This is a genomic window from Sporomusa sp., assembly GCF_035561155.1.
In the GTDB taxonomy this organism is placed as follows: Bacteria; Bacillota; Negativicutes; order Sporomusales; family Sporomusaceae; genus Sporomusa.
In genome coordinates this window covers 1-57,671 of record NZ_DATMYD010000021.1, presented here as the reverse complement: position 1 = coordinate 57,671, position 57,671 = coordinate 1, and the positions used below count along the sequence as shown (strand labels likewise).

Annotated in this window: 57 protein-coding genes and 1 riboswitch (1 of these 58 running past the window's edge); of the genes, 7 read left to right on the top strand and 50 right to left on the bottom strand. The window is 45.1% G+C overall.

What is annotated here, in order from left to right:
* The 4 genes in view from VN447_RS03645 to VN447_RS03630 are tightly spaced (at most 6 nt apart) and all read right to left on the bottom strand, a layout consistent with a single transcriptional unit that may run on beyond the window.
* A protein-coding gene (locus VN447_RS03645; RefSeq protein WP_325522916.1) for an ABC transporter permease crosses the window boundary here: on the bottom strand, positions 1-109 show its 5' portion. Its footprint begins 638 nt before the window's first position; only the first 109 of its 747 coding nucleotides appear in the window; it begins with the start codon at positions 107-109; its stop codon lies beyond the left edge, outside the window.
* Positions 106-858 carry an ABC transporter ATP-binding protein gene (locus VN447_RS03640; protein WP_325522914.1) on the bottom strand — a complete coding sequence of 251 codons (753 nt, stop codon included), beginning with the start codon at positions 856-858 and terminating at the stop codon, positions 106-108. Before VN447_RS03640 ends, VN447_RS03645 begins: the two co-directional genes overlap by 4 nt.
* Positions 859-864: 6 nt before the next feature.
* The gene (locus tag VN447_RS03635) at positions 865-1,818 is read right to left on the bottom strand and encodes an ABC transporter substrate-binding protein (RefSeq protein WP_325522912.1); all 954 of its coding nucleotides are present in this window, start codon (positions 1,816-1,818) and stop codon (positions 865-867) included.
* A 1-nt stretch (position 1,819) separates the two neighbouring features.
* A complete protein-coding gene (locus tag VN447_RS03630) occupies positions 1,820-3,052 on the bottom strand; it encodes an MFS transporter (RefSeq protein WP_325522910.1) in 1,233 nt (410 codons plus the stop codon).
* 318 nt (positions 3,053-3,370) lie between these two features.
* Here VN447_RS03630 and VN447_RS03625 point away from each other — a divergent pair, with 318 nt between their 5' ends.
* The gene (locus VN447_RS03625; RefSeq protein ID WP_325522978.1) at positions 3,371-4,237 is read left to right on the top strand and encodes an EFR1 family ferrodoxin; all 867 of its coding nucleotides are present in this window, start codon (positions 3,371-3,373) and stop codon (positions 4,235-4,237) included.
* Here the strand turns inward: VN447_RS03625 and VN447_RS03620 are convergent.
* Positions 4,228-5,148 carry a LysR family transcriptional regulator gene (locus VN447_RS03620; RefSeq protein WP_325522908.1) on the bottom strand — a complete coding sequence of 307 codons (921 nt, stop codon included), beginning with the start codon at positions 5,146-5,148 and terminating at the stop codon, positions 4,228-4,230. The two genes, VN447_RS03625 and VN447_RS03620, sit on opposite strands and share 10 nt — an antisense overlap.
* A gap of 141 nt (positions 5,149-5,289) precedes the next feature.
* Between VN447_RS03620 and VN447_RS03615 the strand changes: the two genes are divergently transcribed.
* Positions 5,290-5,913, top strand: a complete 624-nt coding sequence (locus VN447_RS03615; protein ID WP_325522906.1) for a lactate utilization protein — start codon at positions 5,290-5,292, stop codon at positions 5,911-5,913.
* A 20-nt stretch (positions 5,914-5,933) separates the two neighbouring features.
* Here the strand turns inward: VN447_RS03615 and VN447_RS03610 are convergent, their stop codons facing one another.
* The 27 genes from VN447_RS03610 to VN447_RS03480 form a co-directional block, all read right to left on the bottom strand.
* A complete protein-coding gene (locus VN447_RS03610) occupies positions 5,934-6,629 on the bottom strand; it encodes an HAD family hydrolase (protein ID WP_325522904.1) in 696 nt (231 codons plus the stop codon).
* Positions 6,630-7,146: 517 nt separating this feature from the next.
* Positions 7,147-9,516, bottom strand: coding sequence for an EAL domain-containing protein (locus tag VN447_RS03605; RefSeq protein ID WP_325522902.1), 2,370 nt, complete (start codon positions 9,514-9,516; stop codon positions 7,147-7,149).
* Positions 9,517-9,702: 186 nt separating this feature from the next.
* Entirely contained in the window at positions 9,703-10,887 is a 1,185-nt protein-coding gene (locus tag VN447_RS03600; protein ID WP_325522900.1) for a CoA transferase, read from the bottom strand.
* Between the two features lie 110 nt (positions 10,888-10,997).
* Positions 10,998-11,450 (bottom strand): HutP family protein, encoded by a 453-nt coding sequence (locus VN447_RS03595; RefSeq protein WP_325522898.1) that lies wholly within the window; start codon positions 11,448-11,450, stop codon positions 10,998-11,000.
* 269 nt (positions 11,451-11,719) lie between these two features.
* Entirely contained in the window at positions 11,720-12,772 is a 1,053-nt protein-coding gene (locus VN447_RS03590) for a PocR ligand-binding domain-containing protein (RefSeq protein WP_325522896.1), read from the bottom strand.
* A gap of 194 nt (positions 12,773-12,966) precedes the next feature.
* Complete coding sequence (locus VN447_RS03585) at positions 12,967-13,737, bottom strand: hypothetical protein (RefSeq protein WP_325522894.1); 771 nt, start codon at positions 13,735-13,737, stop codon at positions 12,967-12,969.
* A 39-nt stretch (positions 13,738-13,776) separates the two neighbouring features.
* On the bottom strand, positions 13,777-14,325 hold the full coding sequence (locus tag VN447_RS03580) for a BMC domain-containing protein (protein WP_325522892.1): 549 nt from the start codon (positions 14,323-14,325) through the stop codon (positions 13,777-13,779).
* A 20-nt stretch (positions 14,326-14,345) separates the two neighbouring features.
* The gene (locus VN447_RS03575) at positions 14,346-15,677 is read right to left on the bottom strand and encodes an SLBB domain-containing protein (protein WP_325522890.1); all 1,332 of its coding nucleotides are present in this window, start codon (positions 15,675-15,677) and stop codon (positions 14,346-14,348) included.
* A 34-nt stretch (positions 15,678-15,711) separates the two neighbouring features.
* Positions 15,712-17,148, bottom strand: a complete 1,437-nt coding sequence (locus tag VN447_RS03570; protein ID WP_325522888.1) for an aldehyde dehydrogenase family protein — start codon at positions 17,146-17,148, stop codon at positions 15,712-15,714.
* Positions 17,149-17,180: 32 nt separating this feature from the next.
* Positions 17,181-18,155, bottom strand: a complete 975-nt coding sequence (locus VN447_RS03565; RefSeq protein WP_325522886.1) for a cob(I)yrinic acid a,c-diamide adenosyltransferase — start codon at positions 18,153-18,155, stop codon at positions 17,181-17,183.
* Positions 18,156-18,161: 6 nt separating this feature from the next.
* Positions 18,162-18,446 (bottom strand): EutN/CcmL family microcompartment protein, encoded by a 285-nt coding sequence (locus VN447_RS03560; RefSeq protein ID WP_084573791.1) that lies wholly within the window; start codon positions 18,444-18,446, stop codon positions 18,162-18,164.
* Positions 18,447-18,465: 19 nt separating this feature from the next.
* Positions 18,466-19,233 carry a flavoprotein gene (locus VN447_RS03555; RefSeq protein WP_325522884.1) on the bottom strand — a complete coding sequence of 256 codons (768 nt, stop codon included), beginning with the start codon at positions 19,231-19,233 and terminating at the stop codon, positions 18,466-18,468.
* A gap of 1 nt (position 19,234) precedes the next feature.
* Positions 19,235-19,891, bottom strand: coding sequence for a phosphate propanoyltransferase (pduL, locus tag VN447_RS03550; protein ID WP_422663593.1), 657 nt, complete (start codon positions 19,889-19,891; stop codon positions 19,235-19,237).
* A gap of 32 nt (positions 19,892-19,923) precedes the next feature.
* A complete protein-coding gene (gene eutM, locus VN447_RS03545; protein ID WP_084573788.1) occupies positions 19,924-20,202 on the bottom strand; it encodes an ethanolamine utilization microcompartment protein EutM in 279 nt (92 codons plus the stop codon).
* 1 nt (position 20,203) lies between these two features.
* Positions 20,204-20,785, bottom strand: coding sequence for a BMC domain-containing protein (locus tag VN447_RS03540; protein ID WP_325522877.1), 582 nt, complete (start codon positions 20,783-20,785; stop codon positions 20,204-20,206).
* Positions 20,767-21,252, bottom strand: a complete 486-nt coding sequence (locus tag VN447_RS03535) for a glycerol dehydratase reactivase beta/small subunit family protein (protein WP_325522875.1) — start codon at positions 21,250-21,252, stop codon at positions 20,767-20,769. The genes VN447_RS03540 and VN447_RS03535 overlap by 19 nt, the downstream gene beginning before the upstream one ends.
* 5 nt (positions 21,253-21,257) lie before the next feature.
* The gene (locus tag VN447_RS03530) at positions 21,258-23,081 is read right to left on the bottom strand and encodes a diol dehydratase reactivase subunit alpha (protein ID WP_325522873.1); all 1,824 of its coding nucleotides are present in this window, start codon (positions 23,079-23,081) and stop codon (positions 21,258-21,260) included.
* A 12-nt stretch (positions 23,082-23,093) separates the two neighbouring features.
* The gene (locus VN447_RS03525) at positions 23,094-23,615 is read right to left on the bottom strand and encodes a diol dehydratase small subunit (protein WP_325522871.1); all 522 of its coding nucleotides are present in this window, start codon (positions 23,613-23,615) and stop codon (positions 23,094-23,096) included.
* Between the two features lie 16 nt (positions 23,616-23,631).
* Positions 23,632-24,273 carry a propanediol/glycerol family dehydratase medium subunit gene (locus VN447_RS03520; RefSeq protein WP_325522869.1) on the bottom strand — a complete coding sequence of 214 codons (642 nt, stop codon included), beginning with the start codon at positions 24,271-24,273 and terminating at the stop codon, positions 23,632-23,634.
* 24 nt (positions 24,274-24,297) lie between these two features.
* Positions 24,298-25,968 carry a propanediol/glycerol family dehydratase large subunit gene (locus VN447_RS03515; protein ID WP_325522867.1) on the bottom strand — a complete coding sequence of 557 codons (1,671 nt, stop codon included), beginning with the start codon at positions 25,966-25,968 and terminating at the stop codon, positions 24,298-24,300.
* A gap of 18 nt (positions 25,969-25,986) precedes the next feature.
* The gene (pduB, locus tag VN447_RS03510; RefSeq protein ID WP_325522865.1) at positions 25,987-26,778 is read right to left on the bottom strand and encodes a propanediol utilization microcompartment protein PduB; all 792 of its coding nucleotides are present in this window, start codon (positions 26,776-26,778) and stop codon (positions 25,987-25,989) included.
* Between the two features lie 26 nt (positions 26,779-26,804).
* Entirely contained in the window at positions 26,805-27,062 is a 258-nt protein-coding gene (locus VN447_RS03505) for a BMC domain-containing protein (RefSeq protein WP_217805853.1), read from the bottom strand.
* 21 nt (positions 27,063-27,083) lie between these two features.
* Positions 27,084-27,515: a EutP/PduV family microcompartment system protein gene (locus VN447_RS03500; protein ID WP_325522863.1), complete on the bottom strand. Its 432-nt coding sequence runs from the start codon at positions 27,513-27,515 to the stop codon at positions 27,084-27,086.
* A 6-nt stretch (positions 27,516-27,521) separates the two neighbouring features.
* Complete coding sequence (gene eutS / locus VN447_RS03495; RefSeq protein WP_414714875.1) at positions 27,522-27,860, bottom strand: ethanolamine utilization microcompartment protein EutS; 339 nt, start codon at positions 27,858-27,860, stop codon at positions 27,522-27,524.
* A gap of 291 nt (positions 27,861-28,151) precedes the next feature.
* On the bottom strand, positions 28,152-29,819 hold the full coding sequence (locus tag VN447_RS03490) for a response regulator (protein ID WP_325522858.1): 1,668 nt from the start codon (positions 29,817-29,819) through the stop codon (positions 28,152-28,154).
* Between the two features lie 27 nt (positions 29,820-29,846).
* On the bottom strand, positions 29,847-31,061 hold the full coding sequence (locus VN447_RS03485; RefSeq protein ID WP_325522857.1) for a sensor histidine kinase: 1,215 nt from the start codon (positions 31,059-31,061) through the stop codon (positions 29,847-29,849).
* Between the two features lie 105 nt (positions 31,062-31,166).
* A complete protein-coding gene (locus VN447_RS03480; RefSeq protein WP_325522855.1) occupies positions 31,167-32,201 on the bottom strand; it encodes a nicotinate-nucleotide--dimethylbenzimidazole phosphoribosyltransferase in 1,035 nt (344 codons plus the stop codon).
* Positions 32,202-32,316: 115 nt separating this feature from the next.
* Positions 32,317-32,519: riboswitch (cobalamin riboswitch) on the bottom strand.
* Positions 32,520-32,853: 334 nt separating this feature from the next.
* Between VN447_RS03480 and VN447_RS03475 the strand changes: the two genes are divergently transcribed.
* Positions 32,854-34,011: an iron-containing alcohol dehydrogenase gene (locus tag VN447_RS03475; RefSeq protein WP_325522853.1), complete on the top strand. Its 1,158-nt coding sequence runs from the start codon at positions 32,854-32,856 to the stop codon at positions 34,009-34,011.
* 100 nt (positions 34,012-34,111) lie between these two features.
* Here VN447_RS03475 and eutJ read toward each other — a convergent pair whose 3' ends face one another.
* The 7 genes from eutJ to caiT all read right to left on the bottom strand — a co-directional run bounded on the left by eutJ (position 34,112) and on the right by caiT (position 41,875).
* The gene (gene eutJ, locus VN447_RS03470) at positions 34,112-34,927 is read right to left on the bottom strand and encodes an ethanolamine utilization protein EutJ (protein WP_325522851.1); all 816 of its coding nucleotides are present in this window, start codon (positions 34,925-34,927) and stop codon (positions 34,112-34,114) included.
* Positions 34,928-35,104: 177 nt separating this feature from the next.
* Positions 35,105-36,256, bottom strand: a complete 1,152-nt coding sequence (locus tag VN447_RS03465; protein ID WP_325522849.1) for a glycerophosphodiester phosphodiesterase — start codon at positions 36,254-36,256, stop codon at positions 35,105-35,107.
* Between the two features lie 99 nt (positions 36,257-36,355).
* Positions 36,356-36,949 carry a DedA family protein gene (locus tag VN447_RS03460; protein WP_325522847.1) on the bottom strand — a complete coding sequence of 198 codons (594 nt, stop codon included), beginning with the start codon at positions 36,947-36,949 and terminating at the stop codon, positions 36,356-36,358.
* A 177-nt stretch (positions 36,950-37,126) separates the two neighbouring features.
* A complete protein-coding gene (gene mtgC / locus VN447_RS03455; RefSeq protein WP_325522845.1) occupies positions 37,127-37,774 on the bottom strand; it encodes a glycine betaine-specific corrinoid protein MtgC in 648 nt (215 codons plus the stop codon).
* A gap of 64 nt (positions 37,775-37,838) precedes the next feature.
* Positions 37,839-39,266 (bottom strand): glycine betaine--corrinoid protein methyltransferase, encoded by a 1,428-nt coding sequence (gene mtgB, locus VN447_RS03450; RefSeq protein ID WP_325522843.1) that lies wholly within the window; start codon positions 39,264-39,266, stop codon positions 37,839-37,841.
* A gap of 56 nt (positions 39,267-39,322) precedes the next feature.
* Positions 39,323-40,243 carry a [methyl-Co(III) glycine betaine-specific corrinoid protein]--tetrahydrofolate methyltransferase MtgA gene (mtgA, locus tag VN447_RS03445; protein WP_325522841.1) on the bottom strand — a complete coding sequence of 307 codons (921 nt, stop codon included), beginning with the start codon at positions 40,241-40,243 and terminating at the stop codon, positions 39,323-39,325.
* 30 nt (positions 40,244-40,273) lie between these two features.
* Positions 40,274-41,875 (bottom strand): L-carnitine/gamma-butyrobetaine antiporter, encoded by a 1,602-nt coding sequence (gene caiT / locus VN447_RS03440; RefSeq protein ID WP_325522839.1) that lies wholly within the window; start codon positions 41,873-41,875, stop codon positions 40,274-40,276.
* Positions 41,876-42,274: 399 nt separating this feature from the next.
* Here caiT and VN447_RS03435 point away from each other — a divergent pair, with 399 nt between their 5' ends.
* The 4 genes from VN447_RS03435 to VN447_RS03420 all read left to right on the top strand — a co-directional run bounded on the left by VN447_RS03435 (position 42,275) and on the right by VN447_RS03420 (position 48,111).
* The gene (locus tag VN447_RS03435) at positions 42,275-43,744 is read left to right on the top strand and encodes a sigma-54 interaction domain-containing protein (protein ID WP_325522837.1); all 1,470 of its coding nucleotides are present in this window, start codon (positions 42,275-42,277) and stop codon (positions 43,742-43,744) included.
* A 178-nt stretch (positions 43,745-43,922) separates the two neighbouring features.
* Positions 43,923-45,266, top strand: coding sequence for an MFS transporter (locus tag VN447_RS03430; protein WP_325522835.1), 1,344 nt, complete (start codon positions 43,923-43,925; stop codon positions 45,264-45,266).
* A 103-nt stretch (positions 45,267-45,369) separates the two neighbouring features.
* Positions 45,370-47,433, top strand: coding sequence for a methyl-accepting chemotaxis protein (locus VN447_RS03425; protein WP_325522833.1), 2,064 nt, complete (start codon positions 45,370-45,372; stop codon positions 47,431-47,433).
* 15 nt (positions 47,434-47,448) lie between these two features.
* Complete coding sequence (locus VN447_RS03420) at positions 47,449-48,111, top strand: DUF1638 domain-containing protein (RefSeq protein WP_325522831.1); 663 nt, start codon at positions 47,449-47,451, stop codon at positions 48,109-48,111.
* A gap of 64 nt (positions 48,112-48,175) precedes the next feature.
* Here VN447_RS03420 and VN447_RS03415 read toward each other — a convergent pair whose 3' ends face one another.
* The 11 genes from VN447_RS03415 to VN447_RS03365 all read right to left on the bottom strand — a co-directional run bounded on the left by VN447_RS03415 (position 48,176) and on the right by VN447_RS03365 (position 57,152).
* Positions 48,176-48,811, bottom strand: coding sequence for a nitroreductase family protein (locus VN447_RS03415; RefSeq protein WP_325522829.1), 636 nt, complete (start codon positions 48,809-48,811; stop codon positions 48,176-48,178).
* 17 nt (positions 48,812-48,828) lie between these two features.
* Positions 48,829-49,377, bottom strand: coding sequence for a gamma carbonic anhydrase family protein (locus VN447_RS03410; protein WP_325522827.1), 549 nt, complete (start codon positions 49,375-49,377; stop codon positions 48,829-48,831).
* 129 nt (positions 49,378-49,506) lie between these two features.
* On the bottom strand, positions 49,507-49,929 hold the full coding sequence (fosX, locus tag VN447_RS03405; protein WP_325522825.1) for a FosX/FosE/FosI family fosfomycin resistance hydrolase: 423 nt from the start codon (positions 49,927-49,929) through the stop codon (positions 49,507-49,509).
* Positions 49,930-49,944: 15 nt separating this feature from the next.
* On the bottom strand, positions 49,945-51,345 hold the full coding sequence (locus VN447_RS03400) for a DASS family sodium-coupled anion symporter (RefSeq protein WP_325522823.1): 1,401 nt from the start codon (positions 51,343-51,345) through the stop codon (positions 49,945-49,947).
* A 151-nt stretch (positions 51,346-51,496) separates the two neighbouring features.
* Positions 51,497-51,652 carry a hypothetical protein gene (locus VN447_RS03395; protein ID WP_325522821.1) on the bottom strand — a complete coding sequence of 52 codons (156 nt, stop codon included), beginning with the start codon at positions 51,650-51,652 and terminating at the stop codon, positions 51,497-51,499.
* Positions 51,653-51,789: 137 nt separating this feature from the next.
* On the bottom strand, positions 51,790-52,485 hold the full coding sequence (locus tag VN447_RS03390) for an aspartate/glutamate racemase family protein (protein WP_325522819.1): 696 nt from the start codon (positions 52,483-52,485) through the stop codon (positions 51,790-51,792).
* A complete protein-coding gene (locus VN447_RS03385; protein ID WP_325522817.1) occupies positions 52,482-53,372 on the bottom strand; it encodes a PhzF family phenazine biosynthesis protein in 891 nt (296 codons plus the stop codon). Before VN447_RS03385 ends, VN447_RS03390 begins: the two co-directional genes overlap by 4 nt.
* 30 nt (positions 53,373-53,402) lie before the next feature.
* Positions 53,403-54,494 (bottom strand): PLP-dependent aminotransferase family protein, encoded by a 1,092-nt coding sequence (locus VN447_RS03380; protein ID WP_325522816.1) that lies wholly within the window; start codon positions 54,492-54,494, stop codon positions 53,403-53,405.
* Complete coding sequence (locus VN447_RS03375) at positions 54,466-54,912, bottom strand: winged helix-turn-helix domain-containing protein (protein ID WP_325522814.1); 447 nt, start codon at positions 54,910-54,912, stop codon at positions 54,466-54,468. The genes VN447_RS03380 and VN447_RS03375 overlap by 29 nt, the downstream gene beginning before the upstream one ends.
* 583 nt (positions 54,913-55,495) lie before the next feature.
* On the bottom strand, positions 55,496-56,347 hold the full coding sequence (locus VN447_RS03370) for a YitT family protein (RefSeq protein ID WP_325522812.1): 852 nt from the start codon (positions 56,345-56,347) through the stop codon (positions 55,496-55,498).
* 193 nt (positions 56,348-56,540) lie between these two features.
* Positions 56,541-57,152, bottom strand: coding sequence for a methyl-accepting chemotaxis protein (locus VN447_RS03365; RefSeq protein ID WP_414714874.1), 612 nt, complete (start codon positions 57,150-57,152; stop codon positions 56,541-56,543).
* Positions 57,153-57,671: the final 519 nt, after the last annotated feature.

Below are 57,671 nucleotides of genomic sequence, written 5' to 3'. Positions count from 1 at the left end.
CAGGAGGCGGAATAATCGGCAGCTGTACCCAGATAGAAACAACCTGCCACAGGGCTAGGAAAATTAATATACCATAAATATACCAAACTCCCGGGCCTTTTTCTTTCACTTTGACCAATCCTCTTTTATCATCTTTCGCAGTTCTACACATAGTTGAAAAAAATCCTTATGATTTCGAACATCGTCTACTCCGAAAAGAGGATTGTCAACTATTTTACTGACCTTCCCAGGAGCAGCTGATAGAATTACAATTTTTCGGCCTAAATATACGGCCTCCTCCATATGATGGGTGACTAGGATGGTTGAAACAGAATGTTTTCTCCATACACTCAAAAATACATTCTGAATCTCTTCCCGGGTCATGGCGTCCAAGGCGGAAAACGGTTCATCCATCAATAGTAAGTCCGGCTTTAAAAGAAAGGCACGAGCCAAAGCAACCCGCTGCTGCTGACCACCACTTAACTCCCCGGGATACCGGTATTCCAACCCACCTAATCCCAGCAGTTGAACCATCGAAGCTAAATTAATTTCATGATCATCCTGTTTTTTGTGCTTTATTTTTAAACCTAAACAAATATTTTCGTATACATTTTTCCATGGCAGAAGTCCGTAATTTTGAGGAATAAAGCCAATAATTTGCTTTTTAGGCGTAACCGGCTGCCCATTAATTTCAACAGTTCCAGCAAAGTCTGTAATAATTCCGGCCAGTATTTTTAACAGAGTAGATTTACCGCAGCCAGAAGGGCCAATTATTGCACAGGTTTCTCCTGCCGAAAGCTCCAGGTTAATATCTCTGAGAGCATCATAACGGGCCTCCCTGGTTTCGTAAGTCATGGTTAAATCTTTAATCCGAATCATAGCTAACTATCTTACAAACCGGGTATCGACCAAGTCTGTATACAAATATTTTTTCTGAATTAGCTGTCTTGCCTGGAGCCAGGCTACGACATCATCAATGTCTTTCTGCTGAGGTGCGGCCGCTTTTTTATATTGAGGCAGGACAAGTACCCCTTTAACGTCTTTAGGAAAGCCGCCCTTTTCGATTAACAGGTCAATATAGTTTTCCATCGGCTCCCGCGATAAATAGTCGACGGCTTTGCTATACGCCCTATACATGGCCTGGATTTCTTTCTCTTTTTGATTTACTGTCTTGGTGGTAAATAACAAAACTCCCGGGTTTAGACCCAATTGTTCTGAAGTTTTTATCACCTTTGCGCCATTTTTAACAGCAATTGTTGCCAGAGGGTCTGGTAACGTTGCCGCGGCAATCTTGCTGTTTTGCAGCATTTCCAAGCGCGCAGGGATCTGAGGAATAACGACTTTATTGATATCGGTTGAGGTTAAGCCCCCCTCTGTCACAACCTTATCTGTTACATAGTCAATAATCGTATTCTTAGAGATTGCCACATCTTTGCCCTTTAAATCCTGGATGGATGTGGCTGTTTCATCTTTGTTTATAACCAATTTATAGCTTCCGGTTGTTAAAGAGGTAATAACTGTATCAAAGCCTCCAGCCTTGGCGAAGGCTTCAGCCAACATATCAGAGACGGCTCCGTCCAAATTGCCGCTTTGCAGCGCACTATCGCGTTCCATGGCACTTTTAAAATGTTTCAGCGTTACTGTTAAACCCTCTTCTTTAAAATATCCCTTTTCCTCGGCGATAATAAAAGGAATTGAGTCCACATCAGGCATAAGCCCAAGCGTAATCGTCTGTAATTGAGCCTGTTTTTGAACAGGTTCTTCCTTCTTGTTGCTGGCGCACCCTGCCAGGACAAGCAGCAACATAGAGATAATGAGTATTCCGATCTTTTTTTTCATTTTACTCCTCTTTTCTTTTCAAATTGGTTAAATGGTTTCCCTTACATAAATATACTATATAAGCTACAAGAAAACAGACAATGACACTGGCTGAATAAAAATACACAGACTGATAGCCTGAATGTGCCGCGAGTAGTCCGAGAAGGATAGCCCCGCCACCTACCCCCATGTCAAGAGCATTATAGAAAGTTGCACTGGCTATACTTCTCCGTTCTGGTGTTACCATATTAATCATCCACGCCTGCAATGCTGGAAACAATGACCCAGTACCCAATCCATAGCATGCTGCCGCCCATAAGAAAGCGGTAGGGGAAGAAACTGTCGATAAGATGGCTAACCCAATAAATAGTACCACAGCTCCCGGTATAATCACCCAAGCGGGGCCTTTCTGGTCAAAAACCCTCCCTACTACCAGCCGCACTAAAAAAACGTTTGAGGTAGCTATAAGAAAAAAATAGCCTGCATTAGTAACATGCACCTCTTTTGCCAATAATGTTACAAAACTTAGAACCCCTCCTATACACACGCCAAACAATAGACTGAGAAACGCCGGAAATACAGCCTTACGCTCGACAAAATTATCAAAACCAGACTGTGTTTTCTCAGCGGAGGCTATTGCGACTGAAGGTACCTGAGATGCCTGAGTCCAAATAAACGCCAAAAGCTGGCTTGATGCAGATACTGAAAACAAAACACCGAAGCCGTAATTATCGACAAGCCAAACGCCGACAGCCGGGGCTAGTGCCATCAGCAGCGTACTGCCAAGTCCGAAATACCCCATACCCTCGCCCCTACGCGAACTGGGAATAATATCTGATACTATAGTAGCATACATTGTTGTCGCTATTCCAAAGCCAATACCGTGAAATATTCTTGTTGACAAGGACAGGGCCGCACTTACTGCCCAATAATAACACAATGTCGCAACAAGACAAACAATAATACCTACGATCAGAAAACTTTTTTTCCCTAACCTGCTGATCCCTTCTGTTGTATAAAAACGAATCAATATCGCAGAGAATGTAAAGCTGCCCATTATTAGCCCAATTTGGGCATCTGTTCCGCCATAATTTGCAATAAATAGCGGCAGTGTGGGGATAAGCATATGAAACCCCGAAAACAGCAGCGCATTGGAAACTGCCAGAAATATAAAGTCTTTGGTCCATAATCCTTCTTTTATTACCGTTGAATGACTAATCATACCTGTTTTTGCTACCTCACTTGCTTCTTCCATGGTTCAAGATTTACTGGATAAATAATCTTTTCACTTATAAATTTAATTCGACAATTACTACGCGCTTCCTCTAATCACCGCTAACACTGGCGCAAAGTTCTTTGACAAATTATGTTTAACGGCGATTTCTAATTATTATATAATAGTAGCGAGGTGATATCTTGTACACTAAAATAATAGGATTCTTTATGACCGGGACAGGCAACTCATATAAGGTTGCAAGATGGTTTTTGGACTCTGTTGATAACGTAAAAACAGAACTCTATCAGGTTAGAGAAAAACAAAGTAGACATTCATATAGGGGATCATGATTTATTGGTGCTTAGTTATCCTACCCATGGATTTACTGCTCCCTGGTTAATGATAAAACATATATTTCGTCTGCCACAAAGCAACGGTGTACACGCAGTACTGTTGCCAACGCGCGCGGGTACGAGAATGTTCGGGGTATCCTTGGGAACGGCAGGCTACCTTATCGCTCTGCTCCTCTGGCTTAGAGGGTATAAGGTAAAGGGCATATCTGCTATTGATATGCCCTCTAACTGGACAGCCGTTCATTGGGGTTTAAGCGATGAGAATATAAGGGCTATATCAGTCAAAGCGGAAGCAAACGTAAAAAAGATTGCCCATAAAATAGTATCAGGGCATTCATTTTACAACGGCTTTATCCCGCTTCTTATTGGGCTCTTATTATCTCGTATCTCTCTGATGTATTTAATAATTGCCCAGTTAGTTTTATCTAAACTCTTCTTTGCATCAAACACCTGCAACGGGTGTGGTTTATGTCAGCAAATCTGTCCAAAACAATCGATAGAGATGGTAGGGAATAAACCACATTGGGCTTACTCGTGTGACAGTTGTATGGCCTGTATGAATTATTGTCCTCAAAAATCAATTCAGGTTAGTCCGGTGACAGTCTTTCTCTTCTCTTATGTACTCTCTCTCCCAGTAACGAACTGGATAGCCAGTACACTAGGTTATGAGATAATGACAAGTGCCCCGGGAATCATTTTGTTTGTCATACAATATATATACACACTTATCAGTGTAGCGCTTGTGTGTTGGATACTGCACCACATTTTGCGGATAAAACCGATTGCGGCCCTGCTGGCAGGAATGTCTCATACAAAATATTTCAGGCGTTACAAAGCACCAGGGGTTTCGCTTAAAGATATTCACAAATGACCCACTGGCGGCAGATGGCCGCAATTGGAGCCAAATTTCCGGCGGGTTAATTGCAAGAATCCCAGTAATGTAGGCGATAGCCACTTATCTCTATGGTAGATAATTTGGGTATACATTCCGAAATCCGGACCATGCCAGGGAAGCTCCACCAAAGAATTGTTCGCTATTTCTTTTTCTACATAGATTCTTGGCAAAATAGCCAGACCCAGCCCACTAATAACAAACTGCTTAATTGCCTCAATATTTTTCACTTTCATAAAGGACCTGGGCTTAATATCGCTACTCTCCAGTAGCTCTTCCATAAACGCTCGATAAGCACACCCTGCTTGGGTTACAATGAAATCTTCTGTCTCGAAATGGGACACCTCTATCGCAGTTTGTTGTGCCAGGGAATGCTCCGGAGCAGCGATGAACGCCATGGGCTCTGGGCATAGTATTTCTGCGGTGAGATCAGGATATGGGACTTTGCCGGAAAGAATAAAGGCTACATCTATGACGTTGTTTTTTAAGTCATCATGGAATTTAGCAATATCTCCGAAATTCAATTCAATATCAATACATGGATGCTCTTTGCGAAACTCTTTGAGCAGTTCCGGAAGCCGAACGACTGAGAAGGTTTCACTGGCACCAATGATAATTTTTCCATAGGGTGCTTTTTCGGGAGATACTGCATTAGCAGCTTCTTCTGTCAGTTTGAGGATTCGTTCTGCATATCCAAGAAATCGCTCTCCTTCGCGGGTTAAGCGGACGCGATGACCAAGACGGTCAAATAATTTGACATTTAACTCTTTTTCTAAGGATTGAATATGGGTTGTTAGGGTAGGCTGTGTATAAGCTAAATGCTCTGCCGCCTGTGCAAAACTACCCTTTTCCGTTATAGCAATCAATGATTGTAGTTGCCTCAGTTCCATATCTAACCTCTTAATAAAAATTTTCTATAGTTTATATTCTTACTATTAATTTTACACGAACATCGTATCATGATACAGTTTACATATCAATAAACTACAAAATGCAATATCAAATAAACTCTATATCCAGGAGGAATAAAGATGCATAATGAGGCACTTGCGTTACAAACGGTGGATGCTTTACAAAAAAACAGATTTACTGCTGCCTATTTCCAAACCGCAAAAGAGGCTCTGGAACAACTATTTTCCGTAATCCCGGCAGATGCAACAGTTGGGATTGGCGGTTCTTGGACACTGATACAGCTTGAGTTAGTTGAAAAGTTAGAAGCACGTGGGAATACAGTTTTTTGCCATCATAAACCCGGTCTAAGTCCAGAGGAGATATTGGACATAAGACGCAAACAGCTAACTTGCGATGTTTTTTTAACAAGTACCAATGCGATCACTGAAGATGGCAGACTGGTAAATACCGATGCTACCGGCAATAGGGTCGCAGCAATGATATTTGGCCCGAAAAAGGTTATCGTTCTAACAGGCGCTAACAAAATTGTAGCCACCCTTGATGAAGCACAGGAGCGTATTCGGACAACAGCGGCACCACTTAACAACAAACGCTTAAACCGCCCCAACCCCTGTGTAAAAACCGGCTACTGCATGGATTGCCAAGGCCCAACGCGGCTATGTAATGTGTCCACAATAATTCATAAGCGTCCGCCAGCATCCGATATTCATGTCTGGATGATCGGGGAAGAATTAGGCTATTAAAAAGATAGCAGTCACAAGGCTTAACGCCTTATGGCTGCTATCTTTTCTATAAAGCTCTCTGGAACTGGCAAGGTTTCAACATTCCACCACGGCGAGCAGCTTTGCAGCTGTTCTGCAGAATATGTTCCTGTAGCTACGCTTATGGTGTATGCCCCAATCGCTTTACCACATTGAATGTCATGGGGGGTGTCCCCAATTACGCAAATTGCATGCTGCTTAGGATCTCCCCAATGTGAGCGTACAATTTCCAACGCACTGCGGGCTATATCTACTCTAAGCTCACACTGCCCGGCAAAAGCGCTACACGAAAAATCAAAAAATCCAGCCAGTTCAAAGTGCCTTAATTTTACTTGCGCCCCTTGTGAACTATTGCCGGTCAATAAGAGCAGTTTACAGTCATCCCGCTCGTAAAGCCGGGACAAAATATTCTGCACCTCCGGTAAAACCCACCCCTGTTTGGCATTCAGTTGCGCCGGGAGAATTGATTCATAACGACGACACAGCAGATTAATTTCTTCTTGCTTTGCCTCTCGCTGAAACACTGATTGAATAATTTGCCTTGCAATAAAATTATCAGTCATTCCTGCGGCTGTAATGTTGGCAAGATCCACTGACGTGTCCCAGAGTTCTTCTGTTGCCTGACAAAAAGCAAATAAGCCAGCCTTGGACGTTCTAATCAGCGTTCCATCGATATCCCAAAAAAGTATATTCAACAATTATCATCCTCCTTACTTTCCCTGAGGCAAGCTTCTACTTATCGAATTACCAAGCCGCTCCAAAACTCCCGCTTCTACCGTGTCCTTTAGGGTGCAAGCGGGAGTTATACCCAAAGGGCACAGGCGAGCAGCTAAGTCGACCTTTATGTATGTCACTTAATAGTAAAGGCAATCGCCAAAATAATAGGAGGAAGGCTTAAGCCTTCCCCCTTACCTGGAGCGCCCATCCCTATAGCATTCAATGCACACGATGTTTACCAAGCTTACACAACTTACTTTTCGAAACAAGCTAATTGATCTTACACCTACACTTTACTTACACTGGATGGAACAAACGCGGTTCAGACTACCTTTTTTTGATAAACTAAAAACACTATCCTGCCAGATTAACTAACCAATTTGCAACAAACGGAAAACGGGAAGTTTCCTACCTACTGCACTGGACTTGAATCTACGGCGCTATAAGGATGGTGCTTACTTAGATAATAACATACGCGCACTATTTTGGCAAGTGGTATTATTCAAAAATTTTCGACTGCTGCAACCAAAGATATACTTCCTGTTCCGGTATAGGACGGCTTATAAAATAGCCCTGTGCATCGTCACAGCTGTGAGCATGCAAATAATGCAGTTGTTCCTGAGTTTCTACACCTTCCGCGATAACGGTCAGTCCCAGTTTGTGAGCCATGGCGATCACGCCTTCCACAATAGCCTTAGCAGACGTATTACCCTCCTGGGGCAGATTATCAACAAACGTCTTATCCATCTTAAGTGAACAGATTGGCAGCTGCCGCAGATAGGTAAGCGATGAGTACCCTGTTCCAAAATCATCCAAGGCTACATTAACACCAATGGCTGCAAGGTTTTCAAGCTGTTTTATGCTTGTACCCGAAGACTCCATGAGAATAGACTCAGTAATCTCCAACTCCAGGAACCTGGGTTCCAGCTGAAACTCCTCTAAGGTTTTAGTGACCATCGTAATGACATTACCCAAAACCAGCTGATTAACCGATAAGTTTACAGCAACCGTTAGTTCCGGGTAGCCTGCTTTATGCACCTTTTTAATAAAGTGACACGCCTGCTTTATAACCCATTCACCTATAGGAATGATCATTCCTGTACTCTCTGCTACCGGTATGAATTTTAGCGGCGGAACCTGCCCGTGTTCTTTACTATTCCAACGAAGAAGCGCTTCAAACCCTTTAATCCGGCGATCAGCCACATTGACGATCGGCTGATAATGCAGTGTAAGTTCATCATTAACAAGAGCCTGTCTCAGGCCACTTTCTATAGAAAGGCGCTCTACAACTGCTGCCTCCATAAAGCTATCGAACAGGCAAAAACTGTTCTTCCCTGATTCCTTAGCCCGATACATGGCTGTATCTGCCTTACGCAGCAACTCGGTAATCTCGTTGCCATGCTCGGGGTATAAAACAACCCCAATGCTTGCTGTAGTAAAAAACAATGTATGATTGATTTCAAACGGCTCATGCATAACCTCCAGAATGACTTTGGCAAAGGCTACTGCTTCTTCCTCAGTAACGCCTGGCAGCGCTATCGCAAATTCATCACCACCTACACGACAAAACAGCCCTCCCTGCGGCATAGCCTGATCGACTCGTTTTACCAGAGCAACAAGAAATAAATTGCCCCAGTCGTGACCATAAGAGTCATTAATGAGCTTAAAGTTATCAAGATCAATATAGAATAACCCGCCCCTAACCAAGTCTTGAGCGGCCAAAATAGCCGACACCTTCTCGCTGAACTGGCTAAAGTTCGGCAAACCTGTCAGACCATCATAATAAGCATGCCTGTACAACCGGTCAGCCTGCAGTTTCATTTCCGTAATATCGGTGTAAGAGCCAGCCATTCGTACAGGCATATTGGTGCTATCAAAAAGCGCCTTGCCCCGCGCCAGCAGCCAGCGATACTCCCCATTGGCGTTCATACACCTGTGCTCGCACACATAGTAAGGAGTTAACCCTTGCAGATGTTCTTCCAGTGCTTCCTCCATACCAGGCAAATCAGCAGGATGAATTGTGCTACGCCATATCGCGCGATTAAGAAAAGCTTCCTCCTCAAACCCCATTGTCTGCCACCTGGCTGATATGGTACGCTTATTATTGACTAGATCCCAGTCCCAAAGAACATCATGTGATCCCTCTATCAGCAACTGGTACATGTCCCGGCTAGTACACAGTTCCTCATTACTTGCTTTAAGTTCCTGTACTGTTCTTTGCAGGGAATCCTCAGAACGTGTAATAACCCTGGAGGTCAGCCCCCAGACAAACAAAACAAGCGTAACAACCGTTGCCGCTCCGGCTAAATACTTTCCTTTGACTGCCCTAACCAATTCCACTGATTCTTTAGTGGCCCTGCCCGACTCTGCTGCGTTGTATTCAATCAGGGACATGATCTTTTCATCAATTTGCTGCCAATAAGTCATCAGTTGGTCTAACTGTGCCGAATCGTTCCACCGTGATGCCGCCCAAGGATCTGATGCAATTGCTTTTGCTTCAGGCAAAAATTTGTCCCATGCCTTTTTAGCCTCGTCAAACAGCTCCTGCTCTTCTAAACTAGTTATGTATCTTAAGCTATAAATCATATGGCGGGAATTAACTTCGGTCATAATATCCAGCGAAGCTCTCCGTGCTTCCTCTATTTTTAGACTGTCTTGCTCAGTTGTCAGGGTATAGAGCAGGCGCTGAATATTTGATGCTGAGATGCTCATCCTACCTAAAGACTCAATGCTTGGCATATAATTTACTTGGATTTGGTCAACATTCTCCTCAAGTGCCACCAAATCACCATAACTAAGTAAGCCAGCGATTAATACTACAATAATAATTAAAATATAACCTGCCGCCAGTCTATATTTTGTGTTCAATACACCAATCACCTCGCGACTATTTTTACCTAATTATGTCATGCTTGTGGAAATATGACAATATACGTTTTACTGTATCACGCTTATGCCGTCGGGAAATAACCATGACTATAGTAACAAAAAGAAGTTCCCGAATGATCGGGAACTTCTTGTGTCACTACTGGCTTGTCTTATAAAAAATAACCCCTAGCGGCCTTCGCTATTAAAAAACGAGTTAACTTTCTCTTGATCCCAGCCCAAAATTTCCTGTAATATTTCACCAGTATGCTGCCCTAAGAGCGGGGCATGGGTTTCAACAGCGCCGGGAGTGGCCGACATTTTTACAGGTACTCCGGGCATTTTAAGTTTTCCAGCTATAGGATGCTCTACCTCCACAATCATGTCTCTTGCTTTGATATGAGGATCATTTACGATCTTATCAATGGTATTAATGGGGGCGCAAGGCAGACCTGCCTCCTCGAGAATCCCAAGCCATTCATTGATTGTCTTAGCCTTAAAAATTCCATTTAAGATATCGCCCAATTCTTTAGCATTAGCAGTACGATTGGAATTAGTATCGAAGCGTGGATCTTTTATCAGATCCGGACGGCCCAGGATGTTACATAGGCGCTCCCACAGGCGGTCGTTACCAGCACCTACAATAATATAACCGTCCTCGGCTGTGTAGGATGAAAAAGGAGTAATCGAGGGATGACGGTTGCCTAACGGTCCAGGTACTACGCCTGATGTAACATAGCGCGCTATCGCATTTTCCAATATAGCCAACTGACAATCTAACATACCTACATCGACTTTTTGCCCTTCACCGGTCCGTTCCCGGTGATACATAGCAAGCATAACACCATATGCAGTAAACATACCAGCGATAACATCACCTACTGAGGCACCAATACGGGTTGGTTCGCCGTTTTCAGCACCGGTAATGCTCATGATTCCCCCCATGGCCTGTACGATGATATCATAGGCAGGCTTATCACGATAAGGCCCGGTATGGCCAAAACCTGAACACGCAGCATATATCAGTTTGGGATTAATCTTTTTTAGCTCTTCATAACCAAGTCCAAATTTCTCCATCGTTCCGGGTCGGTAGTTTTCCACAACTACATCGGCATGTTTTACAAGTTCTTTAAAGAGATCACACTCTTCCTTACGTTTAAAGTTTAAAGTAATCGAGCGTTTATTTCTGTTAAGACTCATAAAGTAGGCGCTCTCCTTACCAATAAAAGGCCCAAATGCCCGTGAGTCGTCGCCTACATTCGGCGGTTCAATTTTTATAATATCTGCTCCGAAATCGGCCAGCATCATCGTGCAGTATGGACCCGCTAAAACCCGGCTTAAATCCAGGACACGTATTCCTTCAAGTGCTTTCACAATAAATCTCTCCTTTATTCTATAGTTTACCGTGGTATAGAGGGTTTAAAACATAAAAGGACAGATGGAATGTAATTCCACTCTGTCCCTCATTCACTCTGATATTAATTTTACGCACCTAAATGCATAATCCCCAAACCAGCTCGTTCATGGTTTGTCAACGGATGAATAGCCGATTCTCCGAATAATGCAACAGCAACCCAGTGATCATCTCGCACAATAGCTATTTTGACAGCAATACTGGCACTACTGGCTACGTTGACCATGATTCCTCGTTTGGCTTCATCTGTCGCGTGAAGCAATGCATGGTAATTTGTTGGCGTTTTAGAGATTATTCCAGTATTAAGCGCAGCACCAAGTACCGCCTTAGTAACCTTTGCCTGAAATTCGGACAAGGCCGAATTACCGCCTACTTCAGTCACAACTACTTTATAGCCCTGTTCGGCAAGCATCTTTTTCACAGATTCTTCATCTGCCATGGTGCGGGTCAATGCCAACAGCATTGCAGCCATTCCAACACTTTTGATACTTTCCGCCATAAAGGGCCGGTTAAGATTATTCATGCTCATTCCCTCTATCTCACTCTGTACTAATTCTACATTATTCGATCAATTTCGTCAAGGTCGAATAATCAGACCCGCCCTGCCTAGCAGCAGTGCCCAGCCGATAATGCAAGCATTATCAGTTAACAAAGAGTGCCTATAGATAAAAAGTCTGATTCTTCACTAGCCAATAGTTTATCCAAATCCAACCTAACCACTAATCTTTCGTCCATTTTGCCAATTCCTGTTATGCATTGATTTAACGATCCATTAACCCCCTCCAGTCTTCGTTAAATTTCATCGGTCATTGCGTGTAACTGTTCAACCATGATTGTCACTTCTTGAATGCTTGCTGTCACTTCCTGAATGGCCGCTGCTTGCTGTTCGACTGTTACGGAAGTAGCTTGGCCCATAGTCACAGTCTTATTGACTGACTCTTGAATAATAGTCGTGAATTCTTTTATTTTTCCTACTGTTTGTTTCGAATCTCCAGACAGTTTTCGAATCTCCTGTGCCACGACGCCGAAACCGAGACCTGCGTCGCCAGCCCGCGCTGCCTCTATCGCTGCATTGAGCCCGAGTAGTCTAGTTTCATCGGCTATCTCTTTAATAAAATCCATTACTTCATTAATTTTTCCTGATACAACATCTACATTTTTGATTTCGGCATTTAAAGTATTTTGATTACTGCTGACATCACTGGCTGAGGCAGCTAATTCCTCCATAGTAGCCGATATTTGAACAACACTATCATTAATCACTCCAGCCATGTGCTTCAATTTATATTGCTGATACCATACCTTTGATAATGTATTAGCAACCAGATACAAGACATTAGCTGCCGCTTCAACGCTCTTTCTGGGTAACTGCTTAATTTTGCGTAATGCCTTAATATATTCATCAGGATCGACGCTGATCTCTTGAGCTACCTTGCGATAATAGTCTTCATCAGGGGGTGAAGTCAAAACCTGCCCGCCTAGAATTGAGCCAATTTGCCGACCTTCCAACATAATAGGAGTCCCAAAATCAACTAAACCGGCATGGCATTCATATATAGCCGGTTTGCCGGTTCTCGCAGATTCCTCACCGCCCTTGCGGTCACATTCCATACAGCGGGTGAGTCCTGTTTTTGACCCTCTTGTATGCTCCATGCAAAATTCAGTAAAATTACTTGGTTTGGTAACAGGGTTACCATTGATATCAACAGTAATGCTTGCTAGTCCCAAAGATTCGGCGAAATTATCTTGAAAACTCTGTAAAAATTCTACATCAATTATATCTTGGAGATTGACTGTATTGAGGTTTTCCAAACCTTGCTTCTCGTTTAACGCTACTGTCTTCATGACCTCGCCCTCCTGTTTTGTCGAATATTTAGAATATTATTTATTTTCTTTGTGTAAGGAACTTTTCCCGCATAAAGCTTTGCTATGTTATGAATTTTTTTTGCTTTTTGATGTTTATATCCTTAAAAAAAGACCAGCTACGCTAAATGCGCTTACTGGTCTTTTTACTCATCATTTCGGTTAAAAAAACACCGTTATTTTAGAAAAAGAACTACAATTAAAGTCAGTACTGCGATGGTCAATGCGGGCGGGTCAACGTGAGTATCACCGCTGTTCATGCTCTTACCAAAGAAATCGCCAATCAAAGCGCCAAGAATTCCAAACACAGCCCCCATCCATATATTCCCTGTAGCCGCTGCCGCTAAGGCTCCAGGTAACGCGATATGATGGGTTACAGGACCTACACCCATGAACTGAACAAGAATGAGGGTTGTGGCTGCTACGCCAAAGCCAAGCACGACATTCTTCGTAACAATGGCGGCATAACCTGAGATTAAGCCTACCCCCAAACCTAGAGCGACTAAAAAAATGGCAGTCTTACTATCAGGCAGCGAATAGCCATGGAAAACTTTCCCGTTACCGAAAATAAGCCGGGCGGTAACACCTGAAAGGCCAACAGTCAAAGCAACCGTATCTGTCGGTGTACCAAAACCAGCAAGCAGTTTTTGAACCAAGAGGCCGGCCGCGCCAAATATCCCGCCCACTAAGAGAACATATCCATCGTTTAACTTAGCCAAGGGAGTTAAAATATCTTTTCCAGATTCTAAACCACGCTTAGTAGCAAACGCGGCAGCAGCTACGCCCCCCGCAAAAGAAATATGAGGACCAAAATAGGGGCCAAACGCCATGTCAGTCATATTGGCTAAAACCAAAACACCTGTCATGATAAACGCAGGTAACGCGCCGAGCGCCGCGCCAAGCAGGCCACCGCCAAATGCAGCAGCAATTTCAACAAATGAAAACATTCATTTTTCCCACCTTTCAGAAATTTTACTTCAAAAATTTTAAAATAACGCCTGATGAAGACTATGGTGTGGTGCAGGAATAACAAGCTGATCAACCAGGAAGCCGCTGTCCTGTATGGCATTACTACCAGCACGGACTGCCGCCGTTACAGCTCCGACCTCACCGCTCATTGATACAACAGCTTTTCCACCCATACCGCGCGCTAAGCGAACCTCTAAGAGCTGAACGGCGGCTGCTTTGGCTGCTGTGTCTGCAGCAATAATTGCTGATGCCACCGAGTAGCTCTCGATAACGCCTAACGACTTTATTTGCTTAACCTCAGTACAACCTGATAGAGCTTGGAATACATCAGGATGAATATTAGGAAGAACAAATTCATCCACAATATTCTCTGTGCCAACACCCTTACCGCTCCGTACAGCGCTTTGTACAGCGCCAACATCACCGCCAACCATAACAACATATTTGCCTGGGCACAGGGGTTGAGACATAATCAACTCAACATTAGCCGCTTTTAACATGGTGTCGGCGACCAAAATACCTTTTGTGATATTTTTAATCTCTAATAATCCTATGGCACGTTTCATTTTATTCTCCCCCTGCTGCATTACATTGTCCGAATACCAATCGAACGGTCCACAGCATATACTTGTCCTGAAATACTTGCGTGAAGGTTGGTTCCTACCGCAGCTCCTTCAGGAATTACAGCTATTATATCACCAACGTTAACCATAGCGCCAATGTCAACAATAGGCTTTGCCGGAGCACCGATATGTTGTGATAGCAATATTCTGACATCTTTAGCTGTGACTGGCTCAGTTTGCAGCGGTGCTTTAACATCATAGTTACCCAGCCCCAGCCGGTAAAGCAGCCGTTTTGTAGGAATTAGGCGATACTCCCGGTTTGTACGGGAATTTTGTGGTTTGGCATTATGAGGATTTTTCATGCGAGCTTGGCCAAATTGACGCTTTAGTTCAGCATTAACGCGGCGCGGCGATAATCCCATGCTACAGCCAAAAGAGTCACAAGCACCACATTCGGAGCACAAAAAAGCCTTAGTGACTACATCTGTTTCGTTATACTGCCCTCTGCCAATAGCCTGCATAATTCGATGAGGCTCCAGGCTATGGCCCAAGAGATTACGCGGGCAGACATCAGTACAAGCCCGGCAGTTACAGCAAACAGCCTTTGCCCTGTTGGCGATGGCTGCCCAGGGCGTACTTTTTTCGGTTACCAGCGAGTGATTCTGCGGCAGTACGATAATGCCACCAGTTGTTTTGGTAACAGGCTCATCATCAGTCGTTAGTTTCCCCATCATGGGTCCGCCGTCAATAACCGCATACTGGGGCACAGCTGCACCGCCAGCCAACTGGATTAACTCTTTGATGGCCATGCCGATGGGCACTTTTAATGTCGCAGGTTTGTTAACCGCCCCTGTTACAGTGACATATTTGTCAACAACAGGCTTACCTGAGAGCGCTTCGGCTACATTGATCAGTGTCTCGACATTGGCGACGACGACACCAACATGCAGTGGAATACCGCCTTCAGGGACAACCCGGCCAGTTACCTCATGCAGCAGTACCTGTTCATCCCCTGCCGGATAGATGTCCGGGAGGAAAAACAGCTCGATTTCTTGTGCATTCATTTGTTTTAATGCAGCCTGCAGCTTGGTTACAGCCTCTTCATACTTTCGTTTTAAGCCAATAACCCCGCGGCGAGCGCCGGTAGCTACCATAACTGCCCTCAGACCAATGATAAGCTTTTCGCTTTCACTGGCCATGATGAGCTGGTGAGCTCTTAAGAGGGGCTCACATTCAGCGCCATTGACAATAACAGTGTCAACATTGGCGTTAATTTTTACATGAGTGGGGAAGCCGGCACCACCGGCTCCCACTACTCCTGCCGCTTTTACTGCGGCAATAATCTCTTCCCGCATACTGTCACCTACTCCCTTTGCGGTATCATGTTATTCACACGATCGATAGTGCATCAACAAGAACACAGCGACGCTGGCGGGTAAAGCTCCGCGCAGAGGTAAGTCCTTCGCCTGTCGGTCCTGCGATAGTAAAGGTAGTAAATCCTTCGCCACCAACACCGATACCAGCATATGAAGGAGCATTTTTTACAAAGATCGTGGTCTCAATGGCTTTAGCCAACCTAGTTAAATTATCGACGTTTTTGGAGTGCATGATGGCCGTGTGCCTGTTGCCATGCTCAACCTTGACAGCCAATTCAATGGCTTCATCAATGTCTTTTACCTGGACAATGGGTAATACCGGCATCATCAGTTCTTCGATAACAAACGGATGGTCGGCGCTGGTTTCACAAATGACGGCGCGGATGCTGTCAGGTACATTGATGCCGATTTGGCTCAAAATGTATTTAGCATCTTTACCAACATAGTTTTTATTAACTCCATATATCTTCTTGGGCTTCTCCGTGCAGCCGGCAGCAACTAGTTCTTCTTTCTCAGTCAAAATAACTTTAGCCAACCGATCAATATCCTGACCTGAGATTAAGTAAGCGCCATAACGCTGCATATAGGCCATCAGTTTATCAGCAATGCTGCCAACAGCGATAACCTCTTTTTCGGCAATGCACGGCAGGTTGTTGTCAAAAGAACAGCCTGCAATAATATCCTTTGCTGCCTTTTCAATATCGGCTGTTTCATCGACAACAGCCGGCGGATTGCCGGCACCAGCACCTATGGCCTTTTTACCGGCAGACATAACAGCCTTCACTACTGCAGGACCTCCTGTGGCGACAAGCATGTTAATGCCCGTATGCTGCATCATGGCGTTGGTAGCCTCAAGTGATGGCTCAGCAACTGCTGTTAACAGGTTAGCTGGGCCGCCTGCCTTTACAATGGCCTCGTTTAATAATTTAATAGTTAGCAATGATGTATTTTTAGCTGTCGGATGAGGGCTAAAAACAACAGCATTGCCTGCGGCAACCATGCCGATCCCGTTACAGATGACGGTTTCGGACGGGTTGGTTGTTGGCGTGATTGAGCCGATTACCCCATAGGGTCCCATTTCAATCAGCGTCAAGCCGCAGTCCCCGCTCCAGGCCTCGCTCTTCAGGTCCTCGGTTCCAGGCGTCTTAGTAGCGACCAGCTTATTTTTCAGAACCTTGTCAGCTACACGTCCCATCCCCGACTCTTTTACCGCCATTTCAGCAAAAATCTCGGCGTTGTCACACGAAGTCTGACGCATAGCCTTGATGAGTTCTTCGCGTTTTTCTATCGACAATTTCTTTAGCTGTTTTTGCGCAGTTCGTGCTGCGGCCACAGCCTCATCAATTGTTGTAAAAATACCGCCATCGCCAGCAGCGCCCTGCTTTTGTTCCTGTACTCTGGCTATTATTTCTGCTGTAATTTTTGCAATTAAGCTTTGATCAATAGTCACTTATCTTCCTCCTTCCGTGCCAACCGCCTTTTTTAATAGGCAGTCAGACCGGCTTTAGCTACAGCCATATCGTCATCAACTGATCCGCCGCTTACACCAATTCCACCAACTAAAACACCATTTTCCCAGATGGGGAAACCGCCGCCAAACACAATCATCCGGCAGCCATCGGTAGTATTTAAACCATATAGCATTTGACCAGGCTGGGATACAGCCGCTGCTTGGTCTGTACCCATTTTGAGCGCAACTGCAGTATAGGCTTTATTAAGTGCGATCGAAACGCTGGCCAATAGGGCATTGTCCATTCGCTCTTGGGCAACAAGATTGCCACCATTATCGACTACAGCGATAACCATGGGTACGCCGATTTCAATTGCCTTCTTTTCGGCAGCCTCAATCATCTTTTTGGCTTTTTCCAACATCACGTCTTTCCCCCCATCTTTTTGCTCTAGACTTTGGAGAACCTGCTTTACAGCCTTGGTCACTTTTGCGACCAGCTCTTCCTGTTCGACGCACCTTGCTAAAACAAATAGCAAGTCAGATAACCTGTTTAAGTAAAGTGCAACAGGTGTGGGTACCGTTTCTGTGCGTCTAAGTCTGACAATGCACCGTTCAGCCCGTCGCACAATAGTACGTGCTAGATCAAGCGCAGCACTGGCTGACGTTCCCCCGGGTGTAACAAAGTACGGTTGCGGAATACGCTGCTGTTCTAATGTGTCGATCATGCTTTCTAAGCGCTCGACATGAGTAGGGGTAATACGATAGTTATTGCTGCCTGTTACACTGTCAGTCGCCAAATCAGCGTTTAGCAATATTAGTTCCTGCTGAATCGGATGAATGATATCAACAACCCACTCTTTATCTGTGAGAGATTTTCCCAAGCCCATGGCAGCATTGGCTTCATCCACAGTACCGTAAGCGTGTACCCTGATACTATCTTTAAATACCCGCTCTTTGCTCAGCAGGCTGGTTTTTCCTTCATCACCTGTCTTGGTGTACACTTTCATGGTACATTACTCCTCGAGTAAGCTTTTATTGATTTCGATGCTGTCAATAATGCCGATAATGGCTGCATCCACTGCTGCCTGCGGGTTGCCTGTTACATGTCGGGCAGAACTTCCATCAACGACAAGTACAGTTTCACCAGTACCGGCGCCAATTGTATCTACCGCAACAATCGGGGTACCGGCCGGACGATTGCCAAATCGTATCGGCTGCACGATGAGCAGTTTACTACCAGTCAGGCTGTCGTCTTTGGGTGTAGCTACAAGTGTGCCGATTATCTTTCCTACCCACATCTTTATTCACCCTCCTGCTTTAGCTGTAAATAATCTCTATGTTACATTCTCTGGCGATATCGCGTGCTAAAGGAGTGATAATCGAACCCTGGGGAACACTAAAAGTTTTCGCCCCACTCTGTGCAGCACGTCTAACAGTATCGGCATCAATTACTTTTCTTTTTGAGGCTTTTTCCGGGCTTTGCACCACTTGCGGCTTACTTTCTGGGATTAATACTTTTTTTGCCTTTTCAGCTAGACTTTCCACAGGCGCAAGCTGAATTCCATAGGCTTCAAGCTTATTTAGATTTCCCTGCAGCGCTTCTCTAAGCGCCGGTGGGGCTTTTGCCATATTTTTTTGTACCCGCCAGCTGTCCTTTGGATCAGCTGCATTTTGCGCGGCGATTACAGGTTTACCAAGCATCAAAGCCTGGAGAATTAAGGTAGATACCATTGTATCTGACAAGGTATATGCAAGTTTTGCCGCTGTATTTTGGGTTAGCACAGGCACAAGCACAATATCGGCGGCCCGCAAATATTTTCCTGGATAAGGGGACTGGGTAGTAACAACCTGCACGTGACTACCCAGTTTTTCCTTTATCCAGTTTATCCCTATGATTTTTTCAGCGGCTTCTGAAAGAACAACTGTAAGCTCAGTATTTATGGCCTGCAGAGCTCTTAGTTCTTCCAGGCTTGTTTCAAGTCCAATGGTTCCACCTGTGAAAATAGCCAGCGCTTTATGGTGTGGACGGTTAAGCTGGCGCAATACCTCAGCGGTAACTAACTCCACAAGTTTTTCATTGTCCACGCTATTTCTCCCCCACCTGACACAGAGTAACAATGTCGCCGTTCTTAAGCTCTGCGGCATTGGCCTCATCTGTATCAATGTGAAATTCTAGACGGAAGTCCGGATGTACCCGAACCAGTACATTGCCGAAGGTTCCACCTCGGGCGCCATTCACCTGAACAGTGACGCGATCGCCATCAACAACCTTAAGCTGCCGCGCATCGGCCTCCTGCATGTGAATGTGCCTGGCAGCACAAATAACACCTTCTGTAAGCGTAACTGCGCCTTTGGGTCCGACAAGGACAATACCAGGCGATCCTTGAATTTTGCCTGAGTCTCTAAGCGGTGGTATTACACCCAAGCTAAACCCATCAGTACGGGATATCTCAAGCTGGGTAAATGTGCGAACCGGGCCTAATACCCGGACACCTCGCATAACACCCTTAGGACCAACCAAGGTAACTGTCTCTTTGGCAGCAAATTCACCTACCTGTTTCAGGTCTTTTTCCTTTGTAAGGGTATGACCGCTGCCAAACAAGGTTTCAATATGCTCGGCAGAGAGGTGGATGTGGCGATTGGATACACCTACCGGTATACCTTTTTCTGCTTTTGCCTGCTCTAAATTAGGTATTGCAGCCAGTATCTGGCTGACAATCTGTTCAAGTAGCTTTTGTTCCATCATCTCACCCCGCTTGTTGACATGGTTACTGATTACTCTGCCTTAGGAAGAATTTTCTCAATATCTGTATGAGGACGCGGAATAACGTGAACAGATACCAGTTCACCAACACGCTGGGCAGCCGCGGCCCCACTGTCAGTAGCTGCTTTTACAGCGCCAACATCACCGCGTACCATCACTGTAACCAAACCAGAACCAATCTTCTCATAACCGACTAAAACTACGTTAGCGGCCTTTACCATAGCGTCAGCAGCCTCAATGGCACCTACCAAACCTTTAGTTTCCACCATTCCTAATGCCTCTCCGCGCATACTATTCATCCTCCTTATTCTTATCGTAATGAATGCAAGTCACCCTGGGATCGCCTTTTTTACGTGAGCACGCAGGGTCGCCACACAGGTTGCAGGTCTCAGCCGGGTTTACGGCAGTGACTGGTGCTACCTTTTCTTCTTCTGCAGCAGGCTCGATATCCGTATTCTCTGCTGCCTCAGCAGCTGGTTCCGGTTCGTCCATAGTTACAGTCTGAGCCGGGGCTTGTTGTTCACTCTGCAACTGAGCTTCTATTGGCTCTGGCTCAGGCTCAAGCTCAAGCTCAGCCGGCTTTTTGCCTACAGTATCTTTGGTAATAACAATTCCGCCCAGTTCATGGTGTGGACGGGGTATCACGTGTTTGGCAACAACTGTATTAACCTTAGCCGCTGCCACAGCAGCTGCATCAACGGCTGCCTTAACTGCACCTACGTCCCCGCACAGTTTGATAACAACCATTCCGCCACCTTTAGTAAGCTCATAACCAAGCAATTCAACATTAGCTGCCTTAATAGCGGCGTCAGCTGCTTCCAGACCGGCAGCCAGACCCACTACTTCAATCAGACCTAAGGCGTTTTTGACCATGTATTCACCTCCCCATGGCCTTGAGCAAATTCCTGCAGTACTTTAAGGACAATTTCGCGAACACTCGCGTATAATTGAGTGGTATCCAAATGGGTACCAGCTTCGTCTGTCTGTTTCTCTTTAAAAGGAAGCCCTTTGACCAAACGGGCGGCATTATAACCAAAACGCCGCCATTCTGTTACATCTTCTTCACCAGCTAAAACAAAAAGCGGCTGACGTTCAGGAAGCTTCTGGTAATGAATACACATCCCTGCAGGGCTGATGCCTACTCCTACCCCGAGCGGCGAAGTATGTGCACCCCTATGGGCAAGAGCAATGTAATCCAGTTCTTCACCGGTTAAGAGCGACCACGGCACGCCTTCTTCTTCCATGCCAGCCTGGATTTCACGAAGTTTAGCTTCATAGCCTGGATGGAGAAATGTGCAAATAATGATACTTGGCCTGTTTAGTGTTTTATCTGACTGCATACTGTTCACGCCTCACTATCAAGATAAGACAGTACCAGACCTGTAGCAACGGCGTTTCGTGGGCCTTGACTGCCGCGGATATTGCCCCGCCCGCATACGATTCCATATTCAGCCAGTGCATCTGTCACCATGTCAGCTACCTCAAAGTCCATGGCTGAGCCGCCTACTAATACAACAAACTCAATGTGTCTGATATTACCGGTAGGAGCAACCCGCGCCAGGGAACGAAGTGAATTGGTGACAAAAACACGTTTTTTGGCTTCCCGCCGCACATGCCTGATTCTGTCAAGCGCGTGATCAAATGGAATGGGAACCATACCATCATCTTTAAGAATGACTACCCGGGCAAATACGTGCGGGGGTAGGTGATTATCATAAAACTTTACCGTACCGTCTTCCAGCCTGACATGGTACAAGCTTTCGACCTTGGCCAGTGGATATTTCTTAATGTCCTCAGCCAAGTCAAAATCATGTAAGCCTAACTCTGAGTTAATCAGCATTGTGGCCATATCACCTGCGCCGCCCAAATGAATGGAGTGCACCCGTCCGTCCCGGGTAATAATGGCCGCGTCAGTTGAGCCGCCGCCCATATCCAGGATAGCTAACGGCTTGTCGGTGCCTGGTGTTGTTAAGGCGCCACGGATGGCCATATTGGCTTCCACCCCGGCAATAACGACACGTACACCCAGCTCGTTATTCAGTTTGTTGGCAATCTGCTGCATCGGGAGCCTGCTGGTCTTGACCATAGCCGCTAGGGCGACTGCGCTTTCCAGCGCAAATTCACCTGCCAGACCGCCTTGCACCTTTTGCGGCACAAAAGTATCAACAGCCAATACATCTTGGATTTTCATTTCAGCAACCGGCTGACTGGTGAGTTCAGCCATTACCTGGCGAACCCTTTCCAGCATACCGTTGACATTCGTTCCGGCTTCTCCCTGTACGTCAAGGACCGGCTGCACCCGCTCCACGGCTTCCATAATGGCGGCTGCGCCTGCTTCGACATCAACATCGGCTTTGCCCTTCTGTCCTACAACGGTGATAAAGCCTGCCGGAATGGAACGGGCTTTGACATCACCTTCAGGGGTCCGGACAACAACTGCCGAGCGATTACCGATTAAGGCCCTGGCAATCGGCACAACCATTTTGGTTTCCTCAGGGGTCAGGTTAAATACTGTCGCAATGCCATACGGGTTTGACAGGGTTTTTATGGTTTGGCCGGCTTCGGCCACTTCAACTGCAGCCAACATGCCAACCGGGACTTTTTCAATCAAGGTTACTTCATCAACAACAGGTATTTTAACCTTAAGCCTGTTAACAATAAGCACAGCATCGTCTTGGCGGGCTACTGCGCCCTGAATTAGAACACCCCGAGCCATTGCCAAGTTTATCCCGGCGGCAACATCTTCAAAATCAATTCCCTTAGGGATCAGGCAGATAACCTTTTCGCCTGAGGCTACCCCGGGAAGCTGGCTAAAGGTTACGGTCATACCGACACCCAAACCAATGCCTCCGGGAGTAGAGGGATTGTGTCCAATCATGGTTGACTCGGTAATAATGGTTTCCGTTATGGTTTCCATAGCCAAGTCGCCGATAACCGGGGTAGCTTCATTGAGCCGGATTTCATCCAAGTCAGTCAAATTCAAACTGGAGTTTCTCAGTGCTTCCTGCAAGGCGATAACAATGCCAGGTACATTAGCCAGCGTGCCTTTGATCCCGGTTGTCTTGATAATACTGCTTGTTAGGTATTCTTTTATTTGACCTTGCTCAATCCGGGCCAAACAAACTTCAGTTGTGGAGTTTCCAATATCCACGCCTGCAATTATTGGCATGAGGCTCCCACCTTAGTCCGCTCTGAGACGGTTCCGGCGTTCGTAAACTTCTGCGGCCTCTCTCACGAAAGCGGCGTTAATTTTTGCGCTATATTTTACTTCCATTTCTTCAGCGATAGCAAACAATTCTTGTTTAGTAGAACGGTAGGGGCGCAGTGCATTGTAAATTTCGAGAACGCGCGCGTCAGGAATAGCAACAATTTCAGCAGCCCGGCGCAGATTGTTGGCAAATTGGTATCTGCCAACACCATCTGCGATCTCGGCTTGCAGTCTGAGAGTCTCAGGGGTAATACGAACGTCTTCAGATTTAACCTCACCGCTCATGACCTTATCAAGAGTAATCTCGCCAAGGGTTTTGCCGGTAGGAGTTTTGAGCAATTCAGGACGATTTTGGGAAAGCGGATAATCGCGCTCCGGGCAAAGAGTGGCTGAAGGAACCGGTGCGGCAGTTTTGACTCCGGCAGCTTGAGGAGCGCCAACCATAGACTTTAATACTTCACGAACAATATCTTCTAACATTTTATTTTCAGACATTTCTTTTCACCTCCGCCTAGTTAAACTGTACTTCGAGTTCAACCGGCTTAGCGCCGGGAACAACGTGTTCTGTTTCTTTAATATGAAGCACGGCCGCTTTTGCCTGATATTTAGGCCGGGCCATTTGGTCGTTCTTAGTCGGCACCGGTGTCGGAGATTCACCCTTGGCATATTTAGCAGCATTCTTGCCAATTTGCCTGTAAGCTTCTAAGTCTAAAAGTGGGGATTGAGAGAACAATTCAAGATTACTGAGCGGCGCTAAATCCTTTTGATGAATTACCGTAGTGCCTCTGGACTGGATACCAATAGCAATACCCGAGCCACTAAGCTTAGTGCAGTCATGAGCAGCAAAATCTACGTCAGATGTCCTAAGGACACGGACAACTCTTGCTTTTATGCCTTCCTCTTCAATACCGGCGATCATTTCGCGAAGTACATCACTATGGGGTACATCCACGATCGTTTTATTTTGATATTTGCCAAAGGCCGGGGCCAGGGCAATGATAACTTCATCAGATCTGGTACCAGGGCGGGCTTCACCCTTTTCCACCAAAGTCATGGAGCGTCCAGCTACTGCTTTAGGAGCTGCTGCAGACTGTACCATGCCGGCGAGAACTTGCCCAACTATTTCGCGAATCAATTGTTCGTTAATTTGCATTTTCTATCCACCTCTCCCCTACAATCACACGTCAAAATCAGACGGTTTAATCGCCTGGCGTATGTCTTTGATTTCATCCCAACGTTCTTTGCTGAGGCGATAGCCTGTGCCAGGGCCGCGGTAGTCGTTCTTGCAGTTTACGGCGCTGATAACGTTGAGTTGTTTGTCAAGGATGGCCGAAGTATGGAGATAGTCGCCGGAAATACGCTGTTTAAGAGTTCCCAACACGCTTTCAGCAACATCAACAAAACCGTTCTTCGCAAGAGCTTTTACGATATCCACACCGGTAATACCGCGCTTCATCATATCTTCAGCGCCTTTTAAGTCTTCAACTACATTCCGCTTAATGATATCTTTGGTGCCATGGGCATAAGTGGCAGCTTCCACTTCCTCGTCAGTAATTGCTGGGAAGCCAAACTCCTTAAATACTGCCTGGATGGCTTTAGCTGCTTTATTACGAACAGCGATAACGGCTTCTTCTGATACCGGCTTGAGACCGCCGTCCACCATGAGGTCGCGCTGGATGATGTTCCAGTCATCATAGTCGTCAACATCCCAGTTAGAACCGGCAAACATGTTGTCATAGTTCGGAGTTGCGCTATAGCCTGAACAGATGAAGTCGGTGCCTGGCAGCATTTGCATCAGAGTACGGGCAGTACGGCGAATATCCGAATGAGTAAAGGTTTGGTCATTACTGGATGCTACTTCCAGATCGAGCATGGCAGCTGTAAGGTTCTCACCCAATACAGCCCGGATTCCTGAAGGTACTGCTGCCGGTACGCCAATGCAGCTTACCGAGCCGTTTTGGAGACCTTGTACGCCGGCGCCGCGGGTCAGCATGATGCAACGCACTTCAAGGTACAGCATGGATTTGCCTTCAGCATAACCCATTTGCACTTCAGAGCCTGTACCGGAGGTAAAGCGCATTTTCAGGCCGCGGGAAGCATAAGCCGAGGCTAAGAATGCCTTAGACCAGGGAGTGTCATCACCGTCTACGAAAACGTTTTCAGTACCATAGACTGAAATGGTTTCGGCATAAGCGGTAATGCCTCTCATACCTAAAAGCAATTCGGTTGCTTCTTCCAGAGCGCACTGAATCAGTACGCCGCCGCGTCCAACCTGACCGCCGACTTGCAGAGCCAGAGCATTAAACGGTGCATAACGAACAACAGCTACGGTTGTTTCCATTTCATCGAAACCGCGCATGGCAGCTTCGGCTGCGTCGGCAGCAATGAGTACAGGGTTATCCTGCGGATTAGTAACATGACATTGGTTAGAAGGAATTTTCCTAGCCCGCATCTTTTGCAGAGCCATCATCATTTCCACTACGTTCATGGTGTTAAGTACGGCAACAATCTTAGCTGCAGTCAAACCGCGGATAATTTTTACAAGTTCGTCACGCGATACATTGACATCAACAAGCATTTTGGCTATTTCGGTATCTGACATCGCCATTGCTTTATCAGCAATCGAAGTATCAATCGCATAATCAGCGATAAACTGATCGATAAAGTCGAACTGGGAACGAGGAATCCCATCCATCTCAATAATTTTACCGTTTTCTATCTTAATGCTAGGTTTAGGATCGTTGGGGCTGCCCATAGCCATCAGGCCGACTTCAGGCCACTCGACTACGAAACCATCCTGGTTTACAGGGCGGGCTTCCAACATTTCAAAACGTTTTGATCTCTTCATCTCAATTCCCCCCTGTTCTTAGATATACGGTGTTGTTACGGACGGAGCCGGACCAGTCATCGCTTCTAATAATTTTTTGCCTACTTCTCTGGCCGAAATTACTGATTGACGAACTGCGCCTGAGTCGCCGGTAACCATGAGAATAACCTCGTTGGAATAGCTGGTGCCGCCTGCAGGGCTGGCATAACCAACCACTTCAACACTGGCAGTTTTTACAGCTGTATCGGCCATCAAAACACCAATTGCAGCCGGTGCGCCGACGATTAACCCGAATGCTTTGCCAATAGGAGCGCCAAAGGCTTTATTTATGGCATAACTGGCACGGGCGGTATATTGAAGCTCAAGGTGACCAGCATCATTAGCGTATACATCACCGAAAGTACGATCAAGCTCCTTGAGGGCAACTTCGATAGCGCGGCGGGCATCTGATACTTCTTCAGCTCCGAAAATGATCAGACAGCCATGACCGGCACCACCTTTGGTATCACGGGCAAGTTCGATTGTTACGATCTCGGTATTGGTGGCTTTAACGGCTTCGTCAGCAGCCATGATGTGCGGACCAGCACCGGTACGGGCACCAAGAATACCGATGGAACGGTATTTAGGGTCAAGTTTCATTTTTTCATGAAGAATGGGATCTACGTTGGCGATAACCAAACCTATGGTGTCACCGATGGCGGTACCAACGAATTCGGTAATACCAGGGTTAGCAGCTGCTTTTACTGCCTCTTGAGCAGGAGCGGCTGGCGCGGCTGTTTCCATGCGCTTTTTAATTTCATCCATTACTTTCTCGATCAACTGATCTTGCATGTAATTACACCTCCAAAAAATTATGACTACTTAACTTTAGGAAGAATCTTTTCAACATCCACATGAGGACGGGGGATAACATGAATAGAAACAACTTCTCCAACATTTCTGGCAGCTGCTGCACCAGCATCAGCAGCGGCTTTTACAGCACCGACATCACCACGTACCATAACAGTGACTAAACCTGAACCAATCTTTTCATAGCCTACTAACACAACATTAGCTGCCTTTACCATGGCGTCTGCAGCCTCAATAGCTCCTACCAAACCTTTGGTTTCGATCATACCTAACGCTTCACTCACTGTTTACACCTCCTTTCGTATCAAATATTCTGTCAACTCGGCCAAGCCTGCCCCGGTATATGCGGAAACATAGAAGAAAGGCTCTTGGATTCCCGCTTGCAAGAGACAAAGCTTAGCTTTTTCCTGGTCTGCACCAGGGGCATCTATTTTTGTGACCACTCCCACTACCGGCCGCGGAAACATGGCGGCAAAACCTGGCGGAAGTGTTATCCGGATATCGGTAGCATCCTGCACCATAAGCACCATTTTCGCTTCGGTGGCTGTCACAGCTAACGCCGAGTAGAAGCGAGGCATTTGCGCATATTCACCAGGTGTATCGATGGCTCCATCGCTGAAACAAATACTTGATGTTTTTTCAGCTTTTCGACAATCTTGGTTAAGTGCATTGATCAAAGACGTTTTACCCGCTCCCACGGGACCTACCAACATAATCATATCGTTTTATGACCTTGTCAGTTTGGAGGCTGAGAACCCAAGTCCGTCAGCTAACAGATTAATGACCTGCTTTAACGCGGCTTCCACGGCTGAAACATTGCCGGTGATAACCACCGAACCGGTAAAGCGGTCCATAAAGCCAATTTGAACAGCTGCTGTCTTTGTTGCTGCGTCTGCCGCAATAATGGCTGCCTCACAAGGAGTAATTGTTAATATGCCGATTGCACCGGTATTCACAATGCCTAATTTATCGCATAATTCTCTTTTAGGGTTGGCGATCAGATGTGCCAATGTCACCTGTTTGCCTGGTACATATTCCTGCACCACTCTCGGCTTTTCCTGAATCATACCCATACCTCACAATCGCTGCCAATGTGGATTGACTGAATAATCTCTTTCGCCATAATAATTTGCTTTTTTTGCAAAATTACCTTGAGATGAAGTCGCCAGACCACAGGACATATTTGCGCATTCCGGCAAGGTACTATTTTCACGAGCGATACCCTTTTATTAACTTCATGGTATTTCGTTGTGATGTATTGTTCTTTTGCGGATAAAAACAAAAAAAGACTGTTTTTCACAGTCTTTTTTATGGTCATTCTACACCTCGGCAATGCTAGGAAGGTCAATCATATTTTATTGTTGTGTTTTAGAAGGTTGTTGTTGCGAAAGCTTGTCCACCTGGGCAGATTTAGTACTGTTCTTAATTTGGGTCCGGTATTGGTTGGGTGTAACCCCCACTTCCTGGCGAAATACCCGGCAGAAATAGCTGGCATCCTGGTAACCGGCCTCACTTGCCACACGAACTACCGTCTGCTCAGGGTTTTGCAGCAGTTTCTTTGCCTTATCAATTCTTACTTTTGTCAAAAAGTCTACAAAATTGCAGCCCTTTTCTACCTTAAAAATCCGGCTGAAATAATAGGGGCTCAAATGGACTGTCTGCGCAACCTCGTCCAAGGATATGCTTTTATGGAAATTTTCTATGATATATGCACAAGCTTTGTTAATTAATCTCACGTTCATACTTGTGCGGTGTTCCAGCATATTATCCATAAATTGGTCCAAAGCATCCAGAATCCAGCGGCGTACTTCTTCCCGGTCAGCGCAACCCATTAAGTGATTAATACAGTTAAAATTCAGCAGTGTCAGTTGCTCGAGATTGGCTCCTCCCTCAACAGCAGCTCTTGATAACACAATTAAGAGTTCCAATACACACGCTTTTACTGTTTCAATACTGGCCTTAGCCGTAAAAATCTCATGTAAAAGTTGACGCAAAGCTTCCTTAGCCTGCTGCCGCTCGCCGCAGCGCACTTTATCAAGCAGACTCCGTTCGTAATTGAAGGGATAACGAAATGATACCGCGCTAAGATGAGGAAGATCATCAATATGGATAATCTGATTATCTCCCATATAAAATTTTTGCTGTTCAGCGCTTACTGCTTCAAGATATGACTTATGGATTTGCAGCGGATCATTATAATAGCGGCCAATCCCAATAGTAAGGCTAACCCCAAGCTCAGTTATGCCGTCTCTGATTTTTTGGGCTGTCTCTCTCACTTGATGTTCAACCTGCTCTGGCTTAACCTCACCCTCATAGCTCATCAAAATAATGATTTCATCGCCGCCAAAAGGGATAACCAGGGTATCCTTACCAGCACATTTACAAACCTGCTGGTATACGCGCTGTTTAACCACCTGTCTTTCCAATTCTGATGCACTGCGGGTAATTTGTTTAAAATTATCAATATTAGCCACCAGTATTGCGCCAGAATCGGCTGTAATGCCAAGAAAAGCCGCGCGCTCACGGAAGTTGGCTAAATCAGTGACCTTGCCTGAGACGAGGTCTTGGATAAAGGAATTTTTGATAAACGGCATGGCCTCGTCCAAGTTCTTCCTGAGCTCAGCTTCTTGCTGTTCTTTGCGTTTTCGCTGTCCGATTTTCTCGGCGACAGTATTTAATGTCTCCAATAAATCTTTAGGCCTTAGCGGCTTTAATAAGTATTCTACAGCCCCAATTGAAAGGGCTTCTTTCGCATAGCTGAATTCATCAAAAGCGGTAAGCATAACAATAGTTGTATCTGGCAGCTGTTCCCGTATCGTGCGGGCAGCCTCCAAACCACTCATCTCCGGCATCCGAATATCCATGAGAACAATATCCGGTTTTTCTGCAACAGCAATCATTACAGCGCTCTTGCCATCCCCTGTTTCTGAGATAATCTGTATATCCGGGCAGTTTTTTTCAATGATAAATCTGAGCGCCTGGCGTTCAAGTTGTTCATCATCGGCAATCATGAGTGTATACATACATGCCTCTCCTCTTATGTTCTACAATTAAGAGTAGGTGGGCAAGTGTATAAAAATATCAGTACCCTCGCCTACTTTGCTTTCTATACTTAAACCAAACTGATCGCCGAAATAATGCTGAATACGCTTGTGAACGTTGATTACTCCGAGCCCGGTCGTATGGCTTTTTCTGGGCCTTTTTTCCGCCTTGAAGATGGTACTAATCCGCTCAGGGGCAATACCAATCCCAGTATCTGACACAACAATGACTACCTTATCACTTTCAGTGTGTCCGCTGATTCTAATGGTCCCGCCATCTCTTTTTGGTTCAAGACCGTGAATGATGGCATTCTCGACTAATGGTTGCAAACTTAGGGCAGGGACCGATGTTTTCAGCAATGTAGAATCGACATCAATAGATGCCTGGATCCGGTCTCCAAAGCGCACCTTTTGAATGGTTAAATAGTCGTCAATTGTTTTTATTTCTTCTTCGAGTGTGCGCATTTCCGCAATATCCCGCAAATTTGTGCGCAGAAGATCTGACAGAGCGTGAACAACTTCCTGCGTCTGCTCCGCTCCTTCCAATAATGACAGACGGGCGATGGTATTGAGTGTGTTGAACAGAAAATGGGGATTAATCTGCGAATGCAGTGCCTTCATTTCAGCGGCCCGGAGTAAATTCTCCAGTTCAGCTTTTGCTTTCAGTTCTTCCATTAGCTGTTTCTGGACAATATTAGTAACTCCCATTTCCACAATATAATTTGCCATGATATGCAGCAGATCAGCGGCCGCTTTAAGCCGGTTTTCCGGTGTAATTTCAACTGCATCAAACAATTCTGATAAGATTTTTTCATTCATACCCATATGAGATAAACGCCTACATATTTCGTATTTGGCATTAAAATCTTTTAGTGGTAGTACAACTTGGCCAGCCAATAAAGCGCCTACATATTCATTTTGAACAATAATCGGGGCGGCAAAATCGGTTAACCCGCTATGGCAATGGTAAACAAAAGGACGCTGCAATTCCATAGCCTTCCGCCCACCCCGGTCATCACAGGCCATACATCGTGCCAATCCTTCTGGAAAAGAACGAACATAGCTGCAAAAATCGGTAAATTTACTCGGCTTGGTAACAGGCTTACCATCAGCATCAACAACAACGGCCGCTATTCCAGTAGTTTCCGAAAATTTATCCTGGATCTCTTGCAGTATCTGAGTATTGACTATTTCAGCCAAAGCAAACCTGTTGTAGTTATGCACAAAAAACTTCCCCCTGCTTCAACTTAGAACTTATTTAAAGGGGATACTTTTGCTACAATGACCGTCAATTCCTGCTTTCACTAGTAAATAATCATCAAAACGACACTAAATTGCGGCCAGTTGCGGCAATTCCGCATTACTTGGTTCAATGTCAGAGCGTCTTGCCATATTATAGATAGTGAAAGTCATCGTTTTTAGCATTGTTATCATCAATATTGCCCCCGTACCTTCTCCTAAAGCCAGATTGGCTCTAATCGGCACCTCGTCAGCCAAAATATTTCCGAGGAGCATGGCATAAGCCATACCCGGTTCTTTGGACATATGTGAAGGCAAGGCATAGTGTTCCACTTCTTTATTAATTCTGGCAGCGCAAGCAAATGCAACTGCTGTTATAAAGCCATCAATAACAAACGGTGTTTTGAGATTAGCGCACTCAATCATACCGGCGCATATTGCAACAATATCCAGTCCACCGACGCAGCGTAGAATGTCCTCAATACATTTGAAAGTCTCTCTATGGCGCTCAACACCTTTAGCAACAATAGTACATTTCCTTTTCACAATGTCGTTATTATGTACACTAGCTCCGTACCCTACGACAAACTCGGGCAAAATTCCAGTCATCGCATGCAAAACTGCCGACGAGGTTGTAGTATTACCTATTCCCATTTCACCGAAAGACATCAGGTTGGCTCCTTGCGTGTCAATGGCATAACTAACCATTTCCCGCCCAACTTTCCACGCTTGGTCAAATTCGGCTTGGGTCATGGCTTCATCCTTCATGAAATTCTTAGTGCCAAAAGCAACCTTGCGGTTTATTCCCGCGGTGTTTTTATTATTGATGCCAATATCAATAACTGAGTAAGGAACATTGTTTGAGTTACAGAAACAGCCTATCGCAGCACGTCCGTCCACCATATTTCGTGCTTGGAGGTAAGTTATTTCCGGCGAATCAGCGGCAACGCCTTCTTCAACAATACCGTTATCGGCGGCAAAAATTAAATGATAGGGCTTTACTTCAGGATGCATGGTCCCCCACGCCAATAGCATTTTTTTCAAAAGCTTCTCCAATAACCCTAAACTATTGGTCGGTTTTGCGGCGTCATTAATCAGACTCTCAACGGCTGCCCGATAATCCATTTCTACTCCCCCTACTTTTTATTTTGCGCCCATAAACAAAAACCCTAGCCCAAAAGGGCTAGGGTTCTATTTTCATAAAATCCTGTCCTTCTGGTACTACCCCTGGCGCGGAGGTAAATAACAGCCATAACAGGCAGGTCTCCTGGCTTACGGTTCCCCGGAACACCCTCGCCTTCCCGGATAGCCGGTGGCATATTAAAGATGTTCCTCCCCGATTACAGTGGCGCGACCGCGTCGTTTAAGGATTGTTTTCCAATCCTTCCGAGCTTCCCTATTCTCCTCTCTATAGCGAGAGGCACCTGTATGGTGGAGTTATGAAATTAAGTATCTTCTGTTGTAGCATATTCTACAGACAAAAGCATTCTCCTTTTAGTCTATGAGGTGTTCGCAAGATGTTAAAGCATTTTGTCAAAAAATTTCTATTTTAACCCTCTTGCCTAGTGAAAAGAAACCAGCTGGCAAAAAGCAAGACACCACTATCGTTTTAGCAAGCATAAGACACATTCTTTAGCGTAACTGCAAGAAAGTAGTTACCAATCGCTATGATTTATCATTTTTTTGCTAAAGTCAGTCTATTCAATAGCTGGAGCCTTGCACAAAATAGTAAACAATGCTATTGTTTTAAGAACTTATGTACAAGGAGGCTGAGTCAATGAAAAAAGTCAATGAATATTTTATGACACCTATTAGTATCTTGGGCACAGAATGTATGGAACGAATCGCAGGTTATATCAAACCAATGATGTTTAGAAAAGCCCTAATTGTCAGTGACAAAGTATTAGTTGACAGTGGGCTGATTGACAAGCTCCTCACCTTACTTGACTCTGACGGCATTTTTTACATAATCTACAAGGATGTCTCACCTAACCCTACAGTAGCCCAAGTAAATTATGGCCTAAAGCTGCTACGGGACAATGGCTGTGACTTCTTGATTTCATTTGGCGGCGGTTCCCCCCACGACTGTGCCAAGGCCATCGCGCTGCTGGCTACTAACGGCGGGGAAATTAGCCAGTATGAGGGATTAAACAAATCAAAAAAGCCAGCCATGCCGCTTATTGCCATAAATACAACGGCCGGTACTGGCAGTGAACTCACCCGCTTCTGCGTCATTACCGATGAAGAACGGCATATAAAAATGACTATTAATGATTGGCATGTTACCCCCATTATTGCTGTCAGTGATGCCGAGCTGATGATCGGGATGCCTCCAGGCTTAACAGCAGCAACTGGCATGGACGCGTTAACCCATGCCGTCGAGGCTTATGTTTCAACAAATGCCAGTCCTGTAACAGACTGCAAAGCGGTAAAGGCAGTTGAGTTAATTGTGGGTAACTTAAAAACCGCCTATAGTGACGGCACTGATTTAAAATCCAGGGAAGCCATGGTTTACGCTGAATACCTGGCCGGTATCGCCTTTAACAATGCCAGTCTTGGGTATGTACACGCACTGGCCCACCAGCTTGGCGGCCTATATAATCTGCCCCATGGACTGTGTAACGCCATCTTACTGCCGGCTGTCATGCAATTCAACCTGCCGGCAGCCGTAACCAAGTACGCTGACCTTGCCCGCGCCGCCGGAATTGAACCCAGTGGTTGTTCAGCAGAAGCAAGCGCCAGAGCATTCATTGCGCAAATTCAACAACTCAATAAAGATTTAGGCTTACCGGCAAGACTCCATGAGCTCCGGGGCTTCAACGCCGATGACATCCCCCGGTTGGCAGAAAGTGCACTGAAAGATGTCTGCTGCCTAACCAATCCCCGCCAAGGGACACAACAGGATGTAGAAGCAATCTACCGCTCCATTTTGTAATCGATATTGGATTTCATTAGAAAAATATAATGCCCTGCAGATGATTGAAGTCTGCAGGGCATTATATTTTAAAAATTAGAAGACCAAACAATTCTATAATTTAACCGAACATGGCAATCCCCAGCGGCGTAACCAGCAAGGGATGTGGCGGCACATGTACCTTCCGGCCAAAGGCTTTGCCGAATTCTGTTTCAAAGCCTTGCAGATACGCAGTGCCGCCGACAACGTAGACAGGGTATTCGTTAAATTCATCATACCCGTTCAACATATTTTTTACCACTGTGGCCATTTTTTCAACAACTGGCAAAACCACTGGCAAAATTTTGCGGTGCTGGGCAGCATCCCGTTTAAGAAGCTCAGCCTCTTCAAATGATATTTTATAGGCGCCAGCTAATACCAGTGATACGTGAGTTCCACCGGTGGGTTCATCAGCCGTAAAGACTAGTTCGCCATTCCTTAAAACAGCAATACCGGTAGTGCCGCCGCCAATATCCACCACAATGCCATGCGTAATATTGAGTGCCTTAGCGGCTGCCACCGGCTCATCGATCTGACAAATAGGTTCCAAACCGGCCCCAGCAATAACATGGCCGCAAGCCATGGCATTACGTCCCACCGTGCCTGGCGGAATGGCTGTGGCCCCTTTATCTAAAGTAATACCCATGAGTTCTTCCACTTCGGCCTTTAACTCTTCGACAATGACCATAGCACCCCGGAAATCAACAACAAGACCATCTTTAACCACAGAAGCCCACCGCATACTGCCTGCAACCGGATTACCCGACTCGTCGGTAACAACCAGCACAACATCTGCTGTTCCCAGGTCAACCCCAACCTTGTAAGGGCCTGGCAAATCAGCTACCGTTTTAGTCTCAATCAACTCATACAATCTATGAATCTTTTCATACGCCTCCACTCATGTATCCCCCTTGCCACCCGCATTCATTCGCTAAGCTATGGTACTTGATTTCCCTAAAGCATAAGCAAATCCCTGTTACCATAACCATAAATAAGTGCCAAGTTATTTTAATTTTTTGCGCAAAAAAACTCTCTGCCGCACCGCGTGCGAAACAGAGAGTTTGTTACTACAGTCTTACTCAGCAGAGTCTGTGCCTTTAGCTAGTTTCTTTGTGTCGCCTGCTGCAATGCCGATGCCGGTATGATAGGGGCTGCTGGCATTGACTGTTGGCTCAGCTACAGCAATCCCCCTATTGATCAGAACATCCCGCAGCAGCCATGGTTTATCAGTGATGATCCCGTCGACACCCATGTCAATCAGCATGTTCATTTTAGTTGGATTGTTAACAGTCCAGGGCACTACTTTCATACCCAGTTCATGTGCTTCACTTACTAATTCGTTGGATAACTCTTCCCAATAAGGTGATACGACATCAGCTCCAATGGCTTTAGCCGCTTTTACATAATCGCCTTTGAAAGTGTCAATGTCAAGGCCGGCCATCCAGGGAGAGGCACCCGGTTCACCTGGTTGGCGGCACATACTGTCACGGCCCCATGACGGCTGTTCACAGGTAAGTGCTACCAGGGTGATTTTGGGATCTAACTTTTTCATCTCTTTTAAGGTCCGCCAGTCAAACGACTGTATCATAACGCGGTCTTCCATATGGTATTTTTTAATGATTTCATAGACCTTTTTTACAAATGCAGCCGGTTCAGGGCTGTTTTTAGCTTCTGGGAAAGCGGGGTCAGGATACGATTTTGTCTCAATGTTAAACATTACTTTATCATTACCGTACAAGTTTGCCAGTTCAAATACTTCTTCCAGCGTAGGCATCTTTGTGCCTGGATAGGATAACTGTGTTTTGCCGTGGCCTTCATAATAATCGCCAGCCGCTGGGTTCATAGTTCCAAGATCAAACTGTTTTACCTCAGATAAAGTCATTTTGCGGATATCGTACTTTCCAGGTTCCACATAATTGCCGTTCGGCCCTTTAGCCAAATTACTATTCATAAATGGATTATGGCTTATTACAATTCTTCCATCCTTAGTCATTTGCATATCCATTTCCAGGGTAGTTACCCCCAGTTCCATGGCATAAGCAAAGGCGATTAACGTGTTTTCCGGACGGGCATCACGCCCGCCGCGATGGGCCTCAAAATCAAAGATTTGGGGACTGGATTTTGCCTCAACAGGATTCATAGTCAGCATATTCACCCCAGATGTTAGTAGTGCCGCAGTAATACCTGTCGCAATAAGACGTCTCCAATTGCATTTTCCTTTAAGCATTACAACTCCCCCTTGTACTGTTTTCCGTAGTTACATTATATACTGGAAAACAATGGGATTTGTTATGTTTATATTATACTCATATTAACATATTATTTATTACTTGCGGGCTAAAAACCATACTACTAAAATTATTGCAAGTACTCCGGCAACTACCAGGCCAACATCTTTTGCTAAACCTGATAGTTGCTGCCAATTATGACCCAGCCCTATACCTAAAGAGATGAGAGCACTGCACCAAATCCCTGAGCTAACAAGATTACTCAAAATATACGACTTAACATTCATGTGTACAAAGCCTGCCGGTATGGGAATAACGCCGCGGATAACAGGCAAAAGTCTGCCAAACACTAATGCGAAAATACCATACCGCTCAAGCCATTGAGTAATATTTGCCAGTTTGGACTCAGACGGTATGAGAAACCGAAAATATTGGGCTATGATTTTTGTTCTGGCGAAAAAGCCTATACCGTAACTAAGCATAGCCCCTAGCAAGTCACCTACCGCGGTGGCGGCTATGGCAGGAATTAAGTCTAATTGACTGCTATACACTAAATAGCCGGTAAAACCCAATGTTAGTTCACCTGGCAAAGGCACCCCCACACCGGTTAGCAGCATCGCCGCAAATACAGCAGCATAGCCGTAGTCACCTAGATTGTTAAGTACTGCTTGTGCCGTCAGTTCCATAGGCATTAATTTTATAAGCCTCCACTGTGTAATAACTAATCGTTTTTCTAATATACAAAATTAGTATTTCCGGTAAAATTAGAATAAATATAACCATATATAATAAGATTGTCAATCCCCCGATTACAGAAAGAAACTGGCCTCAACCCAACTGCACGAAGGGAGGAGGCCAGTTCGTTCTTCTTATCCAGCAATCAACTTATCGCACAGGACAACTGCTTCGTCAGCAGTTTCGGCCCAAGCATCAGCACCAATCTCATCAGCGAAGGCTTGGCTGGTAGGGCCGCCGCCGATCATTACTTTATATTTTTCCCGTACTTTCTTACTCTTGAGATATTCGATAATATTTTTTTGAGCAGCCATCGTAGTAGTCAGCAAAGCTCCAGCAGCAATAATATTTGCACCCACTTCTTCGGCTTTGGCCAAGAAATTTTCTGCCGGTTGGTCGATTCCAATATCATACACTTTATACCCTGCTGCAGTCATCATTGCACCAACGATATTTTTGCCAATATCATGAATATCACCAGCAACTTGACCTACAATAACCTTTCCTTTGGCATCGCCGCCAGTAGCTCCTGATTCGGCAATGACTGGCTCAAGCATATCAAGGCCAGCTTTAAGAGCATCTGCTGCCATCATAACATCTGGTAAGAATGCTTCCCCAGCTTTCCATTTTGCCCCAAGCTCTTCAATGCCTTTAATAAGCCCTTTTTCGATAGCTACAACCGGGTCTATCTTTTCATCAATGACTTGCTGGCAATATTCAACTACCAGATCTTCATCACCATCAAGAATAGCCTGCTTTAAGTTTTCAAAAATCTCACTCATATCATTATACCTCCATCAATCTTTTGTTTTATATGTTCAAGTACTGTCGCAATGAAACTTGGGACTAGTCTTTTATTTCAGTCATTCTCTTCTCAATGAAAGAGCAAAGTGCCTGGTTGATACCGCTATCCAATACCGGAGCCTGGAATTCAGCCAGCATGGCTTTCCACTTTCTCTCTGCCCGCTGATTAGTATCCAGGTGCTCTTTACCCCAACCGTCATAAGACAACCGGTCACTAAGTGTAGCCCGCCGAAGTTCTTTGGCATGGTTTTGACGGGTATGCTTCTGGGTAAGGAAATGTCCTCCCGGTCCGACTTTGGCGATAACATCAAAGGCAAACTTGTCATCAGAGAATTCAATGCCTTTCAGATACCGCAGGATCATACCGGCGATCTCGTCGTCCACGATAAACTTCTCATACGACATGGCCATGAAATATTGCAGTATCCCGGCGGTATGCAGAACAAAGTTGATCCCTGACACACTGGCAGCCATCAGCGTCATCATCGATTCGTACCCGGCCTGTGCATCGACAATCTTAGCATCGTTCAGACCGCCGCCTCCCCGGCTGGGAACTCGATAAGTCCTTGCCATTTGAGCACTGGCAGAAGTAAATAATGCTCCTTCCGGATTACCAATTGATAATGAACCTGTTTGCATATCGGTGATGGCTGATGTTGATCCATAAACCACTGGAGTACCGGGATTAATGCTTTGTGCTAATGTGATACCAGCTAGTACTTCAGCATTCTGCAGGGCTAAAGCACCTGCCATTGTTGCCGGTCCTGTTGACCCAGCCATAACCAAGGAAGCAATGACCATAGCCTGACCGGCCTCAGCATAAGCCATCAAGGCCCCTAGCATACGGTCATCATATTTTAGTGGGGTTACTGAGTTGATGAGGCATATTAAGGCTGGTTTCTCCTTAATTACTTCTTTCCCGCCAAAAAGAATGGCAGCCATTTCGATACTATCCTGGGCTTTGTCATAACCAGAAGCGCTGCCCATAAAGCATTTATCAGAATGCGTTATTGAACTATAAACCATCTTCATATGTCTTATTGAATCAGGAACGTCGGTTGGCTCTGCGGAATTTCCGCCAGTCATGTGCATATTAGGACTCATCTGAGACAGCTTAACAAAATTATCAAAGTCTTCCATTGTTGAGTTGCGCCGCTTGCCATCTACGTCGTGGATGAACGGAGCGCCATAGCCAGGCATAAAAATGATATTCTCGCCACCGACTACCAGATTGTTTTGCGGGTTACGCGCATGAAGAGTAAATTCGGTAGGCGCCTTAGCCACTTGTTCTTCCACAAACTGCCTTTTGAAATAGACCCGCTGCCCTTCTACCCTTTGCCCCTTTGCTTGCAAAACGTCAAGAGCAGGCTGGTATGAAAATTCGACACCAATCTCACTCAGAATTTTCATACTCTGTTCATGAACCTGGTTCACCTGCTCAGGTGTTAATACATTAAATTTGGGTAACATTGCCAGCACCTCTTTCTATTATTGTCATTATATCTACCGGGAGCAAAGCTCCACGGTTAAAACAGCTTTAATAACGGATGCTCAGTAGTCCCTAATTTGGTACCGGTAATCTTGGTGGTATAGCCCATCATGGCATCCGTGGTGGCGATTCCCCGATAGACCCAAGGCGCGTTCATAATCGGACCGTAAAGGAGGAAATCGGCTCCCTGAGTAACAGGGAAGGTAAATACCGCAGTACCTGCTGCTTCAAAGTAAGGCGACCCTTTAGAACGCATCTTTTTCCACAAATATAGCGCATTAGACGGGGCGCAGCCTCCCGGGTATCCTAATTGCTCTTTTACATCATAGATGGCCTTAGTAGTCCAACTATTACTGGCCACATCCAACACACCAGGATCTACCAGAAACTGTTCAATACCGGCCCGTTTTGCTGCGGCGATTAATCCCTCTGTTTTTTCGTCCCCGTTCAGCAGCTTCAACCGGCTGCTTGGCTTAAGATGTTTTTTACTGAAAGCCAGGACTACCGCCGTCTTGATGCCAAAGTCCTTAATGACGCTCAGTTCATCTTCTGTATAGTTTTCTTCTATAGAATTGTAGATAAGCCGGTTGATGATGGCAGGGTCCTTACCCAATAATTTTAAGGCACCTGTCCGTATTTCCGGACTCACACTGTCAAGCAGAAATGGGGCTGAGGTATGTTTGAGAATAAACTCGACGTGGCGCGTTAACGCTTCCGGGGTATCACCTAAAACATCAATGATTCTGGGGTTCCCCGTCTCTGCACTCAGTTCAGCCTCCTGATCAAGTAATGCTTTGGCCTCAGCCTCATTGAATATCCCTTTTGTCGAATCCTGGACAATCTTATGCCCCCGGTAAAACATGCTGCCAATCAGTACTGTAGGGAATTCTCCTGGCTGGCCTCCGATTTTTACACCGTTAATGTCATATACATGTTGTTCTGCAGTAAACCTGAACATTTGACTCACACTCCTATATAGGTTTATAGTTTAAACTTTGATATTATTAACATCTTCCGTGTTAACCGGCTCATTATAATCTTGGGTTAACCGTGAAGCTGTTGGGGCACCAGGTTTTTCTTCATCCGCTACATTCCATTCTTTACCTGCCTTTTTAATGAAACCGATTATTATAATGGCCATGATAAACATGGTTGGGAAAGACCCGGCAACAGATGCCGCCTGCAGCGGTTTCATACCGCCCAGGAATATGAGCGTTAGCGAGAGACCTCCTAAAACCAGCGCCCAAAATAACCGGTTCCATTTTGCAGGTTCTTCGCCTGCTTTTAGTTTTTCAGTAGTTACCATAGCAAGTGTATATGCTATACTGTTAATAACAGTTGCCGTGGAAATAAACAGTAACACTAAAATTATCGGTAGTATGACAGAGGCAAACGGGAGTGTTGCGAATATTTCTACAATTGCGCGCGGCACACCCTGTGTCTTAACTATTTCTGCAAGGTTTAACACGCCTCTGGCTTGCAAGTCCATCGTATAGTTGCCAAAGACCATAAAGTACGTATAGACGCAGGTAATACCCGAAAAAGTGGCGCCCAATGTGAACTCCCGAACCGTTCTTCCCCGTGAAATTCTCGCCAGATAGATGCCTGTGCTAAGAGCGAAAGCAATGAACCAGGCGAAATAAAAGATTGTCCAGCCTTGAGGGAATCCAGATTTTTGAATAGGGTCAGTGTAAAGGCTCATTCTAAAATAGTTATTAAACATGACTCCTAAGCTGTCAAAAAAGTTGTTAAACATAAACGCGGTCGGTCCTACTGCTAAAACATAGGCCAGTAGGGCAAACCCCAGCCAATTCCTGAAATCACTTAACTGTCTGATGCCTTTGTCCAGTCCGCCATACACACTAATGCCAATAATGACTGTCCAAATAATAAGAATGGTTGCATCTAATCCTAATGTGTGGGGAATACCGGTGATTTTGGTAATAACCTCACTAAGAAGCGGAGTTCCCAACCCAACCGAAGTACTAATCCCGGCAATAATCCCGACCATATAGAAGATATCAATGGCTTTACCCAAGTAGCCGTTAGCATGTTTACCGAGCAATGCTTCACACGCCGTACTTGGCCGGAAAACTTCCTTACCCTGAACAAAGAACAGATACCCGAACACCACACCAACACCAACATAGAGTGCATAGCTGCTCGGCCCCCAATGGAACAAGGGATATGCAGTAGCCATAGCGGTAGCTTGCGGCGACATAGGCTCTAAACCGAAAGGAGGAGCTGTGAGATAAAAGTAGAATTCAATAGGGCTCCAATATACGATAGCAGCAGAGGTACCTGCGGAAAAAAGCATCCCTAGCCAACTCAGGGTACTAAATTCCGGTTTTTCCCCGCCAAATCTCTTATTAGCAAATTTACCAAATATGAAATATAGCACCACCGCCAAATTTGCCAGAACAAAAACTTCATATGTCCAGCCCATTTGACCGGTTAAAAAAGAGAACACTTTGTTTACGGCATTTGTGCCAGCCTCAGGATTCAAAATAATTGCGCTACATACTGCGGCAACCAACAATAACGGAGGCCAAAATAACGTTTGATCAATCTTTTTTTCCTCTTTACTCATTACGCGCCCCTCCTAATTACAATTTGGGTTAGCCTAATTTAACTTGATTAAGTAATATACTTTAGCGGTCTAATCGATCCCCCTTCCTACTAAAATCAAGCAACACCTATAAAGCAACACACCTTCTAGCATTGCAATTCTCGTGCCATTATCACAGGATTACGCCAAACACGCAGAAAATAGTAAGACTCTTGTGAAAAGTCATGCTATTTTCACAAAAGTCTTAACCCTTAACTCAATATCATATTTTGTCTATCAGTGAAGAATTTTTTTTCACCTGTCTGGCAAAAGTAGTATGTCTATTGGACTTACATGCAAGTGAAAAAAATTTTTTCACCGAAAAATTCTTTTTCACCATATAAGGCACATTGTGCGAAGCAAAGGGGCTGAAATCTCTAAATGCTTGAAAATAAGCAAAAAACTATGGAAGAATTAAGCAGCGAGAATCGATTATTGCATGAAATTATTGACTCAATATCAGAAGGTGTGTATGCCGCAAATAAAGATGGCACCATTCTGATATATAATCGAGCTTTTGAAAGAATTGAGGCTACAAAGCGACAGAATATGTTAGGAAAGAAAGATACAGACGTATATTCACTACCACCACTGGAAAATCTCCAGCGCATGGCAGTGCTGCAAAGCAAAAAACCGTTATTGGAACAATATATGACTTACCATTTATATACCGGGAAAAAGGTTGATATTGTTTACAACTCTTATCCATTTTTTGAAAATGGAGAACTTACAGCAGTGTATTCCATTAACCGGGATATTCCTTCGATAAGTGAGCTTTTAACAAAGGTTATGCATTGTTTTGGCCAAAACAAATCGAAAAACCGGCCAAATGGCACTAGTTTTAGCCTTGATGACATTGTCGGCATCAGTCCATCAATCAAACAAGCGATTAAACAAGCCCGAAGAATCGCCCCAACGGCCTCCACTGTCATGATTTATGGCGAAACCGGTACAGGAAAAGAACTGTTTGCACAGGGAATCCATAATGCGAGCCCCTACAGTTCACGTCCTTTTATCGCTGTCAACTGTGCGGCTATACCTGAGACGCTGATGGAAAGTCTGCTCATGGGTACAGTAAAAGGTGCCTTCTCGGGTGCTATTGATGCCCCTGGCTTGTGTGAGCAGGCAGAAAACGGAACTTTGTTTCTGGATGAAATCAATTCGTTAAGTATACAGTTACAGGCAAAGCTATTACGATTATTACAAGATAAAAGAGTCCGGCGTCTTGGCGATAAAACCGAGCGTAAGATCAACTGCCGGATAATCAGCGCAACTAACCAAAATTTGTATGAAGCGGCCAGTAATGGCTCATTCCGGGATGATCTCCTCTACCGCTTAACGCCGGTAGTTCTGCATATCCCGCCACTCAGACAACGTCCAGATGATATACCCGTGCTTTCTAAAGAGTTTATTTCTCGCTTTAATGACCAATTGAATTTGAATATAAAGCAGATATCCCCCGATCTATTAGAGCTATTATCCTTATATAAATGGCCCGGAAATGTTCGCGAACTGGAGCATGTTATCGAGAGTGCCATGAGTATTGTTGAGAATACGGCGACAGAAGTAATTCTTGAGGATTTACCTGCTTTTTTAGTAAAACGGATGCTCACTAATTTATCCGCAAATAAGTCAAACAACACTTCGGCAGCAGAGACACAAACAGGGAAACTGTTAGTTGAATATCTGCGGCAGTGTGAAACAGATTTAATTCAAAACACGTTAAAGATGACGAACGGCAATGTAAGCGATAGTGCCAAACAGCTCGGAATCTCCAGACAAGACTTGCATTACCGGCTTCGCAAACTGGGAATTAAATCATCCACCTATAAAGCTGATCTTACAAAGTGAGACTAAGCCGCTCTTAACTCCCACCTATACCTTAAGGTATAGGTAGACGAAGGGAGTATACGAGCGGCTTAATCATTAAATAAATGTTTTTTACAGCTTCTATATCGCACTATTTGGCATGATATTTGCTTTATTATTAACGAGGCAACTTAAGACCCTACGTCAAGGAGGCTGAAAAATGAAAAACGTGAACCAATCCCCCTGTATTGAAGACTCTCCCTTAACCCCGTTCTTGAAGAAACTTACGGTTTATACCAGCGGGGGCCCTTTTTTAGATGGTTACATCCTAACAATTATTGGAATGGCCTTGCTACAACTGGGACCTGAGCTCCAGTTGGACGCACTATGGACAGGGATGATTGGCGCCGCAGCTCTTATCGGACTATTAGTGGGAGGAGCAATCTTTGGCTATGTGACAGATCTGACTGGACGCCAATTCATGTATCAAATTGATCTTGTCGCAATTATAATTATCTCAATTTTGCAAATGTTTGTTAGTACACCTTGGGAATTAGTTATATTACGGTTTCTTATTGGAGTTGCCGTCGGGGCAGATTATCCAATTGCAACCTCGCTGTTAGCCGAGTTTTCTCCCCGTAAGTATCGAGGCGCTATGATGGGGTTATTGGCAAGCGCCTGGTACGCCGGTGCTGTTGTGGCCGGTATCGTAGGCTACTTACTGTTAAATACCGGTCCTGATGCGTGGCGATGGATGTTAGGCAGCGCTGCTCTTCCCGCTATCATCCTGGTAACCGGGCGCTGGGGTACTCCAGAGTCTCCGCGGTGGCTTGTCAGCAAAGGCCGTACCGAAGAGGCTCTCAGCGTCATTAAGCAAGTATATGGCACTCACGCCAGCCTTGCAGATCTAGACGAACCGGCAACAGAAAAAACTCAATTCAGCAAGTTACTTGAACCAGAAAACCTTAGAAAAACTTTATTCGTAGGGTTATTCTGGACATTTCAGGTAGCACCGTGTTTTGCCATTTATACATTTGCACCACAGATTTTAGATGCGTTCCATTTAGGCAGCGGCAATGAATGGATTATCGGCTATGCTGTTATCAATGTATTTTTCCTGACTGGTACTATTGCATCAATGTCGCTTGTAAATCGTTTTGGAAGACGTCCACTTATCATCTGGAGCTTTACTTTTATGACATTGTCCATGTTACTCTTAGGCCTAGTTCCCGGCGCACCTGCGTGGATAATCTTCCTGGGTTTCGCTGTCTATGCCTTTTTCTCCGGTCCGCCTAGTGCCCTTGATTGGATCTATCCTAACGAATTGTTCCCAACCAACATCCGCGCCTCTGCCGTAGGAGTAGTAACAGCCATTAGTCGTATTGGCGCGGCAATTGGTACTTTCGCCTTGCCCTATTCTTTACAGACGATCGGAATTGGCAATACCATGTTAGTCAGCACTCTGCTTACATTTCTTGGATTAATTGTATGTGTAGCCTGGGCCCCGGAAACAAAAGACATGACATTAAAAGAAACCTGCATACTTACCTTAAATAAAAAGTAAACTACTGCCTCCGTGCCAAAGCCTATCTACTATGAGGTACCATGGGTAAACGTTAGCCCCCCTTTAAACAAACACTCAATATCTTGAAAAGGCGGTGGAATCCATGAAATTGAAACTCTCCAATATCAGTAGTCAGCTATTTTTGTCAATCTCACTATTTATGCTTGTACCCATAGTGTGCATCAGTTTCTACGTTAATCATGTAATGCAGGCTGAACTGCAAGCTGAGTTTATCAGGTCAACCACAAAAGAAATTATGCAAGTTGATAATGGCTTTCAAATCTATTTAAAGACTATTGAGGAAAACTGCACTCTTCTGGCTGAAAATAGCCTTGTTAAAAAAGCCGATCCTACGATTACAGCCTATATGAACAAGCAAGGAAATGTTAAAATGACACCATCCCAAAATGGAGGGCTGGAAGGCCAGATATATCAGGACTACGTAGCATTCGCTAAGGCCCACCCTGGAACAGCCTATGCTTATATGGCCACAGTCCATGGAGGATATATTCAATGGCCTGAAGGCTCGACAATGGACAATTACGACCCTAGGGTTAGGCCATTTTATAAAACAGCCATCGAGGCTCAGGGAAAAACCGCTAGGACAAGCCCTTATTATTACCCTGCCGACGATATGGTGGTTATCAGTACAGTCAAGACAATAACAGACAACGCAGGTGCAGTGATCGGAGTTCAGGGCCTGGACGTAAGCCTCAAAGGCATGACAGACATCGTCAAAAATATCCGTATCGGAAAAAGCGGATTTATTATTTTATTGGATAAAGATGGAACCATCTTGGCAGACCCCCAAAACCCGGAGATGAACTTTAAAAAAGTGGCTGATTTAAACATTGACAAACTAAAGGGTGTAGAAAAAATAGATGCTGGCAATTTTGAGGCCAATATCGACGGCACTGACTGTTTTATCAATGTATACACCTCACCACAAACAGGCTGGAAGTTCCTGGCGATAGTAAAAAAATCAGAAATACTGGAGAATGCTAATAAAACCAGGAACGTTCTCCTGCTAGTCGCTTTGGGGTTCATTATCCTGGCATTAGCTGCTTCAGGGATATTTGCGCGAAGGTTTACCCAGCCGATCACCGTGCTAGATGCCCAATGCAGCCACCTTGCATCAGGTGATTTTGCCTTTGCCGCACCTGAGAAACTGCTAAAACGCTCAGATGAGTTCGGACATTTGGCAGTTGGGCTGAAAACAGCCCAGGAGACACTAAAGTCGCTAGTTCGCGACATCAAGGGATCGGCAGTCACCGTGCGTGATTCGTCAGAAACCCTTGCAGAAATTGCCGTTCAGACTAACAGGGCAGCTAATGAAATATCTCAGTCAATCCTGCAAATAGCTACAAGCACACAAGAAGAAACGAAAGACCTTGAAATAGGCTCGCAGAGATTAAAAGAACTATCGCAGGATATTGAGGAAACCGCTGTCAGCAGCGCTGCCATGAACTGCTTGCTCGAAACTACGGTAGAGCTTAGCGGTCAGGGATTACACATTGTAAAAGTCTTGAGTAAAATATCTAATGACATGAAAACGTCAGTTGAAGAAGCAAACTGCACCATTAATGATATGGACACTATGTCTGACAAGATAGGCGCAATTACTGAGACAATTGGACAAATTGCCCAGCAAACTAATCTCTTGGCTTTAAATGCGGCTATCGAAGCGGCAAGAGCCGGTGAAAGCGGTAGAGGATTTGCAGTGGTTGCCGAAGAGGTTCGAAAACTTGCTGAGCAGTCGGCCAAATCTACACAAAGTATAAAAGAACTGATTGACAACATCCAACAACAGTCTAAAAACGCAGTAACTGAGATGAACGTAGCAAAAAAGATTACCTTAGAACAAGACCAGGCTGTCAGTGAGACAGAAGGACTCTTTAACCAAATATCTGACTTAATAAAAGAAACTACTGCTAAAGGTGCAGAGATCGAGGATCTCCAGCGGAAAATGACCGAGCACAAAACTAAAATGCTTGATGTATTTGCTAACATTTCTGCGGCTGGCCAACAGACAGCAGCCAGTTCACAAGAGGTTGCCGCCGCCGCACAAGAACAGACGGCAATTATGCAAGAATTTGAAGCAAGGGTGATCGCGATCCGTCAGCTTGTACTAGATTTGGAGAGAGCAGTAGGTAGATTCAAAGATTAATAGAGAGGTGATACCGTGCAAACAGTACTTTTGGCTTGTCAGACTATGAAAGATGAGATTGAACTTGCCATGCAACAATCAAGCATCACTTATCCAGTGATATATTTTGAATCGGGATTGCATAACACACCTGAACTTCTACGCGAAAAAATTCAAGAGCAAATCAACGCACTTGATACCGTAGATGTTATTCTCATGGCCTTTGGCTGTTGTGGCAACGGTCTGGTCGGCCTAAAAGCTTCACACGCCAAACTCGTAATACCACGAATTGATGACTGTATCTCTTTACTGCTAGGCTCATCTGATGCCCGCAAAGCTGTTCCTAACGAGATTAGTACATATTTTGTGACTAAAGGCTGGTTAGATCCTGATGGAAATATAATGTGGTCTTATCGGTCTTGGGTTGAACGCTATGGTGAACAGAAAGCCTTGCGGCTGGTAAAAAAAATGCTCAATAATTACACTCGGTTTTTGATCATCGATACTGGTGCTTATTCGATTGACAACGTAGTATCTAACATCCAGAAAACCTCCGAAGAATTAAATATGTACTATGATATTACTCCCGGCTCTTTACGGTTATTGCACAAACTATTAACCGGCCCGTGGGACAAAGAGTTCATTTCACTCGATCCAGGGCAGGTAACCTCTCTACATGATTTCTACCCAGGCATGTAAAACAGGTAGGATGCTATATTTAGCATCCTACCTGTTTTACTATACCATTTACTTTTCAGCCCACTTACCCAATAATGGTTAACACGTCGTCCACAGGCTTGCGTGGCGGAGATGATAGTTTATCTGCTGACGGAATACCAAGTGGTGTCATCGCAGCCAAATGGTAGCCTTCTTTATTAAAGCCAAGATATGTAGAAATTTCCTCGGCAGCGTATGTCGGCCCTGTCATCCAGCAAGTTCCATAGCCAATGCTGGCGGCAGCCAGTTGCAGATTCTCCAGGGCAGCAGCAATATTTTGAATACCGGGATTCGGCTTAGCATATTTCATAGCTTCTTCGCGCGACATAATACCATCAGCTAAGAGCATGTCAGCAATGGTTTCATAAGGGCCTGCGTAAACAAGGATAAGCACTGGCGCCCCCTTGAACACAGTATGATAAGCAACCGTCCCTTTAAAGCCTTTGATTTTAGCCTCATCTCTCAAATAGGTGGCTAGCTCTGCATTCTTAGCTTCCACGATCCGGGCTATTTCAGCAATTTTATTTTTATCAGTCACAGCAACGAAATGCCAGTTTTGCTGATTTTTCCCTGATGGAGCGTAGGTTGCAGCCTTAATAAGCTCTTTAATCGTTTGTTCAGGTACTTGCTCGTCCTTAAATTGACGTACACTATGACGTTTATAAACAAATTCGAATTCCATTAATACTACCTCCCAAATTAGACTATTTTTTCACCGTGATACCTTTCGCCGCCAGCGTCTGGCATAATCTTGTAACGCTCAGACCACAGTGTTTTATACTTTATTGCTTGAGCGTGGATACTGTCCCACTCTTCAGGCACAGATTTAACAACTTTCGCCGGAACACCGACTACCAAGGAGTGGGGAGGAATGACCTGGTTTTCCTTAACCACCGCACCAGCAGCAATAATACTGCCCTTACCTACTACAGCACCGTTAAGGACAACTGCCCCCATACCGATTAAACAATGGTCTTCAATTGTACAACCGTGAATAATCGCGTTGTGACCGACCGTAACATAATCACCAATTATAGAAGCATGCGCATCAGCTACGTGAACAACACTATTATCTTGCACATTGCTATACCGGCCAATTTCAATCCGGTTAACATCCCCTCTGACAACAACATTAAACCACAGACTGCTAAACTCCTTCATAGTCACTGCGCCAATAACCTTAGCTCCATCGGCAATAAAGACCTTTTCATCAAGAGTGGGGTTGATGCCTTCGAATTCTTTAATCATTGCTACTTCTCCTCCCTCGTTCAAGTTCAGCTATATCTAATATACCCTTTAAGCAAGAAAACTTATTAGCATTCCTTCCAATGCTTTACCAGGGTATATTCATATAATACCATAACATCAGCATGTGAATTATCTGAAATTCGCCTCTTTGTTATCAGCATAACGGCATAGTCGTTCTGAAAGCGTACCTGTGTGCAATTCAAAAAGATGATTATCAAAATCATAAAAGTATAATGACCGGCCTTCACCTTCCACCCTTGGCCGGGGCTCCTTAAAATCCACCCCTGACTCCCGTACCCTTGCCTCGTAACCAGCGAACTCTTCCTCAGGGATCTTGAAGGCAATGTGATTATAGGTACGAGTAGGTAGTGAATCTCCCTCCATGACTGCAATCCACTGACCGCTAATGAGAAAAAACTTCTCCCGGGTTAACGAAAACATCTTATCGCCACTAGCATAGACCTCTTCAGCTTCAAAAATAGCTGTCCAAAATGCTGACGCGCGTTCCAGATCTTTTACGATAAAGGTTAAATGGCTGATTCCCTCAATCATGTTATAACCTCCCCCCTAATACCAAAGCCCAATCAGCTTCCAATAAATAATACCTGCCGTTAAGTATAACAGCACATGCACCACAGTAATCAGTGTCCCAACACCCCACCATGTCCGCTTATCATTATAGCCCTTCTCCATCAGTAACGGCCCCAGCGCGTTGCCATAATGGGTCAGTGTACAGGAAATAATCATTAAATAGGCGAGCAGAAAAAAAGCCGGGTATCTTGGCACATCAGTTGCCGCGACAAAGGAAAAAATCAGCGGCGAAAAAGCCACTACATAACCGGTGTAGGAGACGAAAAAATAGTGGGGCAATACGGCCAGCGCTGCCACAAGCAATAGTACAGTATATGCCCCCGCCCCGGCGGTAGGCAGCAACAATTTAATAATACCGGCAAACCAGTTAAAAAATCCGAGCTTGGTCAAAGCGGATGAAAAGCCCAAGATAGCGCCAAACCAGATAAGAAATGACCACATCTCTTTGTTTTCGGCCAGATCATTCCAGTCAAGAACGTCCAGAACCAGCATGAGCGATACGCCAACAAAAGCTACCAGCGTATTGTCGATCCTGGACACCGTACTTGTTGACCATAAGATAAGAATTGTCAGAAACACTCCGGCTGCTGTTAGTTCACTCTTATTAATACCGCCCATACTGCTAAGTTCCAGACCGGCCCTGTCCCTGACCGCAGTCATGGAAGCAACATCAGGCGGACAAAATTTATACACAAGATATGGTGTCAGCAAAAAACCGATAAACCCAGGCAAGGCCGCCATTGTCCATAATGGCCAGCTTACATGAATACCCAGTACGTCTTGCGCCAGCTTGACGTTGATCAAGTTAGGCCCCATTCCGGTCATAAACAAACCGCCTGTGAGCATACTGGCCATATAAGCCAGCAGCGTAAAATACGCCCCGGTCTTCTGTTTGCTCGCCTGATTACCCGAACTGCCGACATCTATAACCCCTTCAGCCAGCGGATACACCAATCCTCCTGTACGGGCTGGCGAGGCCGGCGTACTTGTCGCTAACAGCAAATCAATAAAGCTTAAGATATAGCCAATCCGCAGCGATGTTTTCCCAAACCGGCTAATAAGCAGCAGTCCAAGCCGCCGGGTAAGACCGGACTTTTTCAAGCCAATACCAATCATCATGGCTACCAGTGTCAACCATAGCATCGCGTCGGTGTACCCGACTAATATCTCCTGGATCGGAAGCACAAACATGCTGGCCAGCGTAATAGTAAGCATAAGCAACGTCGGCTCAGGATACGGCTGGAGGATTAAACCCAATATCAAAGCGGCAAACACGCCAAACAAGCGCCATGCAGTGATACTTAAGCCGTCAGGCACCGGAGCAATAAAGAAACACCCGGCAACAACCAGCAGCAATCCTATTTTGGGATATTTCATTGCACATATTCAGCTCCTGTCTTTCAGCTAATTCTATAATTTTTCTCCATTGTTTACCGAAATCCTTTACCTTTTTTTCGGTACCCTGCTCGAAAAGGCGATAATAATAGTCCTGCTTCGCTTGTTGGCTGCAGCAGGACTATTATGTAGATTATTTTTTTCTTGCCGCTCGATCCTCACTAATCAAGTCAGGCACTAATTCAGCGGCTAATTCAACCTCTGTGCTCAGCCCTTCAGCAAACAGCATCAATCCGACTTCTTCAGCCGCCGGCCTGTCTGCTTTACTACCAATTCTGGCATTCCCCATAAATAGACTGATGAGTACGCCAGCGAGAATGACAAACATTGCGACTAAAAAAACTAGCTGTAGTGAATCGGCTAACGCTGTTTTGAGTAGTGGTAATAAGTTAATGCCAAAAGTGCATCCTTTTTATGTATACTTTTTTATCCGTTCAATGCATAATCAACAGCAGCCCTGGCGTGAATGGTCATTGTATCAAACACCGGCGCCGCTACATCGTCCTCTTTGATCAGCAAAGGGATTTCGGTACAGCCTAAGACAATCCCCTCAGCGCCCCGCAGCAGCAGAGCACTGATAATTTTTTGGAATTGCTCTTTTGAATCCTGTCTGATAATGCCGAGACATAATTCTTGAAAAATAACATGATTGACTAATTCCCGCTCTGTTTCTTCAGGAATGATCACCTCAATACCATGTTTATCTTTCAGCCGATTCCGGTAGAAGTCACCTTCCATGGCAAACTTAGTGCCGAGCAGGCCGACCTTTTTTATCTTCTGGTCTTTAATTTTTTGCGCTGCCGCATCAGCAATATGCAATACAGGAACACCTGTCTGTTCTTCAATACTGTCAGCCGACCTATGCATGGTATTGGAGCAGATGAGGATAAAATCGGCCCCTCCCTGCTTTAAACGCTGGGCCGCATCGACAAGCCTAATGTTCAATTCCTGCCAATTCTCCTGACGCATCAATGCTTCAACAGGCCCAAAATCAAGCGAAAACATCAGGCACTGGGCTGAATGCAATCCCCCTAATCGCTGTTTCACGATTTCATTAACAATCCGGTAATATTCAAGCGACGACTCCCAGCTTAAACCGCCAATCAGACCAATTGTCTTCAAAATCGCATTTCCCCTTCCAGTATTGTCACCGCGCCGCCGCCTACTTTAATTGCATGAACCTTACCCTCAGTTTTACTAACGCGGATATTCACGCAGCCTGGTCTGTTTACTTCCATGCCGGCTTCGCCTGTCAGACTGGCCTCGCCATCAATAGCAATTAGATTGTGAGTAGCGATATAGGCAGCGATACAACCATTACCTGTTCCACATACCGGGTCTTCATTTACGCCCACTAAGGGACAGAAAGCCCGCATATGAAAGCTCCGGTTTGCCTCAATCGTAGTAAGGCAAAAGGGCACAATCCCCACAACCCCGCATTTTTTACTTAGGGCCTCAACGGCGACAAAATCAGGTTTTGCCTGCATCAGCTTCGCGAGACTCTTAACACCAACCACCAGCCACCAAAGCCCTGTCGATACTCTCATGGGCGGTGTTTCCAGCAAGTCTTCAGCTGCAAGACCTAATCCGGCAGCAATATCTGCGCTGCTGAATTCTACTCCGGCCAATTGCGGCGCAGCCTGCGTCATCATAAACAATACCTGGCCCTCAGACTTTATCACTTCCACCGGTAAAATTCCGGCTTTTGTCTCTTGATAAAATACAGTCTTCCCCGGGTCAAGCTTTTCCTCTTCGTATAGGGTTGCAAAGGTGGCAATTGTGGCATGTCCACATAAGTCGACTTCAGCGTTAGGCGTAAAGAACTGTACTTTGAAGTCGGCTGCATCAGAGTGTGATACAAACGCTGTTTCCGAAAGGTTCATTTCCCGGGCAATCTTCTGCTTATGCTCATCAGCTAAACCATTGGCGTCAGTAACTACCCCGGCAGGATTACCGCCAAACGGCTCATTGGTAAATGCATCCACTTGTTTAATTTTAATAGTACTCACAAAGCATCGCCTCCTGCTATTTACTTTTTGTTACACCAGAGGTTTTATATTGTGCCCGCTCTGTTGGTCAGAGTCTGCAGTTGAGGTTTCCCTGACTGCCTGCATAAGCTGTTCTATTCCTTCATCAATCTGTTCCAACTTTGCAAAAGTATAGTTCAGCCTGATATAAGTGTCGCCTTGGGTGCCGTCTGGATAAAAAGCCTCGCCAGGCAAGAATACTACACCCCGTTTACCCGCGTTGGCCACCAGCTTATGCCGGTAAACGTTAGCCGGCAGCCGGCACCATATATAGTAGCCGCCTTCGGGTTTATTCCAGCTAACTCCCGGGACTTTGTATTTTTCTAAGGCCTTCAGCATTATATCTCTGCGCTTGGCGTACTCCCGCCGCAGCAACATGATATGCTTTTCATAATATCCCCTGCGGATAAATACCTCCAGCATCAATTGAGCAGGCGTGTTGACATGAAGGTCAGTCATCTGCTTAAGGTGCGCAAATTTGGCAAGCACCTGCGGCGGTGCCGTTATCCAGCCTACTCGCAGCCCTAAAAACAACACCTTGGAAAACGTACTCAAGTAAATAACATAGCCGTGACGGTCAAGCGCTTTAAGCGACGGAACCGGCGTACCGTCATAATAAAGCTCACCATATGGGTCGTCTTCCAGAATAGGCAGTTGATACTGATAAGCCAAATTCAAAAGCGCATACCGTCGCTCCAGACTCAAGGTAACCCCTGAAGGGTTTTGAAAGGTAGGGAGTGTATAGATAAATTTGGGCCTGTGGCGCACCAACAAGGCTTCCAGCACATCTGTACGCATACCGTCTTTGTCTACAGGTACGCCGATAACACGCGCCCCGGCTGACCGGAATATCTGGATCGCCCCGAAAAAAGTAGGCTCTTCCACAAGAACGGTGTCGCCCGGCCTGATAAATATTCGTGCAGCAAAGTCCAATCCTTGCTGCGAGCCAGAAAGGATGACTATGTCTTTGGGCGCAGCAGTAATCTGCCGTTGCCGCATCAGGTGGCTAATACTTTCCCTGAGCGGATAATGGCCTTCAACCGGGCTGTGCAAAAACAGGTTGTGCCCTGCTGTCCTAAATAGCTCTGTCTGGATTTTCTCCATTATTTCTACAGGGTATAGACTGGGAGCCGGAATACCGCCGGCAAAAGGAGATTACGTCACCGCCGGTTATGGCCATAATGTCACTGATAATAGTATCAGTACTGGAGGTAATGCTTTCCGTAAAAAGCTGATACCAAGGCAGAGGATTTATATAGCCGTCTGTTAATAACTTTTTTACTACTTGAGGAAGAACTACCGTACCTTTACCGACATGGGATCCCACTAAGCCGTCAGCCTTAAGCTCCTGGTACGCTTTAATCACCGTGCTGCGGTTGACCTCGAGCGTTTTAGCCAGGCTACGTTCAGGCGGCAGTAAAAAGTCTGCCGGAAGGACACCGGAAAAAATCATATCCCGTAACTGATTCTTGATTTGCAGATAAACAGGGGTATCGGCATTGCGATTGATCGAGATGCGCATCTGATCACTCTTCTTTTAAAGTATTCGGATTGGTACCATCCAATTTCATTGTAACAGATTAATCATCAAAGCCAACTACCAATTGGAATATTCTTCAACCAGCCAATCTCTATATAACGTGTTAAAATTCTCCAGACGGGTGGCGTGTTGGCTTTTTTAGTGCGGGATATATATATCATGTCTAAAAAAATAAAATCACCAATTGAGCATTACACTCAAAGTGGTGATTTTTTTGTGATAGCATCTCGTCTATTCTTTTTTGGAGTCAAGACCCAGAAGCTTACATGACTGATAGTATAGTGCCAACACCCAACCAATTCCCACCAGCGATAATAACATAAATTCATGTCCGTTCATACGAATGCACCTCCGTTTTATTTGAAGGCGGACATCCGGTTAGAAGGAGCTTCCCGGGGCACATGTTAGTCGCTAGAATTATTGAACCTTTCTTTACTCGAAAGGCTCTGTCCTCCTAGTCTCTCCAGGAAGTTATTCTGGTTGGTTGGCCGTATGTATACATTGTACCAAATAAAATTAAATACAGCAACAAAAATATTGCGATAATATTATGTAAATTCACTCATTATATTTGCCTGGAGTTTGGCAGCGTAAAACCCCGCCCCATGACTTCAGCCGCATCATGCACAATCATAAACGCCTGCGGATCAGAGTCGTGAACAAGCTGTTTGATTTTAGCAATCTGAGTAAGGCTAACAACGACAAACAGCACTTGCTTACTCTGCCGGGTGAAAGCGCCTTGTCCGTTGAGAATAGTAACACCTCGCCCTACCTCTTTTAAGATGGCCTCAACAATACTGTCAGTATTATAGGAAACGATAAAGATAGTTTTCTTTCGGTTAAAACCTTCCACCACTTTGTCAGTCAGACTGGCACTAATAAACATCGAGATCAGCGTCAGCATCGCCAGCTTGAGACCAAACAACATAGCGGCAACAAGCATAATGACACAGTTAACAGCAAAACCAACCGCCCCAAAATTGAACGCGTAATATTTCTTGACAAGGGCAGCAACAATATCCAGGCCTCCCGCGCTGCCATTTACGCGAAATATAAGACCACTGCCAATTCCCGCAATGACCCCGCCGGTAATTGCTGAGATAATAGGATCATCAATAATGTTATACTGCGAAAAAAAACGGGTTGCATCTACTGTGAAGGAAAAAAGGATTGTTCCAAAAATCGTGCCAATCGTATACTCTTTGCCCAGCAGACGGTAGGCGGCATAAAGTAAGGGGAGATTCATCAAAAAGATTTGAACACCGATTGGCCAGTCGAACAGAAAATAAAAGATAATGGCCACACCCGAAACCCCGCCACTTAGCAGGTGATGCGGCACCAAAAATGCGTTTATCGAAATACTGCTGACTATACAGCCAATGGCTACCCACAGGTATTGATTAATCTTGTTTCGCATACATTCCTCCAATTTGCTAGTAACATTCAGCTTACCCCTAATAGCATTAATTCTATCATACTGTTGAGAAATCCGGAATATCTTTAACCCGTTTTACACCTGTTCCTTGATATTTATACCTGGGAGTAAAAAACTCAGCGCAATACTACACTGCGCTTTTTACTAGACGGCAACATGTGCACAGGTGCTGTTATTACAACTTTTCGGCCATATTTTCAAGAATATTGGCAGCGGCATTAAGTTCCTGAATGGAAGCTGTTATCTCCTGTATAGCTGCTGCCTGCTCCTCAACAACCGAATTAGATTTATGAATTCCTTGACCAATCAAGGTGACCTGGGATTGGACACGCTGCAGGATAGCATTAATTTGACTGATACTTTCATTACTGGAGCTTGACAGTTTCCTGATTTCCTCGGCAACAACACTGAATCCCCGTCCAAGCTCACCGGCACGAGCGGCCTCAATGGCTGCATTTAAACCCAGGAGATTGGTCTGCCCGGCAACATTTTTAATGAAATTTATGACTTCATCGGTATTTTTAGTATCACTCTTAGCTTCATCCGTATACTGCAATAGTTCCTTGTTAGAATTCACCAAATCCTGAATACCGGCAGCCACATGGCTGATGCCCTCGGTAACCTGCTTTAGTGAGCTCGAGAGACTGTTGGCTAGGTTATATACCTCCCGCTGCCTGTTAAGGTTTTTGGCAATACCGATCGTACCAATAACGTTGCCATAGTTATCTTTCACAGGCACATCAATTGATCTCACATCAATGCCGACTACTTCCTTAGGTATTACCATCGACATGGTCGTTCCCTGCATAATAGCCTTGGTTGAGGCAGAACCTGCCGGCAGCAGGTCGCCGTCTTTGACATTGACCTTGATGCTGGGACTATGGAGGATTGTTAGGTATTTTTGTTTATCTGTCACCGATAGAGTAACATCATCTTCAAATAATTGTTTGAGATACGGCGCCAGCAGGTTGAATGCTTCTAACACGGCATTTATATCAGTTTCTTGCTCTTGGTGTTGCATGAATAACCCCTCCTCAATCATCACTCAAATATACATTTCTGTGCAAATTTGGTAAATGCTATTAATTATTTATTATAGCTTATCTTAGACTGCTAATCGACTGTTTTCCATAATTAAACTATAAAAGCAAATATTTAAACTCGGTTAAGAAAAACCGCTAACGCGGTCCTTTGGTATCGAGCACATCCGAAATCCGGTACTCGAATCCATGGACCCCTTTATAGTAACGTGGATGCATTACCCCGCCACAAGATTCACAGCTAAACTGCGGTGGGTAGCTTAAAT

Bases quoted from the DNA above. Each gene is read 5' to 3' on its own strand.
- VN447_RS03640 (WP_325522914.1), bottom strand. From the start codon at position 858: ATGATTCGGATTAAAGATTTAACCATGACTTACGAAACCAGGGAGGCC.
- VN447_RS03465 (WP_325522849.1), bottom strand. From the start codon at position 36,256: ATGCTTAAAGGAAAATGCAATTGGAGACGTCTTATTGCGACAGGTATT.
- VN447_RS03370 (WP_325522812.1), bottom strand. From the start codon at position 56,347: ATGCGAAACAAGATTAATCAATACCTGTGGGTAGCCATTGGCTGTATA.
- VN447_RS03515 (WP_325522867.1), bottom strand. From the start codon at position 25,968: ATGAAGAGATCAAAACGTTTTGAAATGTTGGAAGCCCGCCCTGTAAAC.
- VN447_RS03505 (WP_217805853.1), bottom strand. From the start codon at position 27,062: ATGATCGAAACCAAAGGTTTGGTAGGAGCTATTGAGGCTGCAGACGCC.
- pduB (WP_325522865.1), bottom strand. From the start codon at position 26,778: ATGCAAGATCAGTTGATCGAGAAAGTAATGGATGAAATTAAAAAGCGC.
- VN447_RS03585 (WP_325522894.1), bottom strand. From the start codon at position 13,737: ATGTTTTCATTTGTTGAAATTGCTGCTGCATTTGGCGGTGGCCTGCTT.
- mtgC (WP_325522845.1), bottom strand. From the start codon at position 37,774: ATGAGTGAGATTTTTGAAAACTTAAAGCAGGCTATTCTTGATGGTGAT.
- VN447_RS03630 (WP_325522910.1), bottom strand. From the start codon at position 3,052: ATGGAAGAAGCAAGTGAGGTAGCAAAAACAGGTATGATTAGTCATTCA.
- VN447_RS03380 (WP_325522816.1), bottom strand. From the start codon at position 54,494: ATGGAGAAAATCCAGACAGAGCTATTTAGGACAGCAGGGCACAACCTG.
- VN447_RS03430 (WP_325522835.1), top strand. From the start codon at position 43,923: ATGAAAAACGTGAACCAATCCCCCTGTATTGAAGACTCTCCCTTAACC.
- VN447_RS03460 (WP_325522847.1), bottom strand. From the start codon at position 36,949: ATGCCTATGGAACTGACGGCACAAGCAGTACTTAACAATCTAGGTGAC.
- VN447_RS03395 (WP_325522821.1), bottom strand. From the start codon at position 51,652: ATGGGGAATGCCAGAATTGGTAGTAAAGCAGACAGGCCGGCGGCTGAA.
- VN447_RS03365 (WP_414714874.1), bottom strand. From the start codon at position 57,152: ATGGTAATACCTAAGGAAGTAGTCGGCATTGATGTGAGATCAATTGAT.
- VN447_RS03530 (WP_325522873.1), bottom strand. From the start codon at position 23,081: ATGCCAATAATTGCAGGCGTGGATATTGGAAACTCCACAACTGAAGTT.
- mtgA (WP_325522841.1), bottom strand. From the start codon at position 40,243: ATGTTCAGGTTTACTGCAGAACAACATGTATATGACATTAACGGTGTA.
- VN447_RS03635 (WP_325522912.1), bottom strand. From the start codon at position 1,818: ATGAAAAAAAAGATCGGAATACTCATTATCTCTATGTTGCTGCTTGTC.
- VN447_RS03400 (WP_325522823.1), bottom strand. From the start codon at position 51,345: ATGAAATATCCCAAAATAGGATTGCTGCTGGTTGTTGCCGGGTGTTTC.
- VN447_RS03560 (WP_084573791.1), bottom strand. From the start codon at position 18,446: ATGTGGGTAGGAAAGATAATCGGCACACTTGTAGCTACACCCAAAGAC.
- VN447_RS03490 (WP_325522858.1), bottom strand. From the start codon at position 29,819: ATGTATACACTCATGATTGCCGATGATGAACAACTTGAACGCCAGGCG.
- VN447_RS03535 (WP_325522875.1), bottom strand. From the start codon at position 21,252: ATGCAGTCAGATAAAACACTAAACAGGCCAAGTATCATTATTTGCACA.
- VN447_RS03620 (WP_325522908.1), bottom strand. From the start codon at position 5,148: ATGGAACTGAGGCAACTACAATCATTGATTGCTATAACGGAAAAGGGT.
- VN447_RS03580 (WP_325522892.1), bottom strand. From the start codon at position 14,325: ATGAAACGTGCCATAGGATTATTAGAGATTAAAAATATCACAAAAGGT.
- VN447_RS03415 (WP_325522829.1), bottom strand. From the start codon at position 48,811: ATGGAATTCGAATTTGTTTATAAACGTCATAGTGTACGTCAATTTAAG.
- VN447_RS03375 (WP_325522814.1), bottom strand. From the start codon at position 54,912: ATGCGCATCTCGATCAATCGCAATGCCGATACCCCTGTTTATCTGCAA.
- eutM (WP_084573788.1), bottom strand. From the start codon at position 20,202: ATGCGCGGAGAGGCATTAGGAATGGTGGAAACTAAAGGTTTGGTAGGT.
- VN447_RS03425 (WP_325522833.1), top strand. From the start codon at position 45,370: ATGAAATTGAAACTCTCCAATATCAGTAGTCAGCTATTTTTGTCAATC.
- VN447_RS03410 (WP_325522827.1), bottom strand. From the start codon at position 49,377: ATGATTAAAGAATTCGAAGGCATCAACCCCACTCTTGATGAAAAGGTC.
- VN447_RS03435 (WP_325522837.1), top strand. From the start codon at position 42,275: ATGCTTGAAAATAAGCAAAAAACTATGGAAGAATTAAGCAGCGAGAAT.
- caiT (WP_325522839.1), bottom strand. From the start codon at position 41,875: ATGAGTAAAGAGGAAAAAAAGATTGATCAAACGTTATTTTGGCCTCCG.
- VN447_RS03520 (WP_325522869.1), bottom strand. From the start codon at position 24,273: ATGCAAATTAACGAACAATTGATTCGCGAAATAGTTGGGCAAGTTCTC.
- VN447_RS03500 (WP_325522863.1), bottom strand. From the start codon at position 27,515: ATGATTATGTTGGTAGGTCCCGTGGGAGCGGGTAAAACGTCTTTGATC.
- VN447_RS03525 (WP_325522871.1), bottom strand. From the start codon at position 23,615: ATGTCTGAAAATAAAATGTTAGAAGATATTGTTCGTGAAGTATTAAAG.
- mtgB (WP_325522843.1), bottom strand. From the start codon at position 39,266: ATGTTACCCAAATTTAATGTATTAACACCTGAGCAGGTGAACCAGGTT.
- VN447_RS03540 (WP_325522877.1), bottom strand. From the start codon at position 20,785: ATGGTCAAAAACGCCTTAGGTCTGATTGAAGTAGTGGGTCTGGCTGCC.
- VN447_RS03480 (WP_325522855.1), bottom strand. From the start codon at position 32,201: ATGGATTATCGGGCAGCCGTTGAGAGTCTGATTAATGACGCCGCAAAA.
- VN447_RS03590 (WP_325522896.1), bottom strand. From the start codon at position 12,772: ATGAAGACAGTAGCGTTAAACGAGAAGCAAGGTTTGGAAAACCTCAAT.
- VN447_RS03565 (WP_325522886.1), bottom strand. From the start codon at position 18,155: ATGAAAGTGTACACCAAGACAGGTGATGAAGGAAAAACCAGCCTGCTG.
- fosX (WP_325522825.1), bottom strand. From the start codon at position 49,929: ATGATTGAGGGAATCAGCCATTTAACCTTTATCGTAAAAGATCTGGAA.
- VN447_RS03595 (WP_325522898.1), bottom strand. From the start codon at position 11,450: ATGAATAATCTTAACCGGCCCTTTATGGCGGAAAGTATCAAAAGTGTT.
- pduL (WP_422663593.1), bottom strand. From the start codon at position 19,891: ATGGAACAAAAGCTACTTGAACAGATTGTCAGCCAGATACTGGCTGCA.
- VN447_RS03575 (WP_325522890.1), bottom strand. From the start codon at position 15,677: ATGCGGGAAGAGATTATTGCCGCAGTAAAAGCGGCAGGAGTAGTGGGA.
- VN447_RS03615 (WP_325522906.1), top strand. From the start codon at position 5,290: ATGCATAATGAGGCACTTGCGTTACAAACGGTGGATGCTTTACAAAAA.
- VN447_RS03475 (WP_325522853.1), top strand. From the start codon at position 32,854: ATGAAAAAAGTCAATGAATATTTTATGACACCTATTAGTATCTTGGGC.